We start from the raw sequence: 57,671 nt of genomic DNA, 5'->3' as shown, positions 1-57,671 counted from the left end.
AGACCCCGCCCTTGAGCTTGAAGGAGGTGAAGCCGTACCGCTCCTTGAACTTCCGTGCCTGCTCCACGACTCCGGCCGGGTCGATCGCGGCGCCCCAGTCGTCCTTCTCGCTCGCCACGCCCTCGGGGTGGTCGGCCCACTTGTAGAACAGGTAGGCGCTGTACTCCACGGCGTCCCGCACCTTGCCGCCGAGCAGGGCGTGCACGGGCAGTCCGAGCGCCTTGCCGAGGGCGTCGAGGCAGGCGACCTCGAAGGCGGAGACGACGGACAGGCGCAGCTTGTCGGCGGTCTGGACTCCGCGCAGTCCGCCCACGTCGACCTGCGAGGAGGTCCGCGAGCTGTCGACCGTGACCTCGTCGGCGACGGTGAACAGGCCGTTGAGGTCACTGACTTGACGGCCGATCAGTTTCTCTGCGTACGGCCGGGCCAGTTCCAGGTACTTGGTGTCGCCGTAGGTCTCGCCGAGTCCGGTGATCCCGTCGGCCGTCTCGATCTCGACGATCAGGCGGGGGGTGTAGGGCTGATGGACGCCCTGGGTGTTCAGCAACGGCGGGTCGGCGACCAGGATCGGGGTCAGGCGGACGTCGACGATGGTGAGGTTCACAGAACGGCTCCTACGAGGTCGAGTCCGGTGGCGAGCAGGGTGGTGAGGTCGGCCAGGTCGGCGGCCGAGGGGTCGGTGAGCGGGGCGCGTACCGGTCCCACCGGGCGCCCGCGCAGCCGGGCCGCCGCCTTGACCAGCGACACGGCGTATCCCGGTACCCGGTCGCGGAGTTCGACGAACGGGACGTAGAAGTCGCGCAGCAGTTTCTCGACGGTCTTCTCGTCCCCGTCACGCAGGGCGCCGAAGAAGGCGTTCGCGATCTCGGGGGCGAAGGCGTGCACGGCGGAGGAGTAGGCGGGGACGCCGACGGTGGCGTAGGCGCGGGCCTGGATCTCGGCGGTGGAGGCGCCGTTGAAGAAGAGGAAGCCCTCGGGGGCGGCGAGCGTGAGGCGTTGCAGGCGGTCGAGGTCGCTGTGCCCGTCCTTGAGGCCGATGACGCCGGGGATGTCAGCGATCCGCCTCAACGAGCTTGCCGTGTAGGCGACTTGGCCACGCTGGTAGGCGATGAGCGGGAGCCGGGTGCGGGCGGCGAGCTGCTCCAGCTGGGCCACCAGGCCGTCCTGCGGGGCGGCGACGAGGTAGTGCGGCAGGACGAGGAGCGCGTCGGCGCCGGCCTCCTCCGCGATATGCGCGAAGCGGGTGGCCTGTGCCCAGCCGTAGCCGACACCGGCGACGACGGGGACGCGGCCCGCCGCCTCCTGGACGGCGATGGTGACGACCTGCCGGTACTCGTCCTCGTCGAGCGAGAAGAACTCGCCGGTGCCGCAGGCGGGGAAGATCGCGCCGGGGGCGGTGGCGATCTGGGCCGTGACATGGGTGCGGAAGCCGTCGGGGTCCAGGGAGCCGTCGTCGTGGAAGGAGGTGAGCGGGAAGGAGAGCACGCCGGCCACCATCCCGTCCCGGAGCCTGCGCACCACGGTCTCCGTTTCGCCGTTCACTGAGGCCATCTCTTGGCCATCTCCCTATGTAGACGTCATCCACGTATGAAGACAAAGGTTAGATACACGAACCACGGCCGTCAATGGGGCGCCCCGGCCCCCCCCCTGCTCGCTACCATCGCCCCATGTCAGAGCCCGGTGGCGTCCGCGAGGTGAAGTCCGCCGCCCGTACGGTCGAGCTGCTCGAACTGCTCGCCGCGCGCGGCGACCGTCCCGCACGCCTCCAGGAACTCGCCGACGCGCTGGGCGTGCCGCGCAGCTCGATGTACGCCCTGCTCCAGACCCTGATCGCCCACGGCTGGGTCCGCACCGACATCACCGGCTCCCTCTACGGCATCGGCATCCACGCCCTGCTCACCGGCACGAGCTATCTGGACTCCGACCCACGCGTGAGAGTCGTACGGCCGTATCTCGACGAGGCGTCCCAGGCGCTCGGCGAGACGATCCACATGGGACGGCTGGACGGGCGGGACGTGGCGTATCTGGCGACGCGGGAGTCGCACGAGTACCTGCGGACCATCAGCCGGGTGGGGCGACGGCTGCCCGCGCATGTCGGCGCCCTCGGCAAGGCGCTCCTCGCGGAACGGGACGATGCCGAGTTGCCGCCCGGGCCGTACGAGGCGGCGACCCCCAACACCCACACCTCGCGGGAAGCGCTGGCCGCGGACCTCGCGGCCATCCGCGTCCGCGGTTATTCGGTCGACCGCGAGGAGGGGGTGCTCGGGATCGTCGGGTTCGGGTTCGTCCTGCGCTACGACAGCCCGGCGCTGGACGCGATCAGTTGCTCGGTGCCGGTGGTTCGGCTGACGCCGGAGCACGAGGGGCAGATCGTGGCGGTGATGCGGGAGGTCAGGGCGAAGATCGAGTCGACGGCGCCTGCGGCGGGTGGGGCGGTGCACTGGCGGTAGCGGTCGTCTTACCCGACCGTGAGTTCGCGAATGGGGTGATCAGTCGAAGATGGCGCAGTTGACCGCGTCCATCAGGGCCGCGCCGGTCTGGTGCGCCTGCTTGGTGGGAAGAGTGGACGTGGCGAAGAAGAAAGAGGCCGTGCGCCGGCCGGTGGAGTCGGTGACGTTGTAGGTCGCGTAGCCCGGGACGATGCCGACGTGGTCCCAGACCGTGCCGCAGTCGGTCTTCGCCGTCTCGATGCCGAGCCCGTAACCGAGCTCGTCCGGGTCCTCCGGCCCGATCTCCGGCACGGTGGTGCGCATCTCGGCCAGTTGGGCGGCGGGCAGCAGGCGGCCCGACATCAGCGCGCCGTAGAAACGGGACCAGTCACCTGCGGTGGACACGATCGCGGCATCCGCTCCGTCGGCCGTGACGTAGTCGCCGGTGACGTCCACGTGGTCGTCGTGCTGCGGTCCGGCGTAGTTCCTGAACTCGTCGGGGACGTCCGGTGGCATGTGGGCAGCGTCGGGTTCGTAGCCGTGCGCGTGCCGGTCGTGCCAGGCGGAGCCGGTGGCGTAGAAGGTGTGCCGGAGCCCCAGGGGTCCGGCGATCCGGTCCCGCACCAGCGCCGCGAGGGTCTTACCGGTGGCCTTCTCCAGGACGGCGCCGATCGCGATGTAGTTGGTGTTGCTGTACGACCACTCGGTGCCGGGCTCGAACAGTGCCGGGTGTCTTCTCACCAGGCTCAGGATTTCCGTCGACGTCCATACGTGGGTGTCCTGGCCGGTGAGGGCCGGGGCGAGGGCGGGGTCGTCGGTGTAGTCGAACAACCCACTGGTGTGGTTGAGCAGCATGCGCAGGGTGATCGCCCTGCCGTTGCGCACCTGGCCGGGCAGCCACTTGTCGACCGGGTCGGTGAGGGCGAGTCGGTGCTCGGCGACCAGTTGCAGGACGAGGGTGGCCATCACCGTCTTGGTGTTGGACGCTTCCCGCACCTCGTCGTCCGCCCTGAGCCGATGGTCCTTCTTCGTCCAGGCGGCCTGCTCGGAGATCTCGATGGGCCTGCCGTGACCGTCGTCCACGCGTACGGTCACCCCGGGCACTCCTTCTTCCACCAACTTCCGCGCCAGCTCCCGCAGTTGAGCGCGTGTCTCCGCGGTGCCGTCCTGTCGGACCGCCGCGCTCCCGTGGACCGTGGTCGCACTCGACGGGGTCGCGGCGAGGGGAACGACGAGGGCCGCGGACACCGCGACTGTCGCCATTGCGCGTAACCCCGCCAGTCGCGGGCGCCGTCCGGCACGCAGATTCACACGCACTTCATGCTCCTTCGAGAGTCCGGGAAGGCCGTCGAGCACGATCGGGGCGAAGTCGATACCGGGCGGCGAGTACGTTCACTCGCGATCACTCCAGCACGGGAAATCGGGTACGCGTTTACCCGGCGCTCCCCGCCCCAAACAGAACGTGCCCCACATCACACCCCCCGCCCTTCTTCCCGAACCGCGTGCTTGATACAAATTGCCCGCGCGTTCCTGTCCGTCGACGGTCGTCGCCCAACCCCCTTTTTGAGCCGCTTCTTTCGCATGCCCTGGGAACGCCCGTGTTCGCCCGCAGCACCACCACGCCCTGGCCCCTCGTCGCCCTTTTCACGGCCGGGTACCTCGCCCCTTACCTCCTGCCCACCACCGTCGGCCGCCTCGACGCCGGGCTTCCGCTGTCCGCCACGCAGGCCGGTGCCGTCGGCAGTGCGCTGCTGCTGAGTTCGGCCGCGGCGGGCTTCCTGCTCGTCTCGCGGGTCGACCGGGTCGGCCCGCGCACCCTCGCCCGGATCGGCCTGGCCCTCGCCGTCCTCGGCTACGGCTCTGCCGCCCTCACCCACGCCGTCCCCGCGGTCATCGCGGGCGCGGTCGTCGGCGGCTTCGGATCGGGTACGGCCACCACGGTCGCCGCGTCCGGGATAGCCGCCGAACGCGACCCCCACCGCGCCTCCACGCTCGGCCTGTTGTGCGTCTCCGCGCTCGCGGGTGCCGTCTATCTCACGGTCCCGCACCTCGGCGCGGGCCACGGCCAGCCGCTCGCCGCGATCGCGTTGACCGCACTGGCCGTATGGCCACTGACCGGCCGCCTCCCGGTCCGTACGGCGACGGGACACGCGCGCGTGGAGACCGCCGGCCTCCCCCACCGCCGCGCCGGACTGGTCCTCGCCGCCACCCTGCTGTGCTGGTCCCTCGCCCAGAACTCCCTCTGGGGCGTCAGCGGCCGCATCGGCATCACCCAGGCCCACCTCTCCGAAGTCACCGTCGGCGCGGTCTTCGCCATCGCGCTCGGCACCGGCCTCGTCGGCGTGATCGGCGCGGGCACACTCGGCTCCCGGCTGGGCCGCGCGGTACCGATCGGCGCGGGCACGGCACTCATCGCGGGCTGCATCGTGCTCAGCGCGTCCGCACACGACCTGAGGACATTCGCGACCGGCGAGATCGCCTGGAACACCCTCTACCCCATCGTCCTGTCCTACGTCCTCGGCCTCGCCGCCTCCCTTGATCCGCGCGGCCGTTGGGCGGTCCTCGTCGGCTCGGCCTCGTCGCTGGGGACGGCAGCAGGGCCGCTCGCGGGCAGTGTGCTGTCGGCGGGGGCGGGGTTCCCGGCGATGGGGGGGATCCTGGCGGCGGGGCTGGTCGTGGTGGCGGTGCCGATGACGGCGGTGGCTGTCCTCTCGGGCCGGCGCCGCCTGCCGCAATCGACCGTCGAGATCGCTGTCCAGGCCCCGCTGTCGCGCCCCGAAAGGGGCGCGGGGAACTGCGCGCCCAGCCCCCACCGGCCCGCAGCCTCATCACTCACCTACAAGAACTCGTACGCCTCCACCTCGGCCAGATAACGACCCCGCCGCTCCTCGTCATCCTCCAAGAACGACGCCACGAAGGAGTTCCGGGCCAGCTCACGCAACCGCTCCTCGGTCAGGCCAAGGGCCTCTCGCACCGCATCGAAGTTGTCGCCCGCGTAACCACCGAAGTAGGCCGGGTCGTCGGAGTTGACCGTGCAGAGCAGACCCGCGTCGAGCATCGCCGGGAGCGGGTGCTCGGCGAGGACGTCCACCGCGCGCAACCGAACGTTGGACAGCGGGCAGAGCGTCAGCGGGATGCGGTCCCGGACCAGCCGCGCCACCAGCTCCTCGTCCTCCACGCACCGCAGCCCGTGGTCGACGCGCTCGACGCCGAGGACGTCCAACGCCTCGGTGATGTACGCCGGCGGCCCCTCCTCACCGGCGTGGGCGACGCGTCGTAGACCCAGCGCGGCGGCGGCCTCGTAGACCTCGCGGAACTTCGCCGGCGGGTGGCCGACCTCGGCCGAGTCGAGGCCGATGCCGGTGATCCGGTCGAGGTACGGCTTGGCCGCGTCCAGGGTCTCCAAGGCCGAGTCGGCGGACTCGTCGCGCAGGAAGCACAGGATGAGCCGGGTCGAGATGCCGTGGTGGGTCTCGCTGCTGCCCAGCGCCCGCCACAGGCCCTCCACCACCGTGCCCATGTCCACGCCCCGCGCGATATGCGCCTGCGGGTCGAAGAAGATCTCCGCGTGCCGTACGCCCTGCGCGGCGGCGCGGGCGAGATAGGCGTTCGCGAGGTCCTCGAAGTCCCGCTCGGTGCGCAGGACGGCCATCAGCTCGTAGTAGAGGTTCAGGAACGACTGGAGGTCCTCGAAGAGGTACGCCTTCCGGAGTTCCTCGGTGTCCGCGTACGGCAGCTCGACGCCGTTGCGGGCCGCGAGCGCGAAGGCCAGCTCGGGTTCCAGGGTGCCTTCGATGTGCAGGTGCAGTTCGGCTTTGGGAATGGGCATCGAAGTATCGTACGGGTGTTTTATCGCCGTTTCGGAACCGGCACTCTCAGTAGATCGTGCGCCACGGTCAGCTCTCCCTCGAAGCCGGCGGCCCGCGCCTGCCGCTCGAACTCCTCCGGCTCGGAGTAGCGCTGGCTGAAGTGGGTGAGGACGAGGTGCCGGACGCCCGCGTCCCGGGCCACCTTGGCCGCCTGTCCTGCGGTCAAGTGGCCGTGGTCTACGGCCAGTTGCTCGTCCTCGTCGAGGAACGTCGACTCGATGACCAGCAGGTCGCAGCCGTCCGCGAGGGCGTGCACTCCGTCGCAGAGGCGGGTGTCCATGACGAACGCGAAACGCTGCCCGTGCCGTACCTCGCTGACGTCGTCGAGGGAGACCCCGTCGACCGTCCCCTCGCGCTGGATGCGGCCCACGTCCGGGCCCTTGATGCCGTGCGCGGCGAGGCGGTCGGGGAGCATGCGGCGGCCGTCGGGTTCGGTGAGGCGGTAGCCGTAGGACTCGACGGGGTGGGAGAGCTTTCGGGCCTCCAGGGTGTAGTTCGCCGTGCGGGCGATCACCCCGTCCGTGTCCACCGGGGCCTCGGTGATGCCGACCGTCTCGCGGTAGGCGGTGGAGTAGCGCAGGCGGTCGAAGAAGTGCCGGCCGGACTTCGGGTAGTGCGCGGTGATCTCGTGCGGGACCCGGTCCAGGTTGATGCGCTGGATGACTCCCGCGAGGCCGAGGGAGTGGTCGCCGTGGAAGTGGGTGACGCAGATCCGGTTGAGGTCGTGCGCGGCGACTCCGGCGCGCAGCATCTGGCGCTGGGTGCCCTCTCCGGGGTCGAAGAGGATGCCCTCGGCGTCCCAGCGCAGGAGGTAGCCGTTGTGGTTGCGGTGCCGGGTGGGGACCTGGCTGGCGGTGCCCAGGACCACCAATTCACGTACGGACATGGTGAGTTACCCGGGCGGCCACTGCATGCCACGGCCGCCCATGACGTGGGCGTGGGCGTGGAACACGGTCTGGCCGACGCCGGTGCCCGTGTTGAAGATGACGCGGTAGCTGTCGAGCTTCTCGTCTGCCGCGACCTCGCCTGCCTCGCGGAGGACGTCGGCGGCGATTGCCGGGTCGGCGGCGGCGAGGGAGGCGGCGTCGGGGTAGTGGACCCGGGGGATCACCAGGACGTGGGTCGGGGCCTGGGGGTTGATGTCCCGGAACGCGACGGTGGTGGCTGTTTCGCGGACGATCGTTGCCGGGATGTGGCCCTCGACGATCTTGCAGAACAGGCAGTCGTTCTGCGGTTCCCCTGACATGGTCCCTCCGGGAGTCGAGTGGCCCTTTACGGTGGGCATCGTATCGTCGTTGAGTGCGGCGCCGTCGTGGCTGGGCGCGCAGTTCCCCGCGCCCCTTAACTCGGCAACGTGGGCGGTGTTTTTGCCGGGCTGCCCTCCAGTGCCTCCAACGCCAGCCTGATTGCCTCGTCCAGCTGGGCGTCCCTGCCCGCCGCGTAGTCCTGCGGGCGCTGCACCACTTCCACGTCCGGGTCTACGCCGTGGTTCTCGACGCCCCACCCATAACCCTCAAGCCAGAACGCGTACTTGGGCTGGGTGATCAGCGTGCCGTCCACCAACCGGTATCTGCTGTCGATGCCGATCACCCCACCCCACGTGCGCGTGCCGACCACCGGGCCGATCCCCAGCGCCTTGATCGCCGCGTTGACGATGTCGCCGTCGGAGCCGGAGAACTCGTTGGCGACGGCTACTACGGGGCCTCGGGGGGCGTCCTCCGGGTAGCTGTACGGGCGCATGCCGCGCGGTAGGTCCCAGCCGACGATTCGTCGCGCCAGTTTCTCTACGACCAACTGTGAGGTGTGGCCGCCGCGGTTGTAGCGGACGTCCACGACCAGGCCTTCTCGGGCCACCTCTACGCGCAGGTCGCGGTGGATCTGGGCCCAGCCGGGGGCCTGCATGTCGGGGACGTGGAGGTAGCCGAGGCGGCCGCCGGACTTCTCGTGGACGTAGGCGCGGCGGTCGGCGACCCAGGCGTGGTAGTAGAGGGGTTCTTCGTCCGCCAGGGGGACGACGACCGCGTGGCGGGGGTCTCCGCCGCCTGCCGGGGAGATGGTCAGCTCGATGGGCTTGCCCGCCGTGCCTACGAGGAGGGGGGCCGGTCCCGTTACCGGGTCGACGGGCTGTCCGGCTACCGCGAGGATCGCGTCGCCCGCGCGGACGGCTACGCCGGGTGCGGCGAGCGGGGCGCGGGCGGCCGGGTCGGAGGTCTCGGAGGGCAGGATGCGGTCGATGCGCCAACTGCCGTCCTCGTGACGGGAGATGTCCGCGCCGAGCAGACCCTGGCGTTCGCCGTGGCCGTGGCCGCCGCGCGGGGTGACGTAGGCGTGCGAGGTGCCGAGTTCGCCGTGGACCTCCCAGAGGAGGTCGACGAGGTCGTCGTGGGTGGCGAGGCGGTCGAGGATCGGGCGGTAGCGGTCGAGGACGGCGGTCCAGTCGATGCCGCTCATGTCGGCGCGCCAGAAGTTGTCGCGCATGACGCGGCCGGTCTCGTCGTACATCTGCCGCCACTCGGCGGCCGGGTCGACGGTCTGGCGGATGCGGGACAGGTCGACGTTGATGTTCGTGTCGTTGTCGTCGTCCTCGGAGGAGGAGGCTCGGCGGTCGCTGGGGACGACCCTCAGTTTGTGTTCGGTCCACAGCAGGACGCGTTTGCCGTCGCCGCTGACCTCGAAGTGGTCGGCGTCCCCGGCGAGGTGTTCGATGCGCTGCTGGGCGAGGTCGTAGCGCTCCAACTCGGTTTTGGGGTCCGGGTCTTCGGGGGTCGCGCGGGTGGCGCCGAGGACTCCCTGGACCGGGTGGCGCAGCCACAGGACGCCGTCCTTGGCCGCGCGCAGGTTGGAGTAGCGGCCGGCCTCGACCGGGAACGCGACGATGCGGTCGGCGAGGCCCTCGATGTCGATGCGGGTGGTGGGGCGGCCCTCGCTGTCGGGGGTCTCGTCCTTGTCGGGGGCCTCGAAGGGGCGGCCGTGCCGCTGCGGTCCGAACGGGGACGGGGTCGTCGCGGCGAGGGTGATGAGGTGCGGGCGGTCGCCGACCACGAAGGCCAGGTCGAAGACGTGCTCGTCGTAGACCGGGTCGAAGGAGCGGGTGGAGAGGAAGACCAGGTGCTTGCCGTCGAGGGTGAAGGCGGGGGCGTAGTCCTGGAAGCGGAGCGGGGTCGCCTCGGTGACCGACAGGTCGGTGGTGTTGGCGAGCTTCAACTGGCGTAGCGGGCGCGGGCCCGGGTGCGACCAGGCCAGCCAGGCCGAGTCCGGGGAGAAGGCCAGGCCTGATGCGTCGCCGTCCTCGCTGCGGTCGACCTCGCGGACCTCGCCGGTCTCGCGCTCTACGAGGAGGACGCGGCCGTCGTGCGAGGCCACGGCGGCGCGGCTGCCGTCGGGGGCAACGGTGAGGGCGAGGACGCGGCCGAGCTGTCCGGCGGCGATCCTGCGCGGGGTCGCGCCGGGGGCGAGGCCGGTGGCGGGGGCGAACTCCAGGGCGTCGTCGCCCTCGGCGTCCGTCACCCACACCACCCACTCCTCGCCGTCCACGCGGAAGGTCCGGGGCAGCCGGGCCCGTACGCCGGGGGTGGCGGCGAGGGCGCGGGCGGGGCCCGCGCGGTGGGTGACCCAGTGGACGGCGCCGCGTACGGCGACCGCGCTGCCGCGCGCGGTGTGGTCGGGCGAGGCGGAGCCGAACCAGCGGGACGCGACCACCGGGAACGGCTGCTGGTCCGTGCGCTGGCCGCCGAGCCGGAGGTCGAGGCGGCGCGGTTCGGCACCGTCCAGGTCGTCCAGGAGCCAGAGTTCACCGGCGGAGGAGTAGATGATCCGGGTGCCGTCGCCCGCCGCCTGCCGGGCGTAGAAACCGTCGAGCGGGGTGTGCCGGCGGAGGTCGGTCCCGTCGGCCAGCGAGGAGTAGAGCGCGCCGGTGCCCTCGTGGTCGGACAGGAACGCGATCCGGTCGCCCGCCCACACCGGGTACTCGATGTTGCCGTCCAACTCCTCGTGCAGGCGCGTGAATTCGCCGTCGCCCTCGCGGTCGATCCACAACTTGCCCGCCGTGCCGCCCCGGTAGCGCTTCCACCAAGCCGCCTCGCGGCCCATGGGCGCGGAGAGCAGGACGGTGGCCGTCGGGCCGACGGCTACATCGCCAACAGGCCCGTACGGGAGGGTGGTTGCCGGTCCGCCGTCCAGCGGGATGGTGCGGGCCCAGCTGCGGCGGAGGTTCGCCTGGCCGTGCGTGCTGAGCGCGAGGACCTGACCGTCCGCCGTCCAGCCGCGCACCTGGGTGCGTGAACTGCCCCAGTGCGTCAGGCGTTTGGCGGGACCGCCGTCGACCGGGGCGATGTGCACCTCGGGGGCGCCGTCACGGGTGGAGGTCCACGCGACGGTCGTGCCGTCGGGCGAGATGCGGGGGTGGTTCACCGGCACGTTCTCCGCGCTGACCCGCCAGGCCCGGCCGCCGCCGTCGAGGGACGCCAGCCACACGTCGTCCTCGGCGGTGAAGGCGACCAACTCGCCGTGCAGGTGCGGGAAGCGGAGATAGGCCTGGGCTGCGGACGCTGAGGGCTGAGTCACCTGATCAGCGTATGCAGCTACGGCCTGCGACGACAGCGGTTTGGATCACTTGCCCTCTACGGGCCGATGGTCACTCGACCACTGCGGGCCTGCAGTCACTTGCCCTCGACCGGCCAGCAGGTCGGGTCGCCCTTGCACCAGATCGTCTTGGTGACCGTGACGGTGACGGTCGGTCCCGGGCCGTAGGTGAGGGTCGGGTTCGGGTTGTTCACGGACGACGGTGTCGCCGCGTTGCAGTCGCCGAGCCCGGTCACGTGGAAGACCTGCTTGCCGCCCACCTTGGCGACCAGATCACCGCGCACACAGGCGCCGTCGACGGCTCGGGTGACCTTGCCGGTGACGGTGATGTCCCGGTTGTCGTTCGTCTGGCCCTGGCAGTCGACGGAGACGATCGTGCTCTCGGTCGGCGAGGGTGTCTTCCCGGGGGTGTAGGCCTTGTTGCCGCTGCCGTAGTTGCCCGTGCAGGTCAGGTAGCGCACGCTCACATGGTCCCGTTTGAGCTCCGCGGTCGCCGTCTTGTCGGTCGTGTACGCCACGGTCGCCGCGCTGAGATCACCGGGCTGGCACGCGACGACTCCGCCCGCGGTCACCATCACGAGCCCCGCCACAGCGGTCACTCGCCGCCCGCGCGGCCGACGCCAAACCTGCCTCAACGCCCCCATGTACGGCAGCCTGCCACCCTCGGGGCGCACACGGAAGAGCGCATACGGCCACCCGTGCGCCGGGGGCGCGGTCACCGGCGCACGATCGTCAGCCCCGGAGCAGCAGCCACTCCTGAAGCTCCACCACATTGCCCTCGGGGTCCTTGAGATGCGCGACCCGCATCCGGTCCGTCATCGGCGCGGGCCCGTGGAGCAGGGTGGCTCCCCGCTCGGCGATCTGCTCGCAGTAGGCGTCCAGGTCGTCGACCCGCAGCACCACGAGCGAGCGGTGCCCGGTCACCAAGTCCCCCAGTTCACCGAGGACTTGGGCCATCATCGCCCGGTCCTGCAGGGCGATCCCGGCCGACCCGACCGTGGGGCTGAACTTCTCGTACGGCCCCTTCGTCGCCCCCGACTGCGGCTTCAGGCCGAGGACTTCGGCGTAGAAGCGGTAGCAGGCGGCGAAGTCGCTGACGAGCAGCCGTACTTGGGCGAGTTCCACGGCGATCTCCCCTGGTTCAGGACCAGCGTCCGGTGCGGCCCAGGAGCAGGGCCGTGGCCGCTGTCCCGGCGGTCGATGTGCGCAGCACGCTACGCCCGAGCCGGTACGCCTTCGCCCCGGCCTCCTCGAAGAGGGCCAACTCCTCGGGGGAGACGCCTCCTTCGGGGCCCACGACCAGCACGATCTCGCCCTCGGCGGGGAGTTCGGCGGTGGCGAGGGGCTCGCTGCCGTAGTCGCGGTCCTCGTGGAGCACGGCGGCGAAGTCTGCTTTGGCCAGAAGTGCGGCAACCTGCTTGCTCGTCGCCGCGTCCGCGACCTCCGGGAAGCGCAGCCGGCGGGACTGCTTGCCCGCCTCGCGGGCGGTGGCCCGCCACTTCGCGAGGGCCTTGAGACCCCGCTCGCCCTTCCACTGCGTGATGCAACGGGAGGCCGCCCAGGGGACGATCGCGTCGACACCGGTCTCGGTCATCGTCTCCACGGCCAACTCGCCGCGGTCGCCCTTGGGGAGGGCCTGGACGACGGTGATGCGGGGCATGGGCTCGGACTCGGCGGGGAATGCGCGGAGTTCGACGATCAGCCGGTCCTTGCCCTCCGCCCTGAGGACCACACCGGCGGCGCCCCGGCCCTGCCCGTCCGTCAGCACGACCTCCTCGCCGGGCTGCAGCCGCCGTACGGAAACGGCGTGCCGTCCCTCGGGGCCGTCCACCTCGGCGACGGAGCCGGGGCCCACGCCCTCCAGGGACTCGACCACGAACACCGGCGCCGTCATCGGAGGTCGCCCCCGGTCGACAACGCTGTCCGGGCGGCGGCCAGTTCGGCGACCAGGACCTCGACCAGCTGGCCGGCCGGCAGCTCGCGTGCCATGCGGTGGCCCTGCCCGGCCCACAGGGCCATGCCCTGCGCGTCCCCTGCCTTGGCGGCGGCCTTGCGCAGCGGCGAGGTGAGGTGGTGGATCTCCGGGTACGCGGCGGGGGCGTACGGGCCGTGCTCGCGCATGAAGCGGTTGACCAGGCCGCGGGCCGGGCGGCCGGAGAACGCGCGGGTCAACTCGGTACGCGTGAAAAGGGGGTTGGTGAGTGCCTGCTTGTGGAGCGCGTGGGCGCCGGACTCCGGCGCGGCCACGAACGCCGTGCCGAGCTGGGCCGCGCTCGCGCCCGCGGCGAGGGCGGCGGCGATCTGGCTGCCGCGCATCAGACCGCCGGCGGCGACGATCGGGAGGCTCACGGTCTCGCGGATCTGGGCGACGAGGGAGAGCAGGCCGATGCCGGCGCCGTCGTTCTCCGGGAGGTCGCGGTGGGTGCCCTGGTGGCCGCCGGCCTCGATGCCCTGCGCGATCACCGCGTCGGCGCCGGCCCGCTCCACGGCGAGGGCCTCCTCGACGGTGGTGACGGTGACGAGGGTGAAGGTGCCGGCCCGGCGCAGCGATTCCAGTACGTCCGGCGTCGGGACGCCGAAGTGGAAGGAGGCCACCTTCACCGGGTTGTCGAGCAGGACGGACAGCTTGGCGTCGTAGCCGTCCTCGCGGCCGCTGTCCGGATCGCCGAGTTCCGTCTCGTACCAGGAGGCCTCGCCGGCCAGCTGGTGGGCGTAGACGTCGACGGCGGCCTTGTCCGCGTACTCCGGCTGCGGCATGAACAGGTTCACACCGAAGGGGCGGGTCGTCAGGCTCCGCAGCTGCTTGATCTCCTGGTACATGCCATCAGCGGTTTTGTACCCGGCGGCGAGGAACCCCAGCCCGCCGGCCTCGGACACGGCGGCCGCGAGACGCGGGACGGAGACACCGCCCGCCATGGGGGCCTGCACGATCGGATGAGGGAAGAGATCGGTCAGTGCGGAGGACATGACGGCATGTTGTCACGTCCTCCGAACAAGTCCGAATCCGGCCTTCCGCCCGGCATAGGACAGGTGCATGCCCACGAAAGGGCACGCTCCCATGCCGGAACGGCAACCGGCTCAGCGACCGTTGAACGCGTCCTTCAACCGGGAGAACAGGCCCTGCTGCCCCGGCTGGAACGTCCCCATGGGGCGCTCCTCGCCGCGCAGTTTCGCCAGCTCCCGGAGCAGACGTTCCTGCTCCACGTCCAGCTTGGTCGGGGTGGTGACCTCGACGTGCACGATGAGGTCGCCCCGGCCGCCGCCGCGCAGATGCGTGACGCCCCGGGTGTGCAGCGGGATCGACTGGCCGGACTGGGTGCCCGGGCGGATGTCGACCTCCTCCATGCCGTCCAGCGTCTCCAACGGCACCTTCGTGCCGAGGGACGCCGCCGTCATCGGGAGGGTGACCGTGCAGTGCAGGTCGTCGCCGCGGCGCTGGAACATCGCGTGCGGCAGCTCGTGGATCTCGACGTACAGGTCGCCTGCGGGGCCGCCGCCGGGGCCGACCTCGCCCTCGCCCGCGAGCTGGATCCGGGTGCCGTTGTCGACACCGGCCGGGATCTTCACCGTGAGCGTGCGCCGCGAGCGGACGCGGCCGTCACCGGCGCACTCCGGGCACGGCGTCGGCACGACGGTGCCGAAGCCCTGGCACTGCGGGCACGGGCGGGACGTCATGACCTGGCCCAGGAAGGACCGGGTCACCTGCGAGACCTCACCGCGGCCGCGGCACATGTCGCAGGTCTGGGCCGAGGTGCCCGGCGCCGCGCCTTCACCGTTGCAGGTGTTGCAGACGACGGCCGTGTCGACCTGGATGTCCTTCGTGGTGCCGAAGGCCGCCTCGTCCAGCTCGATCTCGAGCCGGATCATGGCGTCCTGGCCCCGGCGGGTGCGCGAGCGCGGTCCGCGCTGCGACGCCGTGCCGAAGAAGGCGTCCATGATGTCCGAGAAGTTCCCGAAGCCGCCCGCGCCGAAGCCGCCGGCACCGCCGCCGCCCGCCTGCGAGAGGGGGTCGCCGCCGAGGTCGTAGACCTGCTTCTTCTGCGGGTCCGAGAGCACCTCGTAAGCGGCGTTGATCTCCTTGAACCGCTCCTGGGTCTTCGGGTCCGGATTGACGTCCGGGTGCAGCTCGCGCGCGAGCCTACGGAAGGCCTTCTTGATCTCATCCTGCGACGCGTCGCGACGCACGCCGAGAACGGCGTAGTAGTCCGTGGCCACTTAGGACTCCGCCAGGATCTGTCCGACGTACCGTGCCACTGCGCGTACCGCTCCCATCGTTCCCGGGTAATCCATGCGGGTCGGTCCGACCACGCCGAGCTTGGCGACTGCCTCGCCGCCCGAACCGTAGCCGACCGACACCACGGAAGTGGAGTTGAGTCCCTCGTAGGCGTTCTCGTGACCGATCCGTACGGTCATGCCCGAATCCCCCGCCTCACCAAGCAACTTGAGGAGGACGACCTGCTCCTCCAGGGCTTCCAGGATGGGGCGGATGGTGAGGGGAAAGTCATGTCCGAAGCGGGTGAGATTGGCGGTGCCGCCGATCATCAGCCGCTCCTCGGTCTCCTCGACGAGGGTCTCCAGGAGGGTGGAGAGCACCGTCGCGACCGTGCCGCGGTCCTCGTTCTCGAAGGCGTCCGGCAGGTCCTGCACGAGCTGCGGCACGTCCGCGAAGCGGCGGGCCGCGATCCGGCTGTTGAGCCGCGCGCGTAGATCCGCGAGCGAGGACTCCCCGAACGGCGCCGGGCAGTCCACCATGCGCTGCTCGACCCGCCCGGTGTCGGTGATCAGCACGAGCATCACGCGCGCGGGGGCCAGCGACAGCAGCTCCACGTGCCGGACGGTCGAGCGGGTCAGCGAGGGGTACTGCACGACGGCGACCTGCCGGGTGAGCTGCGCGAGCAGCCGTACCGTACGGCCGACGACGTCGTCGAGGTCGACCGCGCCGTCGAGGAAGTTCTGGATGGCCTTGCGCTCGGGGCCGGTCATCGGCTTGACGCCGGCGAGCTTGTCGACGAACAGCCGATAGCCCTTGTCCGTCGGGATGCGCCCGGCGCTGGTGTGCGGCTGGGCGATGTAGCCCTCGTCCTCCAGGGCCGCCATGTCGTTGCGCACGGTCGCCGGGGAGACGCCGAGGCTGTGCCGCTCGGTGAGCGCCTTGGACCCCACCGGCTCCTCGGTGCCGACATAGTCCTGGACGATGGCGCGCAGCACCTGAAGCCTGCGTTCACTGAGCATCGCGCACACCTCCAGTTCTGGTCGCCGTTTTGTTGCCGGGCTGCCCTTTCCTGGCACTCTGTGCGCGTGAGTGCCAGCGTTCCCCGGCCCAGTGTACGGCCGTGAGGTACACCCCGGGCAAGGCCGGTCCTTCGATGTCAATCCCTGGTGCCCTCACCGTTAGCGTCGCCGTATGACGGTGACTTGGGAAGAGGCGGGGTGGGAGCGGCTGGCCGCCGGGGTGGGCCGGTGCCGGCTGCCTGGCTGGGACTGCACGGTCGGGCTGGTCGTCGGGGGCGGCTCGGCGCTCATGATCGACGCCGGGTCGAGTGTGGCGGAGGGCGCGCGGTTGCGTACGGAGGCGCAGGCGCTCGCCGGGCGCCGTGTGACCCATCTCGCGCTCACCCACGCCCATTTCGACCATGTCTTCGGGGCGGCGGTCTTTGCCGGGGCGACGGTTCTCGTGGCCGGGGGCATGAGCGAGGTGTTCGCGCACGGCGGTGAGGAGTTGCGGGCCGACGCGGTGCGCAACGGGCTGGATCCGCGGGCGGCGGAGAACGCGGCGGACATCCTCGTACGCCCCCGCGAACACGTGTGGGGCCCCACGGTGCTCGCACTCGACGGCGGCCCGGAGGTCCACCTGCTGGCGACGCGGGGACACACCGCGCACGACCTCGCGGTCCTCGTCCCCGGCTCCCCGGCGGTCGTGTTCTGCGGCGACCTGGTCGAGGAGTCCGGCGCACCCCAGGCGGGCCCCGACGCCGTACCGGCGCTCTGGTCGGCGGCGCTCGACCAGCTTCTCTCCCTGGGCGGCGAGGACGCGGTGTACGTGCCCGGTCACGGAGCGGTGGTGGACGCGGGGTTCGTGCGGGCCCAACGGGACGCGTTGGCAACGCGTTTCGGCGTGTCGTGACGGCGGTCGGCCCGGTTCTCCTATCGTCATCCGAATGCGCCAGTACTCCGCCGACCTGACCCCGCCGTGGAAGAAGCCCAAGCCGGCCCCCGAGGTCCCCGCGGAGGCGGGCCTGGTGGTCGAGGAGCCGGGCACCGGTTTCTGCGGCGCGGTGATCCGCTGCGAGGCCGGCACGGTCACCCTGGAGGACCGCTTCGGCAAGCACCGGGTGTTCCCGATGGAGCCGAGGGGCTTCCTGCTGGAGGGCAGGGTGGTAACCCTGGTCAGGCCCGTGTCGAGTCCGCTACGGCCCACTCGTACGGCTTCCGGTTCGGTCGCCGTTCCCGGTGCACGCGCGCGCGTGGCCCGCGCCGGGCGGATCTACGTCGAGGGGCGGCACGACGCCGAGCTCGTCGAGCGGGTGTGGGGCGACGACCTGCGCATCGAGGGCGTGGTGGTCGAGTACCTGGAGGGCGTCGACGACCTGCCCGCCATCGTGGACGAGTTCGCCCCGGGCCCGGACGCGCGGCTGGGCATCCTGGTGGACCACTTGGTGCCGGGCACCAAGGAGTGGCGCATCGCCCAGTCGGTCACCAGCGAGCACGCGCTCGTCGTCGGCCACCCCTACATCGACATCTGGGAGGCCGTGAAACCATCCTCCGTCGGCATCGCCGCGTGGCCCCGGGTCCCGCACGGGCAGGACTGGAAGACGGGGGTGTGCAGGGCCCTGGGTTGGCCGGAAAACACCGGTGCGGTGTGGCAGGCGATTCTGGCCAAGGTGGGGTCGTACAAGGATCTTGAGCCGGAACTGCTGGGGCGGGTGGAGGAGTTGATCGACTTCGTCACGGCCTGAGACGCGGCAGGGTGGCGAATGCGGTCGTGTCCAGGTCGATGCCGACGACCGGCAGCGCTACGAGGTCACCGAACTTACGTGTCCGCTCCGACTGATAGTTCGCCGCCAGGCCGGTCCCGGTCGGCTCCGTCAGCACCACGCACTTGGCCTCGAACGGGTCGATGATCAGGTAGACAGGGACGCCTCCTGCGGCGTAGATCGACCGCTTGTCCACGTAGTCCCGGTGGGCGCTGGTCTTCGATACGACCTCGACGAGCATCGTCACGGCGGGAGCGGGTACGAGTCGTCCCGGGCCGTCGTCCGCGCCGATCTCCATGACCACGAGATCCGGCTGGGGCTCGCTGTTCTCGCCAGGAAACGCCACATCCTGCGTCTGGAGGCGCTCCCACCGACCGGAGGGAATCTGGTCCTGCACGGACTGCACGATGCGGTTGTGGACCTTGTCGGGCCCCGCCATCATCACGATGTCCCCCCGGATGAGTTCAGCCTTGTAGCCCTCGGGAACCTCAAGGTTCTCGAACGTCTCATGCACTCGGCGATCATCCACAGCAGTCATCTCCGTGGCCCTCCACATCCGCCGCGTTCTGTCGACGGCAGCCTAGGAAACAGACTAAGGACCGAACCGGCGTTCTGCTCGGATTCACCCGCCCGAGTGATCAGTCCACCAAGTCCCGCACCACCGCATCCGCCAACAACCGCCCCCGCAACGTAAGCACCGCGCGCCCCTCCCCGTACGGCCCCACCTCCAGCAGCCCCTCCCCCAGCGCCCGGCGCGAAGCCGCGAGCCCCTCCGACCGGAGCAGGTCCAGCGGCGCCCCCTCCCGGAGCCGTAGCTCCAGCAGGATCCGCTCCACCCGGCGGTCCTCCTCCGTGAGGATCTCCCGGCCCGCGCCCGGGGAGCGGCCGGCGGCGAGCGCCCCCGCGTACGCGCCCGGGTGTTTCACGTTCCACCAGCGGACGCCGCCGACGTGCGAGTGCGCTCCGGGGCCCGCGCCCCACCAGTCGGCGCCGCGCCAGTAGAGCTCGTTGTGCAGACAACGGCCGGAATTCGATGTCGCCCAGTTGGAGACCTCGTACCAGTCGAAGCCCGCCGCGGACATCACCTCGTCCGCGATGAGGTAGCGGTCGGCGTGCACGTCGTCGTCCGTCATCGGGACCTCGCCGCGGCGGATCCGGCGGGCCAGCTGGGTGCCCTCCTCGACGATCAGGGCGTAGGCGCTGATGTGATCCGGGCCCGCGCCGAGCGCGGAGTCGAGGGACGCGCGCCAGTCGTCGTCGCTCTCGCCCGGGGTGCCGTAGATCAGGTCGAGGTTGACGTGGTCGAAGCCGGCCGCGCGGGCCTCCGCGACGCATGCCTCGGGGCGGCCGGGGGTGTGCGTGCGGTCCAGGATCTTCAGTACGTGCTGTTTCGCGCTCTGCATGCCGAAGGAGACGCGGTTGAAGCCGCCGTCGCGGAGGGCGGCGAGGTAGGCGGGGTCCACCGACTCCGGGTTGGCCTCCGTGGTGATCTCCGCGTCCGGTGCCAGGCCGAACTCGTCGCGGATCGCGCCCAGCATCCGTACGAGATCGCCCGCCGCCAGCAGCGTGGGCGTGCCGCCGCCGACAAAGACCGTGCGGACCGGGCGCGGGTCGTCGCCGAGGACCTTGCGGGCCAGGCGGACCTCGTCGATCAGGGTGTCCGCGTAGTTGTCGCGGGAGGCCAGCACTCCGCCCGTGCCGCGCAGCTCGGTCGCCGTGTAGGTGTTGAAGTCGCAGTAGCCGCAGCGGGTCGCGCAGTACGGGACGTGCAGGTAGAACCCGAGGGGGCGGTCCACGGCACCGGCGAACGCCTGTGCGGGGAGGGCGCCGTCGTCGGGGACGGGATCGCCGTCGGGGAGTGCGGAAGGCATGCCTTCCATTGTCCAGCACCGGCGAGGATCACTCCGCCTGGAGCACCAGCAGCGCCATGTCGTCCTCCGGCGGGCGGCCGCCGAACTCGTGGACGAGGCGTTTGATGCGCTCCGCGATCAGCTCGGCGCTCAGGCCCGCGCACCCCGCCAGCGCGGTCGCGAGCCCGTCGCCGTCGTCGAACTGGACGGAGCCGGAGCGCCGCTCGGTCACTCCGTCCGTGACGCACAACAGGCTGTCGCCAGGCCGCAGTTCGAAGGTCTCGCTGGTGTACGTCACGTCCTCGACGACCCCGAGGAGGGTCTGCGGGCGGGCTGCCGTACCGACGCTGCCGTCCGGCCCGAGGAGCAGCGGCAGCGGGTGTCCGGCGGAGGCGAGGGTGCAGCGGACGCCGCCGTCGAAGGGGACCAGCTCGCCGTAGAGGAGGGAGAGGAAGCGGGGGCCGTCGCCGACCGGGCCCGGCATGCCGCCCGCGGCGACCAGGGCGTGGGCCGCCGCGTCGGCCGCTTCCGTGGCGTCGTCGAGGAGGAGCTGGTTGAGGCGGTCGAGGACGTCGGCGACGCCGTAGCCCTCGCGGGCGAGGAGCCGTAGCCAGGGGCGGGCCAGTCCGATCACCACGGCGGCCTCGGGGCCCTTGCCCTGGACGTCGCCGAGGGCGAAGCACCAGCGGCCGTCGCCGGCGGGGAAGAGGTCGTAGAAGTCGCCGCTGGGGCCGCCCTTGTCGCAGGGTTCGTAGACGAGGGCGCTGTGCACGCCGGGGATCTCGGCGACGGCGCCGGGCAGCAGGCCGCGCTGGAGGACGCGGCTGATGGTGGCCTGGCGGGCGTACTGGCGGGCCGCGCCGATCGCGAGCGCGACCCGGCGGCTGAGGTCCTCGACGAGGCCGGTGACCTCGTCGGGGAAGCGCGGCAGCCCGGACCGTCCGATGACCAGCGTGCCGAGCGGACGGCCGCCCGCGATCAGCCGGTACGACAGTGCCGCGCCGTGTGTCCCGTGCGGGCCGAGGGCGTCGGCGGGCCAGGGGTAGGACACGGGCCGCAGGGAGTCCGGTGGGCGGGGCGGGTCCTTCTCCAGGGCGCCGCGCAGCTCCTCGATGCGGTTCTCGCTGCCGTGCCAGACGCGGGCGAGGCGCGGTCCGGCACTGGTACCGGCGCTCTCGCCCCAGCCTCCGCCGCGGCCCATCGCCTCGTCCTCCAGCCATACGGCGCACCAGTCGGCCAGCCTCGGCACGATCAGCTGTCCGGCGAGCGCGGCGACGAGGTCCTCGTCGAGCTGTCCGGCGAGAAGGTCGGAGGCCTCGGCGAGGAAGGAGAGGGCGCCGCGGCCCAGCCAGTCCCGGTCGCGTTCGGCGCGCTGGGGTTCGGGGGCGAGGATCTCGGCGACGCGGAGGCCGCGCTCCACGGCGTACGTCTCCAACTCCTCGGCGGCCAGGGTCCCGTCGGCGGGCAGCCGGGCCCACACCGTCTTGGTGCCGGTGCGGTAGGTGACGCCCCAGGCCTCGGCGAGGGTGGAGACGAGGCGCAGGCCGCGCCCGAACTCCGGTGTCTCGTGGGCCGGTTCGGCGCTGTTGTCGCGCGGGGCGCGGGAGGGGTGGTGGTCGGCGACCTCCAGGACGACGGACTCCGTGTCCTCAAGGCGGCAGATCAGCTCGACGTCCGTGCCGGCGTGCACGACGGCGTTGGTGACCAGTTCGCTGACGACGACCATCGCGTCGTCGGCGAGCCGGTCGGTGAGGAACTCGGTGCCGGACAGGCCGAGTTCGGTCCACTCGCGAAACGCGGCACGCACCAGGCCGCGGGCGGAACCGGGCGCGAGGGGGCTTCCGGACAGCGTGGCGCGCATCGTCGTGCGCGGGTCCGCGCCGTGGTGCGCGGGCGCATCGGGAGCACGCGAAGTGGTCTCCCTTTGCGTCGGAATGGCCCCCATGCACAGCTCCCCGAGCAGATCGGACGAATACGCCTCAGTCGATGGCGACAGAGTGACAGACTGGCCGCGCCCATAAGCGCCGAGTTACCGAAGTGGGCCGCCATGAGTGAGAACAGTGCTACGCGTGTGCTCGAAGACGGACACAAAGAGGACTGGATTCGAGCATCGGACCTCCGTCCGCTGCTCGCCGTGATGACGGCCGCCCGCGACGGCGACTTCACGAAGGCGCCGGAGACGGGCCACGGAATGGTGGCCGAACTGACCGCCGCCTTCAACCAGATCATGGACCGCAGCACCCACTTCAACTCCGAGACACAGCGCGTCAAACGCGAGTTGATCCGCCACGGCCGTCTCGACGAACGCCTCTCGGCCAGCCCCGGCCAGGGCGGTTGGACCTCCCGCGTCAACGACGTGAACCAGCTCCTCGACGCCTTGGTCGCCCCGGCCGCCAACGCGACCCGGGTCCTCGACGCGGTGGCGGGCGGCGATCTCACCCAGCGGGTCGATCTGCACGACGGCAGCAGGCAGTTGCGCGGCGATCTACGGCGGCTCGGCCGGGCCGTGAACAAGATGGTGGACCAACTCTCCCTGTTCACCGGGGAGGTGACCCGGGTCGCCCGCGAGGTCGGAACCGAGGGCAGACTCGGCGGGCGCGCCAAGGTGCAGGGCCTGTCGGGCAGTTGGCGGGACGTGACCGAGGCGGTCAACACGATGGCGTCCCGGCTGACCGCGCAGGTGCGGGACATCGCCCTGGTGACTACGGCGGTGGCGCGCGGCGACCTGACCCGTACGGTCACCGTCGAGGCGACCGGTGAGCTGCTCGAACTGAAGCTCACCGTGAACACGATGGTCGACCAGCTCTCCGCCTTCGCCGACGAAGTGACGCGCGTCGCCCGCGAGGTCGGCACCGAAGGGCAGTTGGGCGGGCGGGCTCAGGTGCGGGGCGTGTCCGGGGTCTGGAAGGACCTCACGGACAACGTCAACTTCATGGCGTCGAACCTGACGTCACAGGTCCGGAACATCGCCCAGGTCACGACCGCCGTGGCGAACGGCGACCTGAGTCAGAAGATCACGGTCGACGCCCAGGGCGAGATCCTCGAACTGAAGTCGACCATCAACACGATGGTGGACCAGCTGTCGGCCTTCGCGGACGAAGTGACGCGCGTCGCCCGCGAGGTCGGCACCGAAGGAAATCTGGGTGGGCGCGCCCAGGTGCGGGGTGTCTCAGGGGTCTGGAAAGACCTGACCGACAACGTCAACTTCATGGCGGACAACCTGACTTCACAGGTCAGGAACATCGCGCTGGTGTCGACCGCCGTCGCGCAGGGCGACCTCGGCAAGAAGATCACGGTGGAGGCCAAGGGCGAGATCCTGGAGCTGAAGTCCACGATCAACACGATGGTGGACCAGCTCTCCGCCTTCGCCGACGAAGTGACGCGCGTCGCCCGCGAGGTCGGCACCGAAGGAAACCTCGGCGGTCAGGCGCAGGTGCGGGGCGTCAGCGGGGTCTGGAAGGACCTCACGGACAACGTCAACTTCATGGCCCTGAACCTGACTTCGCAGGTGCGGAACATCGCCCAGGTGACGACCGCCGTCGCCAACGGCAACCTGTCGAAGAAGATCACCGTCGACGCGCGCGGCGAGATCCTCGAGCTGAAGGACACCGTCAACACGATGGTGGAGCAGCTGCGGGCCTTCGCCGACGAGGTGACCCGGGTGGCCCGCGAGGTCGGCACCGACGGCCGACTCGGCGGCCGGGCCCAGGTGTTGGGCGTCTCCGGTGTCTGGCGGGACCTGACCGACAACGTCAACTACATGGCCGACAACCTGACTTCACAGGTGCGGAACATCGCGCAGGTCGCCACGGCCGTGGCGCAGGGCGACCTGTCGAAGAAGATCGACGTGGACGCGCGCGGCGAGATCCTGGAGCTGAAGACCACCATCAACACGATGGTCGACACCCTCTCCTCCTTCTCCTCCGAGGTCACGCGGGTCGCCCGCGAGGTCGGCTCCGAGGGCCAACTCGGCGGCCAGGCACGGGTGGAGGGCGTCTACGGCACCTGGAAGCGCCTGACGACGAACGTGAACGAACTCGCGCTCAACCTGACCACGCAGGTCCGCGCGATCGCCGAGGTGGCGTCGGCGGTGGCGCAGGGCGACATGTCCCGCTCGATCACGGTGGAGACCCAGGGCGAGGTCACCGAGCTGAAGGACAACATCAACCTGATGGTGGCCAACCTCCGCGAGACGACCCGCGCGAAGGACTGGCTGGAGTCCAACCTGGCCCGCCTCGCGGCCCTGATGCAGGGACACCGGGACCTGATGGAGGTCGCCGACCTGATCCTGCGCGAGCTGACCCCGCTGGTGAACGCGCAGTACGGGGCGTTCTTCCTGGCCGATCCCGACGAGGACAGTCTGCGAACGGCCATTCCCGCCAAGGGACTTGCCTTCATCGCCGGGTACGGGTCGGCGCAGGGGGCGACCGTGGACACGGGCGGTATGCCGGTGCACGGGCTGGTGCGGCAGGCGGCGCGGGAGAAGAAGCGAATTCTGGTGGAGGAGGCTCCGCCGGACTACATCAAGATCAACAGCGGGCTCGGGGAAGCCGCCCCGGCGAGTGTGGTCATCATCCCGATCATCTTCGAGGACAAGCTCCTCGGCGTGATCGAACTGGCCTCCTTCTCCCGCTTCTCCGACGTCCACCTGGCGTTCTTCGACCAGTTCGTCAACACCATCGGCGTCGCGATCAACACCATCATCGCCAACTCCCGCACGGAGTCCCTGCTCGGCGAGTCCCAGCGGCTGGCGATGCAGTTGCAGGAACGTTCTGACGAACTCCAGAAGCAACAGGCCGAGTTGCAGCGCTCCAACGCCGAACTGGAGGAGAAGGCAGCCCTGTTGGCGACCAGCTCCCAGTACAAGTCGGAGTTCCTGGCGAACATGAGCCACGAACTGCGCACCCCGCTGAACTCGCTCCTCATCCTGGCGCGCCTGCTCTCCGACAACCCGGACGGTCATCTCACCGACCAGGAAGTGCAGTTCGCGACCACGATCCACCGCTCCGGCTCGGACCTGCTCCAGCTCATCAACGACATCCTCGACCTGTCGAAGATCGAGGCCGGCCGGATGGACGTACGCCCGAAGCGGCTCCCGCTCATCAAACTCCTCGACTACGTCCACGCCACCTTCCGCCCGCTCACCCTGGACCGGGGGCTCTCCTTCGAGGTGTCGGTCGGCGAGGACGTACCGCGCGAGATGTGGTCGGACGAGCAGCGGCTCCAGCAGATCCTGCGCAACCTGCTGTCCAACGCCATCAAGTTCACCGCCACCGGCCGGGTCGAACTCCGCGTCAACCGGGTGAAGGACCCCGATTACCGGTACTCCACCGACAGCGACGAAGTGATCGCGTTCGCCGTCTCCGACACCGGTATCGGCATCGCCGCGGAGAAACTCCCGGTGATCTTCGAGGCGTTCCAGCAGGCCGACGGCACGACCAACCGCAAGTACGGCGGTACGGGGCTGGGGTTGTCGATCAGCCGTGAGATCGCCGGACTGCTCGGCGGCCGTATCGTCGCGGAGAGCGAGCCCGGCAGCGGCTCGACCTTCACGCTCTACGTCCCGGTCGCCAGCCCCGGCCACGCGGCGACCGGACGGACCTCCGATGACCGGGAACTGCCCTCGCTGCCCGAGCAGTTGTCCTCCGAGCCGTTCACCGCGCACGAGGTGGACGACTCGTGGCCGACGCCCACCAAGCTGGAGGCGTGGAAGGCCGGGCGGGCGGGTCAAGTGCTGCCGGGGCGGCGGGTGTTGATCGTCGACGACGACATCCGCAACGTCTTCGCGCTCACCCATGTGCTGGGCCGGGTCGGGATGCCGGTGCTCTACGCGGAGAACGGCCGCGAGGGCATCGAGACGCTCGAGCGCAATCCCGACGTCGAACTCGTGCTGATGGACATCATGATGCCGGAGATGGACGGGTACGAGACCATCGCCGCCATTCGTCGCGCCCCGCGCTGGACCGGGCTGCCCATCGTCGCGCTCACCGCCAAGGCGATGCCGGGCGACCGGGAGAAGTCCATCGCGCGGGGCGCCAACGACTACGTACCGAAGCCGGTGGACGTCGACCAGTTGCTGACCGTCGTCTGTGCCCTCCTGGACCCCGAGGCCGTGGACATCGAGGACGTCGGGGACATCACGGTGGCGGGACCGGGTACTTCAGGGCCGGGTACTTCAGGGGAGACGGCGGCACCGCCGACGACTGAGTGAGGCACAGTCATCATGAGCGCTGAGGCAACGACCGACGAGAGTGCCGGCATCCTCCTGGTCGACGACATGGAGGACAACCTGGTCGCGCTGGAGGCCGTCCTGGGGTCCCTCAACGAGCCACTGGTACGCGCCCGTTCGGGCGAGGAGGCGATGAAGGCGCTGCTGCGGCAGCGCTTCGCGGTGGTCCTCCTCGACATCCGGATGCCGGGCATGGACGGGTTCGAGACCGCGGCCAACATCAAACGGCTCGACCAGACCAAGGACGTGCCGATCATCTTCCTGACCGGCACGGACGCGGACGCGGGGTATGCGTTCCGGGGTTATGCGACAGGTGCCGCCGACTACTTGACCAAGCCGTTCGATCCTTGGGTGCTGCGGGCAAAGGTCACCGTTTTCCTCGAACTGCACCGGAAGAACCAGCTGTTGGAGCGGATGCTGGCGCGTGAGCAGGGGCAGTTCGAGGAACTGGCGTCGCGGCTCAAGGAGGTTGAGGCGCGGGTGGCTGCGAGCACGGTGGAGGAGGTGCGGGAGCTTCGGGATCAGGTGAGGGAGATGGGGCAGCTGGTGAGGGAGTTGCGGCGGCGCTCGACCAGGTAGGTGCGTTGTTGGGTGCGGGTCCGGTGGGGGCTGGGCGCGCCCACGCGGCGGAGCCGCATATCGATACAGCCCCGCGCCCCTGATGGCCCGCGGCCCCTTCGGGGCGCGGGCCATCATTGTGGTTACGCCTCCCTCGAACCCGCGTACATCTCGTCGATCAGGTGCTTGTACTCCCGTTCCACCACCGGGCGCTTGAGCTTGAGGCTCGGGGTGATCTCGCCGTGTTCGATGTCCAGGTCGCGCGGGAGGAGGCGGAACTTCTTGATGGTCTGCCAGCGCTGGAGGCCCTCGTTGAGTTCCTTGACGTAGCCCTCGATCAGGGCGACCGTCGCGGGGGCGGCGACGACCTCGGCGTAGGACTTGCCCGCGAGGCCGTTCTCCTTGGCCCAGTCCAGGATGGACGGTTCGTCGAGGGCGATGAGGGCGGTGCAGAAGTTCCGGTCGGCGCCGTGGACGAGGATGTTGGAGACGTACGGGCACACGGCCTTGAACTGGCCCTCGACCTCGGCGGGCGCGATGTACTTGCCGCCGGAGGTTTTGATCAGGTCCTTCTTGCGGTCCGTGATGCGCAGGTAGCCGTCGGGGGACAGCTCGCCGATGTCGCCGGTGTGGAACCAGCCGTCGGACTCCAGGACTTCGGCGGTCTTCTCGGGCAGCCCGTGGTAGCCCTCCATGATGCCGGGGCCGCGCAGCAGGATCTCGCCGTCGTCCGCGATGCGCACCTCCGTGCCGGCCAGCGGCTTGCCGACCGTGCCGGTGCGGTAGGCCTCGCCGGGGTTCACGAAGGAGGCCGCGGAGGACTCGGTCAGGCCGTAGCCCTCCAGGATGTGGATGCCGGCGCCGGCGAAGAAGTAGCCGATGTCGGGTGCGAGCGCGGCCGAACCGGAGACGCACGCGCGCAGCTTGCCTCCGAAGGCATCGCGGATCTTCGCGTAGACGAGCGCGTCGGCGACCTTGTGCTTGGCGGCGAGACCGAACGGCGCGGTGGCCGTGCCGGTGCGGCGGAAGTTGTCCTGCGTGACCTTGGCGTACTCGCGCGCGACCTCGGCCGCCCACAGGAAGATCTTGTACTTGGCGCCGCCACCGGCCCGTGCCTTGGCCGCGACCCCGTTGTAGACCTTCTCGAAGATGCGCGGGACGGCCGCCATGTACGTCGGCTGTACGACCGGCAGATTCTCGATGATCTTGTCGACCCGGCCGTCGACGGCGGTGACGTGCCCGACCTCGATCTGCCCCGAGGTCAGCACCTTGCCGAAGACGTGCGCGAGCGGCAGCCACAGGTACTGCACGTCCTCGGGGCCGAGCAGTCCGGTCGCCGCGATCGCCTTCGCCATGTACGACCAGTTGTCCTGCGGCAGGCGGACACCCTTGGGGCGGCCGGTGGTGCCGGAGGTGTAGATGATCGTCGCGAGCTGGTCCTTGGTGATGGACCCGACCCGCTCCTTGATCAGGTCCGGGTTCTTCTCCAGGTACGCGGCACCGCGCTGCTCCAGTTCGGCCAGGGTGAGCACCCAGTCGCCCTCTTCAGCTCCGGTGTCCACGCCGGCCGGGTCGATGACCACGACGTGGGTCAGCTCGGGCAGTTCGGCACGCTTCTCCCGGGCCTTGGCGAGCTGCGCCGCGTCCTCCGCGATCAGGATCTTGCTGCCGGAGTCGGAGAGGATGAAGGTCGACTCGTCGGCGTTGGTCTGCGGGTACACCGTGGTCGTGGCGGCACCGGCGCACAGGATGCCCAGGTCGGCGAGGATCCACTCGACACGGGTGGCGGAGGCGAGCGCGACGCGCTGCTCGGGCTCCACGCCCAGTTCGATCAGACCGGCCGCGATCGCGAAGACCCGCTCGGCGGCCTGCGCCCAGCTCAGCGACTTCCACTCGTCGGGGCCCTCACCGGAGGCCGCCGGCACCGGGTAGCGGTAGGCCTCGGCGTCCGGCGTGGCGGCCACGCGGTCCAGGAAGAGGCCCGCCACGGACGGCGGACGGTTCTCGATCAGGGTCTGTGTGTCGCTCACGACATCCTCCGGGGCCCGCGACAGTGCGGCTGGCTCGTTGCTGCGGCTGTTGTTTAACTCGCGAGTAACTATCGAGCAGTGATCAGAGTAAGCCGCGACCGGCCGGTGCGTAAGGGGCGGCGGACCGTCACTTCCTACAGAGCCATGACCACTTCGTACAGAGCCAAGACTTAGGGCCCGCCGCGCAAAAGCGCAACGGGCCCCTGGAATCACCGGGTGCCGTCCCGGAATTTCGGTGTATAGGGCCGCTACTTCTTGCCCTTGCCGCTGCCGGCGTTGTCGTCGCTGGACAGCACCGCGATGAAGGCCTCCTGGGGAACCTCCACGGAACCCACCATCTTCATCCGCTTCTTGCCCTCCTTCTGCTTCTCCAGCAGCTTCCGCTTCCGGGAGATGTCACCGCCGTAGCACTTGGCGAGGACGTCCTTGCGGATGGCGCGGATCGTCTCGCGGGCGATGACCCGGGAGCCGATGGCGGCCTGGATGGGCACCTCGAAGGCCTGCCGCGGGATCAGCTCCCGCAGCTTGGCGACCAGCCGCACGCCGTACGCGTACGCCGCGTCCTTGTGCGTGATCGCCGAGAAGGCGTCCACCTTGTCGCCGTGCAGCAGGATGTCGACCTTGACCAGGCTGGAGTCGACCTCGCCGGTGGGCTCGTAGTCGAGCGAGGCGTAGCCGCGGGTCTTGGACTTCAGCTGGTCGAAGAAGTCGAAGACGATCTCCGCGAGGGGGAGCGTGTAGCGGATCTCGACCCGGTCCTCGGAGAGGTAGTCCATGCCGAGCAGGGTGCCGCGCCGGGTCTGGCACAGCTCCATGATCGAGCCGATGAACTCCGACGGCGCGAGGATCGTCGCGCGCACGACGGGCTCGTAGACCTTGTCGATCTTCCCCTCGGGGAACTCGCTCGGGTTGGTGACGACGTGCTCGCTGCCGTCCTCCATCTCGACCCGGTACACCACGTTCGGTGCGGTCGCGATGAGGTCGAGCCCGAACTCGCGCTCCAGCCGCTCCCGGATCACGTCCAGGTGCAGCAGCCCGAGGAAACCGACGCGGAAGCCGAAGCCCAGTGCGGCCGAGGTCTCCGGCTCGTAGACGAGCGCGGCGTCGTTGAGCTGGAGCTTGTCTAGGGCCTCGCGCAGCTCCGGGTAGTCGGACCCGTCCAGCGGATACAGGCCCGAGAAGACCATGGGCTTGGGGTCCTTGTAACCGCCGAGCGCCTCGGTCGCGCCCTGGTGCAGGGTGGTGATCGTGTCACCGACCTTGGACTGCCGGACGTCCTTCACACCGGTGATCAGATAGCCGACCTCGCCGACACCGAGGCCGTCCGCACCGAGCATCTCCGGCGAGTTCGTCCCGATCTCCAGCAGCTCGTGCGTGGCGTTCGTGGACATCATCCGGATCTTCTCGCGCTTGGTGAGGAGTCCGTCGATGACCCTGATGTAGGTCACGACACCGCGGTAGGAGTCGTAGACCGAGTCGAAGATCATGGCGCGGGCGGGCGCGTCCGCGTTCCCGACGGGCGCCGGGACCTCCTTGACGACCTTGTTCAGCAGCGCGTCGACACCGAGCCCGGTCTTCGCGGAGACCCTGAGAACGTCCTCGGGGTCACAGCCGACCAGGTTCGCCAGCTCCTCCGCGAACTTCTCGGGCTGCGCGGCCGGCAGGTCGATCTTGTTCAGTACGGGGATGATCGTGAGGTCGTTCTCCATCGCCAGGTAGAGGTTGGCGAGGGTCTGGGCCTCGATACCCTGGGCGGCGTCCACGAGCAGCACGCAACCCTCGCAGGCGGCGAGCGACCGCGAGACCTCGTACGTGAAGTCGACGTGTCCCGGGGTGTCGATCATGTTGAGGATGTGCGTACTGCCCTCGTCGGCCCCCTCGGTGGGAGCCCATGGCAGACGAACCGCCTGGGACTTGATCGTGATGCCGCGCTCGCGCTCGATGTCCATGCGGTCGAGGTACTGAGCACGCATCTGCCGCTGGTCGACCACTCCGGTCAGCTGGAGCATCCGGTCGGCGAGCGTGGACTTGCCGTGGTCGATGTGCGCGATGATGCAGAAATTGCGGATCAACGCCGGGTCGGTACGGCTCGGCTCGGGCACATGGCTGGGGATCGCGGGCACGCAGGGTCCTGATTCTTGAGGCGTCCGCAGTGTCTGCGGTCTCGGGTCGGATCGATACGTAGGCTCCATCGTCCCACGCGTGGGAGGTGCGGTCCGGTTTGGGCCGGTGCGAGAGGTTCGCCGGAGGCCTCCCGGACGCCTCTCGAGGACCGGTTTGGGTGGGCCGGTGGGCGGCTGGTAGCCTGGGTAGCTGTGTCTCATGCCCTCTCTTGCACGAATTCGGGCGCGGGACGCACCCCAAGAAAAATCATCGGCCCGGGACCCGTGCGGCCCCGTGCCAGAACCTGCAAAGGCTCATTCGTGGCGAACATCAAGTCCCAGATCAAGCGGATCAAGACCAACGAGAAGGCTCGGCTGCGCAACAAGGCCGTCAAGTCCTCCCTGAAGACCGCGATCCGCAAGGCCCGTGAGGCAGCTGCCGCGGGTGACGTCGAGAAGGCCACCGAGTACCAGCGCGCTGCCGCGCGTCAGCTCGACAAGGCCGTCGCCAAGGGCGTCATCCACAAGAACCAGGCCGCCAACAAGAAGTCGGCGCTTGCTTCCAAGGTCACCGCGCTCAAGGGCTGATCCTCCCGCACTCGACTCGGCCCGCATCACACAGGCCGGGACCAGTAGCAATCCACCGTGAGGACACGTCGAGCCCTCTACCTCGATTCACGGACAGACATCGTGGTCGCCACGCCACGTACAGTGCCCCCGGACCCACTTCGGGGGCATTGCTGTGTCCGCCCCGCCCCTAGGTGGCACCGAGGCGCCGGGGGTCTGCTACGACTGTCCCCGCGACCGAGCCGCCCGGGCGATCGTGACGACCGCCTTCTCCAACGCGTACTCCGGATCGTCCCCCCCGCCCTTCACTCCCGCGTCCGCCTCGGCCACCGCCCGCAGCGCGACGGAGACCGCGTCCGGTGTCCACCCCCGCATCTGCTGCCGCACCCGGTCGATCTTCCACGGCGGCATCCCCAGCTCCCGCGCCAGATCCGCAGGCCGCCCCCCGCGCGCGGACGACAGCTTCCCGATCGCCCGCACCCCCTGCGCCAACGCGCTGGTGATCAGCACCGGCGCCACCCCGGTGGACAACGACCACCGCAGCGCCTCCAGCGCCTCCGCCGCCCGCCCTTCGACGGCCCGGTCCGCGACGGTGAAGCTCGACGCCTCGGCCCGCCCCGTGTAGTACCGCCCGACGATCGCCTCGTCGATGGTCCCCTCGACATCGGCGACCAACTGGGAGACGGCGGACGCCAGCTCCCGCAGATCGCTGCCGATGGAGTCGACGAGCGCCTGGCAGGCCTCCGGCGTGGCCGATCTCCCGGTCGCCCGGAACTCACCCCGCACGAAGGCCAGCCGGTCCGCCGGCTTCGTCATCTTCGGGCAGGCCACCTCCCGCGCCCCCGCCTTGCGCGCGGCATCGAGCAACCCTTTGCCCTTGACCCCGCCCGCGTGCAACAACACCAAGGTGATCTCCTCGGCGGGCGCGTCGAGATACCCCTTCACATCCTTGATGGTGTCCGCGGACAGATCCTGCGCATTGCGTACGACCACGACCTTGCGCTCCGCGAAGAGCGACGGACTGGTCAACTCGGCGAGCGTGCCGGGCTGCAACTGGTCCGAGGTCAGGTCACGTACGTCCGTGTCGGCGTCGGCGGCCCTGGCGGCGGCCACCACCTCCTGCACGGCACGGTCGAGCAGGAGGTCCTCCTGGCCCACGGCAAGCGTCACCGGGGCGAGAGGGTCGTCATTAGCAGTCTTCCTGGCCATCTCGTAAAGCATCGCACGCACCACTGACACTCCGGATACGAGCGGGGGTGCGGGTGAGGAACCGGGGAGTGCGGGTGGGGCGCCGGGGGCGTGCTGATGAGGTGCGGGCGGGGTGCGATCGCGAGTCCGGCAACGGGCCCGGCGGCCGTTCGTTACGGCTCCTCGCGCCAGCCCTCCCACTCCCCCGCGAACGCGTCCAGCTCCCCGGGATCGAGCCGCCCGTCCTCGTCGCACAGCAAGAGAAGCCACTGCGCGTCCTCGGCATCGTCCTCACCGGCCAGCGCGTCCCGCACCAACCGCGGCTCCTCGTCGAGCGCGAACCGCTCCCCGATCACCTCCGCCGCCTCCTGAGCCGCATCACGGTCGGGCAGCACCAGCACATGTCTCACATCACTCACGCGGCCATTTTCCGGTACGGCCGCGGGCTCGCGCGCACTCACCCAGGACTACGCGGGCGTGCGCACCGCCGGAACCTCCCCCAGCTCGATCCCGAACCGCTCCCGGTACACCGCCAACACCTCCTCGTCCGTGGCCAGTTCGCGTACGTCCCGCGTCCCGTCCGCCGCCGTCTCGGTCAGACCGCGCCCGCTGAGCGTGATCCTCCCGCCGTCGTCCGTGAGCCGTGAGCAGACCAGTGACCGGGTGAAGTGCGACGCGGGCGAGGTGCTGTGCCACCACGCTCCGGCCACGAAGTCACCGAGCACCCGGGGCCGTACCTCCAAGCGGTACTCGAGCGCTCCGTTCCGGATCACGTCCAGATCCGCGTCCAGATCCAGGTCCGCCGCCGCCCGCGAACCCGCTCCGGCCGCATCCGGTCCCAACGCGGCAACCCTGAACGTGCCGCCGGGATCCTTCTGTTCACCCCGTTCCTCATAGGCCAGCGGATAGTGACTGTGCGTCCCGAACCCCACGTCGGCCAGCCAAGCGCCCTCGCCCTCGTCATCGCCCCCGTCCACCGTCCGCACCCGCAGCGCGAGATGGTCGTACGGAATCCCCAGGCGTCCCTCGTCCCCGTACACCCGCGCCGCGAGCAGCGTGACCTCGAAGCCCAGCGCGGTGAGCAACGCGCCGAACAGTCCGTTCAGTTCGTAGCAGAACCCTCCCCTGCCCGCGCCCACCACCTTGTCCAGCAGCCGCTTCTCCTCCAGCACGATCTCCTCTCCCAAGTGAACCGACAGATTCTCGAAGGGCACGGTCTGCAGATGGCGCAGATGCAGCTCGCGCAGGACATCGACAGTGGGCCGCGCCGGGCGCTGGACTCCCAGCCGGCGGAGATAGGCATCAACCTGTGCGGGATTCATACCCCCAGTCTCGCGCCGCCCGCGGCACAACGCTGCTGAGGTCAGTCCCGTGTCACCTGGAGCCCGTCTCCCTCGCCTCCCACCGCCAGCGCCCCGTCCACGTCCGTCCGCAGGACCACCGCGCCCATGGCCCGCAGCGCCGCGACCGTGCTCGGGGCCGGGTGCCCGTAGACGTTGTGCTCACCGCAGGAGATCAGCGCCAGCCGTGGAGCCACTCTGCGTATCAGGTCCGGATCCTGATACGCAGAGCCGTGATGGGCGACCTTGAGTACGTCCACCCCTCCCAGCAGACCGGCCGCCGGTGACCTCAACAGCTCCTGCTGGGCCGGGGGTTCGAGGTCCCCGAGCAGCAGCAGACGCAGCCCGGCCGTCCGTACCAGCAGGGCGACGCTGGCGTCGTTCGGCCCGTCCGGGTCCGGCGCCGGGCGCGGTGGGGGCCACAGCACGTGCCAGGAGAGCGGACCGGTGCGTCGCTGTTCCCCGGCCACGGCCCGGGTGATGGGGATGTGCCGCTCCGCCGCCGCTCTCCGTACGAACTCGACCTGTTCCGCGGGCTCTTCGAAGGACGTCGTCTCGATGGCGCCCACCGAACGGCCCCGCAGCACCCCGGGCAGTCCCGCCACATGGTCGGCGTGAAAGTGGGTGAGGACGACGAGCGGAATCCTGGTGATGCCGAGCGTGCGCAGACACTGGTCGACCAGCTTCGGATCGGGTCCGGCGTCCACCACCACGCCGGCGCCCTTGCCCGCCGCGAGCACCGTCGCGTCACCCTGCCCGACATCGCACATCGCGAACCGCCAGTCCGGCGGCGGCCATCCCGTGATCACCCGGGTGAGCGGCGCCGGCGCCACCACGACCAGCAGCAGAAGCAGCCCGCAGACACCGCACAGCCAGGGATGCCTCAACAGCCGTCGCCCGACCAGCACGAGGGCCGCGACGGCCACGGCGAGCAGCAGCGCCCCGGTCCAACTGCCCGGCCAGTCCACTCCCCCACCGGGCAGCGCCGCGCCGGTCCGCGCGACGTCCGCGATCCACCCGGCGGGCCAACTCGCGCCCCAGGCAAGGACCTTGGCCACCGGCATCGCCAGCGGTGCCGTCGCCAGCGCCGCGAAGCCCAGCACCGTGGCCGGTGCGACGGCGATCTCCGCGAGCAGATTGCACGGCACCGCCACCAGACTGACCCGCGCCGACAGCACGGCCACGACCGGCGCGCACAGCGCCTGCGCGGCGGCAGCGGCGGCCAGCGCCTCGGCCAGCCGTGGCGGAACCCGGTGTCGCCGCAGCGTCTCGCACCAGCGTGGCGCGAGCGTGAGCAGGGCGCCGGTGGCCAGCACGGAGAGCAGGAAGCCGTAACTGCGGGCCAGCCAGGGGTCGTAGAGCACCAGGAGCAGTACGGCCGTCGCCAGGGCCGGGAGCAGTGATCTGCGGCGCCCGGTCGCCAGGGCGAGCAGCGCGACGGCTCCGCAGGCCGCGGCCCGCAGCACGCTCGGGTCGGGCCGACAAACGATGACGAATCCGAGCGTGAGCACTCCACCGAGCAGGGCCGTCGCCCTGAGGGAGATTCCCAAACGCGGTGCCAGACCCCGGCGTTCGATGTGTTGGGCGAGTCCGGGTGGTCCGATGAGGAGGGCGAGCAGGATGGTGAGGTTGCTTCCGGAGACGGCGAGGGTGTGCGCCAGGTCCGTCTCCTTGAACGCCTCGTCCAGCTCGGGTGTGATGCGTGCGGTGTCCCCGACGACCAGTCCCGGCAGCAGGGCCCGCGCGTCCGCCGGCAGCCCTTCGGTGGCCTCGCGCAGCCCGGCCCGCAACCGCCCCGCGAACCGCTGTGCTCCGGTCGGCTCCCCCACCATCTCCGGCACCGGCTGGTTCCGCACCCGCAGCACGGCCGCGACCCGGTCCCCGCTCGTCAGCGAGGGCGCCAACCGCGCGGTCACCTTCACTCGCGTCGAGGGCAGCAGCCCGAGCCAGGGCGAATGCTCCGGCCCACCACCGGAACCCCGTGCCCCGCCGAACCTTCCCGCTCCCTTGCCGGACGAGCCCGGATCGACGATCAGCAACACCGGCGCCCGCGTCTCCACGGCCGTCCCGTCCGTCTCCTCCACCCGTCGCACCTCGGCCTCGATCAGCACGGAGACCGGAGCCGCGTGGTCCCCGCTGATCCGGGGCCGGGTCAGCCGCGGATCGGAACCGACCTCCACCTCCGCGGTGACGGCCGCGTACTCCCGCGCCAGCCCGGGCACCGGCCCACGACGCAGATCGGCCCCGTGCAGCCCGGCGGAGGCGGCGGCCGCGGCGATGGAGAGAAGCAGCGCGGCGATCGAGGCTCGGGGCCATGCGGCCTGCCGCCATGTCGGTTCGAGGCGGGGTCCTTCCGGCGAGAGGGCAGGACTTGGGTCGGGTGAGGGGCCAGGGCGTGCGTCCGGCTCGGAGAAGCTACGGCTGCCGCCCGCCGCGCCACCCCGACGTCGCGTCACCAGTAGCAGCACGAGTGCCACCACCAGTGCTACGACGGCGACCCCGGTGACCCAGGCCGGCGACGCGTCCAGCGCCAGTGCCGCCGTCGCCCAGGCCGCGAGCGCGGGCGGTACGAGTCGTAGGTCTGCGGGCCCTTCCTGCTGAGGGTGTGCGGCACCCCGTCGACTCCCGGCGGCGGCATGCACATCTCGGCGAGGCGGCGAGAAGCCGTCGTCCTGCGCGGTACGGCGACGACGCGTCGCAGACTCGGGCGGATCGTCGTGGACGCGAATCATGGCTGCACCAGATCCCGCAGATCGGCGAAGCGGCGGTCGCCGATGCCGTTGACCTGGCGCAGCTCGTTCACCGAGCGGAAACCGCCGTGCTGGGTGCGGTAGTCGATGATGTGCTGGGCCAGCACCGGACCCACGCCGGGCAGGGAGTTGAGCTGGTCCGGGGTAGCCGTGTTGAGGGAGATCGGAACCGTCGGAGCCGCTCCCGCAGCGGCACCCACCGAGCCCACCGCCCCCGCGCTGTTCGCACCGCCCGCGCCGGGCATCGCCGCCGGTGCCGGACCGCCGACGACGATCTGCTCCCCGTCCACGAGGAACCGGGCGCGGTTGAGCCCGTCGGTGTTCGTGCCCGGGCGCACTCCCCCCGCCGCCCGCAGCGCATCGGTCACCCGCGAGCCGGCCGGAAGCCGATGCACCCCGGGCTCACGGACCTTGCCACTGACGTCCACGACGATCTCGGTCCCCGCCGCACTCGCAGCGCCCCGTACTCCGGCCGACGAAGCGCGCGACTCACCGTTTTTGCCCGCGGCCCCGCTCCCGTCCCCACCGCCGCCCGTATCCCCGTCCGCGTAGGGAGCCACCGCCCGCACCACCTCAGGGGCACGCACGGGTTGGGTCCGGCCCACCCAGAAATGCTGCACGGCAAAGACCGCGGCCACGACAAGCAGCACACCGAGCGCGACCGCACTCCGCCGCTCCAGCCCACACCGCGTCTGCACCCACACCGGCATCCGCTCCCGCAGAGCCATCCCGACCCGCTCCCGCCAGGGCGGGGCCACACGATCCCGCCCGACACCAGCCGCTCCGGTACCGCCGAGGTCTTCGAAATCTCCGGCATCACGGGCGTACGAGAAGACATCAGACTCCGGGGCAACTCCCGCCGACGGCTCCACCGGGACCGCCCGCTCCCCCAGCTCCGGAACAACCACAGGCGCCGTAAACCGAAGCCCCGACGCCCTCACGACAGGCGGAACAGGACGCCCCACCGCCTCAGTCACGGGTGGAGCATGACGCCCCCTACCTGCGGCCGCCGGCGAACGTGACTCCTCGCCATCCCCCGCACCCCGCTCCCCGCCCCGTTCAGCGAACAGCACCTCCGCGCGTCGCCGAAGTTCCTCCGCCGAAGCCTGCCGATGTGCCCGCCCCCGTGTCGGCAGGCGGCGATGCCGGGTGCGACCGTCGGAGGACGGGGCGCGGCCCGGGCCGCTGGTCGCGGTCGCTGTGCGTGAGCGTGATCGAAGTGCCATGCGCCGAGGATCGGACATGCGGCGACTTCGCGATGATCTTGGTCAATTCCCGGGGACGACCGCCCAGTTGTGGATAACTCCGTCACCCGCACGGGGGCCCAGCCTCAGCCGTGGAGCGCCTCCCCCGAAACCCCCGGCCCCGGTAAAGGCCGTCACCGCGGCGAAACCACAGCCCCCAGCAACCCAGGCCCCGTATGCGCCCCGATCACCGCCCCGACCTCACTCACATGCAGATCCGCCAGCCCAGGCACCCGCGCCCGCAACCGGTCCGCAAGAGCCGACGCCCGCTCAGGGGCGGAGAGATGGTGCACGGCGATGTCGACCTGCGCGCTGCCCGCCCGGTCGACCGCGAGTTCCTCGAGGCGGGCGATCGCCTTCGACGCCGTCCGTACCTTCTCCAGGAGTTCGATGCGCCCGCCCTCCAGCTGGAGCAGGGGCTTCACGGCGAGCGCGGAGCCCAACAGGGCCTGTGCCGCGCCGATACGGCCGCCCCGCCGCAGATAGTCGAGGGTGTCGACGTAGAAGTAGGCGGAGGTGCCCGCGGCCCGCTTCTCGGCGGCCGTGACGGCCTCGTCCACCGTGCCGCCCGCCTCCGCCGTCTCGGCCGCGGCGAGTGCGCAGAAGCCGAGGGCCATCGCGACCATCCCGGTGTCCACGACCCGCACCGGCACCGGTGCCTCACGCGCCGCGACGACCGCCGCGTCGTAGGTGCCGGAGAGTTCGGCGGAGAGGTGGAGGGAGACGATGCCGGTGGCGCCGGACTCGGCGACCCTGCGGTAGGTCTCCGCGAAGAGCTGCGGGCTGGGGCGTGAGGTGGTGACGGGGCGCCGCTTCTGCAGGGCCTGGGCCAGGGAGCGGGTCGAGATCTCGGTGCCCTCTTCGAGCGCCCGGTCACCGAGGACCACGGTCAGCGGCACCGCTGTGATGCCGTGGCGCTCCATCGTCAGCGGCGGCAGGTAGGCCGTTGAATCGGTGACGATCGCGACATGGCGGGACATGAGCTGGAGGTTACCTGCCGTGGCGGCCGGGCGGCAGCCCGACCCCTCTCACCTGGGCCGGAACCGGCCGAATCACCACGGGCCGGCGGACCGGGCCGTGCCGGCCGATCAAGTCGTGCTCTCCGGGCGGGGTTTCTTCTGCCAGGGGTAGGTCGGGCGCCGTCCCGGCGGGGTGATGGCCGACGGGGCAGGCTCCTCGGCGGCGGGACGGGAGCGCGGGGTCTCCGGCCAGGTCTGCTGGGTCGTCCTGGCGTCGGCGGGCGGGGCGTCGGGCCACGGGGGTGGCGCGTGCTCCGACTTCGTCCAGTGCCGCAGGGCGCCGGCCTCCATGTCTATCTGGGCGCTCAGCGCGTCCAGGTCGTCCTCCGCGAAGCGGCCGGCGCGGTCGCGGGCCGCCCAGCGCAGCGAGTCGGCCGATTTCGTGATGCGCTCGGTGCGCTCGCGCAGGGCGGGCAGCCGCTCGGCGAGCGTCCTTCGGTCCGGCTCGGACTCCAGTCGCCTGAGCTCGCCGTCGAGTTCGCGGCCGTGCGCGCTGAGCCGCTCGAAGAGGCCCAGGGACTCCTTGAGGGACTCGTCCTCGGTCACGCCCGCGTGCAGCGCGTCCTGGGTCGCGCGCATCGATGTCCGCAGTGCGAGCCGGAGTTGGGCCACCTGTCCCTGGGGTCCGGGCTGGGCGAAGGACTTGGCGCGCAGGGTGTGGTCCTCGACCGTGCGCCGGGCCTGCGCGACCGTGCGGTCGACGCCGCGCTTGGCCGCACCGACCGCCTTGACCGCCGCATAGCCGCCGACGACCACGAACAGCAGGAAGAGAAGGGCGAAGACTGCGATCACGGCTTCCAACGCTCCTCCACCGGCTCCGGGCGGCACACACCGCGCCGCTCTTCCACGGTAAACGCAACGGGCAGGTCCGGAGTTCCACCGGAACCCCGAACCTGCCCGTAGGGGACTACCCCGAGGCGATCACCTCGACCTCGTCGAAGGGCTACGCCGGAACGATGTTCACCAGCTTCGGCGCCCGCACGATGACCTTGCGGATGCCCGCGCCCTCCAGTGCGGCGACGACCTTCTCGTCGGCCAGCGCGACCTTCTCCAGTTCGGCGTCGGAGATGGTCGGCGAGACCTCCAGGCGCGCCTTGACCTTGCCCTTGATCTGCACGACGCAGGTCACGCTCTCGTCCACGACGTACGCCGGGTCGGCCACGGGGAAGTCCTGGTGGACGACCGTGTCGGTGCGGCCCAGCTTGCGCCACAGCTCCTCGGCGATGTGCGGGGCCAGCGGCGCGACCAGCAGCACCAGCGACTCGGCGACGGACCGCGGCACCGCGCCACCCGCCTTGGTCAGCTGGTTGTTCAGCTCGGTGATCTTGGCGATGGCCGTGTTGAAGCGCAGGCCCGCCAGGTCCTGACGCACCCCGTCGATCGCCTTGTGCAGGGCACGCAGCGTGTTCTCGTCGGGCTCGGTGTCGACGACCGTGACCTCGCCGGTCGTCTCGTCGACGACGTTGCGCCACAGCCGCTGCAGCAGCCGGTACTGGCCCACCACCGCGCGCGTGTCCCACGGCCGGGACACGTCCAGCGGGCCCATGGCCATCTCGTACAGGCGCAGGGTGTCGGCGCCGTACTCGGCACAGATCTCGTCCGGAGTGACCGCGTTCTTCAGGGACTTGCCCATCTTGCCCAGCAGCCGGGAGACCTTCTCGCCCTGGTAGTAGTAGGCGCCTTCGCGCTCCTCCACCTCGGCGGCCGGCACCGGGAAGCCCCGGCTGTCCCGGTAGACGTAGGCCTGGATCATGCCCTGGTTGAACAGCTTGTGGAACGGCTCCGGGGACGAGATGTGCCCCAGGTCGAACAGCACCTTGGACCAGAAGCGCGCGTACAGCAGGTGCAGTACGGCGTGCTCGGCGCCGCCGACGTACAGGTCGACGCCGCCGTGCGGCATGCCCGCGCGGGGGCCCATCCAGTACTGCTCGATGGCCGGGTCGACCAGCTTCTGGTCGTTGTGCGGGTCCAGGTAGCGCAACTCGTACCAGCACGAACCGGCCCAGTTCGGCATGGTGTTGGTCTCGCGGCGGTACTTCTGGGGGCCGCGGCCGTCGCCCAGGTCCAGGGTGACGGCGACCCAGTCCTCGTTGCGGGACAGGGGCGTCTCCGGGGACGTGTTCGCGTCGTCCGGGTCGAAGGTGCGCGGCGAGTAGTCGTCGACCTCCGGCAGCTCCAGGGGCAGCATCGACTCCGGCAGCGAGTGCGCGACGCCGTCCTCGTCGTAGACGATCGGGAAGGGCTCGCCCCAGTAGCGCTGGCGGCTGAACAGCCAGTCGCGCAGGCGGAAGTTGACGGTGCCCTCGCCGATGCCCTTGCGGGCCAGCCACTCCGTGATGCGGGCCTTGGCCTCGGCTACGGGCAGGCCGTCCAGGGAGATGTCGTTGTTCGAGGAGTTGATGATCTTCGCGTCGTACGACCCGAAGGCGTTCTCCCATGTCGACGTGTCGGTGCCGCGGCCGTCGGTCGGCTCGACGATGCAGATGATCGGCAGCTCGAAGGCGCGCGCGAAGTCGAAGTCGCGCTGGTCGCCCGCCGGTACGGCCATGATCGCGCCGGTGCCGTAGCCCATCAGTACGTAGTCGGCGATGAAGACAGGGATGCGGTCGCCGTTGACCGGGTTGGTCGCGAACGCGCCGGTGAAGACACCGGTCTTGTCCTTGGCCTCGGCCTGCCGCTCCACGTCGGACTTGGTGCCGGCCTGCGCGCGGTACGCGGCGACGGCCTCCACCGGGGTGGCGTGACCGCCGGTCCACACGTCGTGCGTGCCCTCGGGCCAGGCGGCCGGCGTGAACTTGTCGACCAGCGGGTGCTCGGGCGCCAGCACCATGTAGCTCGCGCCGAACAGGGTGTCCGGGCGCGTGGTGAAGACCGTGATGTGCTCGCCGTCGACGGGGAAGTCGACGCGGGCGCCCTCGGAGCGGCCGATCCAGTTGCGCTGCTGCAGCTTGATGGCCTCGGGCCAGTCCAGCTCCTCCAGGTCCGCCAGCAGCCGGTCGGCGTAGGCGGTGATGCGCATGTTCCACTGGCGCAGCTTGGCCTTGAAGACGGGGAAGTTGCCGCGCTCGGAGCGGCCGTCGGCGGTGACTTCCTCGTTGGCCAGGACGGTGCCCAGGCCGGGGCACCAGTTGACGGGCGCGTCGGAGGCGTACGCCAGGCGGAACTCGCCCAGGACGTCGGCGCGTTCGGTGGCGGTCAGCTCCTGCCACGCGCGCGTGTGCCCCGGTACGGCACGCTCACCGGACTCGAACTGGGCGATCAGCGCGGCGATCGGGCGGGCCTTGTCGGCCTCGTCGTCGTACCAGGAGTTGAAGATCTGCAGGAAGATCCACTGGGTCCACTTGTAGTACTCCGGGTCGATCGTGGCGAACGACCGGCGCTTGTCGTGACCCAGACCCAGCGCGCGCAGCTGGGACTTCATGTTGCTGATGGCCGCCACGGTGGTGATCCGGGGGTGCTCACCGGTCTGGACGGCGTGCTGCTCGGCCGGCAGACCGAAGGCGTCGAAGCCCAGGGTGTGCAGGACGTTGTGGCCGGTCATCCGCTGGAACCGGGCGAACACATCGGTGGCGATGTAGCCCAGGGGGTGGCCGACGTGCAGGCCCGTACCGGAGGGGTACGGGAACATGTCCATGATGAACTTCTTGGGCTTGGCGGCCAGCTCGGGGTCGCCCGCCAGGTCACCGCTCGGGTTCGGCGCCTCGTAGGTACCCTCGGCATCCCAGAAGTCCTGCCAGCGTGCCTCGATGTCCGCGGCCATGGCGGCCGTGTACCGGTGCGGGGCGACCACCTCGGCGGCGGCAGCGGGGTTCGTCTCGCTCATGATCCTCAAAGCTCCATCGATCGTCTCTGCCAGCGGCTGCGACATTCAGGGTGTGACATTCACCAAATGAAAAATCCCCTCGCACAGGAGGGGACGCCGCGCCGATTCCGACCTCACCGTTCACCGGTGGTCGGGACTGATCAGCGCGGCTCGCTAAGCAGAAGGCGTACGGCACGCATGGCATGAGGGTACCGCAGGGCTTGAGCACAACGCGACGCGCTTCCGTATGCCTTCTAGATGCCTCCGCGCATCGCCGGCAGGACCGCCCCAAGGCCAAAGGTTACTTCGCGTAACGCCCCCTAAGGGACATCACCACAACCGCATAGTCGTTTGATAACAACGCAATAACTCAAACCTCGTACCCACCGGTATGGAGCCACTTAGAGTTCGGCAGCGGGACCGCTTTCCCGATACTGCTCGGAGTTGCCCCCATGAACCCTCGTCGTAGTACCAGTTCGCTCCCCAAGCCGGGCCGTTCGGCCTATGGCGTGGTGAGCCTCGTCGTCCTGATCTTCATACCTGTGTTCGTGCTGCTCGGAGGCAGTCAGGTACAGGACTTCCTCAACTTCGGTGCGGGCGTTCTCTCGCTCGTCTCGCTCACCTGCTCGGTGATCTGGGGGCTGGTCGCCCAGGACCGGGTCGTCCTCAACATCCGCCAGCGGATCGTGGCCCAGGGCATCCACCGGGTGACCGCCGTCGGCTCGATCGCGTTCCTCGTGATCCACATCACGGTCAAGCTGGCACTCGACCACACCGTCCTGATCGCCGCGCTGATCCCCTTCAGCCTCGGCGTGAAGGGCAGCGCCGGACTCATCGGCCTCGGCTCCCTGGCCGGCCTGCTCATGATCTTCGTGGGCATCACCGGCGCCCTGCGCAACCAGTTCGCCTCCCCGGCCCCGGTCGCCGCGCGCTGGCGCGCGATGCACATGCTGGCCTACCCGGCCTGGTGCGCGGCCCTGGTCCACGGCCTGTTCGCGGGCCGCGCGGCGAAGCCGTTCTTCATGATCTCGTACGAGCTGTGCCTGGTCGGGGTCGCCGCCGCCCTCGCCCTGCGCTCGGCACCCCGCCCCTTCAAGCGGAAGGTCGCCGACAGGATCGCCATGCTCCTGGGCAACGAGGAGCGGCCGGGCCTCGACGAACTCGACGCGAGCCGCGGCCGCGTGGGCGAGTCCGCGCTGCCGGGCTTCGAGAAGCGCGAGAGCCGGCGACCGGCGCAGCCCTCGTTCACCGAGACCGGGTCGATCCCGCGCGTGGACCCCGCCGCCCAGTACGAGACGAGGTCCATGACCCCCATGGCCGACACGAACGGTTTCGCGGCCGCCTACCGCACCGCCACGCCGGAGTCCACCGGCCAGATGCCGTACGTCACCGACCAGACCTCGCGCATGAACGTGCCGATGGACATGCAGAACACACAGGCGGTCCCGCGCGCGGACACCGGCGGCAGCACCTCGGGCACCTGGCCGGTCCCGTCGCCGCCGCCGGTCGGCGAGGCACCCCCGTCGGCCTACGACCCGCTCCAGGACACCGGGTACAACAACATCCCCACGTACAACAACAATCCGGGCACGGGCGGGTACGGCGACGGATACGTGTACCCCACCGGTGAGTCGAACGGTGCCTCCGGTACGTACAACCCCAATGACACGTACAACAGCGGTCCCGCCACTGATCAAACGCCCAACGCTTCGTACGACTTCGACGCGCAGGGCGGCTCGGGCGAACCTTGGAACACGCCTTCCGGAGGCTATAGGTGAACGAGGCCCTGCCCGACGTCCCAGAAGTCCGCGTCGTCGGGCTTCCTCAGCTCACGTCTGGCTTCGACCTTGTCGAGAGACTCGACCTGCCCATGCACCTCAAGGTGCACGGGCCGCTCGAGCCGATGGGCGGGGAGCAGCTCGCGAAGCTCTCCGAGGCCATCAACCTGAAGGGCCGCGGCGGCGCGGGATTCCCCTTCCACAAGAAGCTGCGGTCGGTCGCCGAAGCGGCGATCAAACGTGGCGTACGACCGGTCGTCGTCGTCAACGGCAGTGAGGACGAACCGGCCTGCCGCAAGGACACGGTGCTCATCAACCGTGCCCCGCACCTCATCCTGGACGGCGCCCTGCTGGTCGCCGAGGCCCTTGGTGCCCGCACGCTCGTGGTGGGGGTCACCCGGGAGTCGACGCAGCGCTCCATGGAGGCCGCGCTCGCCGAACGCGGCCTGAGCAACACCCGCCGCTCGGCCCTGAAGGCGTTCGTCCAGCGCAACCCGGTCCGCATGGTCACCGGCGCCGCCGCGTCGCTGATCCGCTCGATCGACGGCGGCCCGGCGATCCCGCCCGGCCGCAAGGTCAGCGCCTCCCAGAACGGCGTCGGCGGCGCCCCCACCCTGCTCTCCAACGCCGAGACCTTCGCCCAACTCGCCATCGCCGCCCGCATCGGCCCCGAGCGCTACGGCAACACCGGCCTCTACGACGAGCCCGGCACCGTCATGCTCACGGTCTCCGGAGCGGTCGCGCGCCCCATGGTGATCGAGGTCCCCACAGGCGTACCGCTGCGCTACGTCCTGCAGCTGGCCGGCGCCCCGCCGGTCCCCCAGGGTGTGCTGACGGGCGGTTACCACGGCAAGTGGATCGACGCGGCGACGGTCAACGAGGCGATCGTCTCCCGCAACTCCCTGGACGCGGTGGGCGGTGCGCTCGGCGCCGGCGCCATCATGCCGATCACCCAGGAGACCTGCCCCCTGGGCGAGTCACTGCGCGTGGCCCAGTGGCTGGCCGACGAGAGCGCGGGACAGTGCGGTCCCTGCTACCTCGGTCTGCCCGCCGCCGCGCGCGGCATGGAGGACATCCTCAACGGCGGCGGCCCGGCCGCCCTGGAGGCGCTCAAGCAGGTCGCCAAGGCCGTGAAGCGGCGCGGCGCGTGCTCGCACCCGGACGGCTCCGCGATGTTCCTGGAGTCGACCATCAAGGCGTTCACGGACGACCTCGCCGCCCACGTCCTCGGAAACGGCTGCGGAAGGCCCGTGGAGGGCGTTCTGCCGCTCTTCGAGGGCGGCCAGCTCCCCGCGGGCATCACGAGCGGCGCGGAGCCCGAGGACAACGGTCCCAGCCGTCAGAAGATCTACGTCGACTGGACGCTGTGCCGGGGCCACGGTCTGTGCGCGGACATCCTCCCGGAGGTCTTCGAACTCGGCGCCGACGGCTTCCCCACCGTCGCGCAGGCCCAGGTGCCGCGTTACGCGGAGGCGAAGGCGCTCCGCGCGGTGCGCCGTTGCCCGGCGCTCGCCCTGCGCCTGGAGGAGGAGACGGCTCGCGACAAGGGACCGTCCCGCAACCTGCCGGTCCTGTCCCAGGGCCGCGGCCGACGGGCCCTCGGCCGCTGACCACACGGACTGCGGGCAGCCTCTTCTCAAGAAGAGGCTGCCCGCAGTTCCATGACCGGCGTCAACTCCCCCGGACACGACGAAGGCGGATCATCCCATCGGATGACCCGCCTTCAACTTCTGTGGAGCTAAGGAGAATTGAACTCCTGACCTCCTGCATGCCATGCAGGCGCTCTACCAACTGAGCTATAGCCCCTCGCGGTGTGCTACCGGGTCTCCCCGGCGGCGACGCCAACATTACCGGGCGACCCGGTGGACCACCAAATCGTTTCCGTCGCCCTGATCGTGACCGTGATCGCCGGGACCTCCTCGCGGGGTCCCGGCCGGAGTCAAGCGGTGACGAACGAATAGAACCGTTTCAACGTGCAGTGCTCTTCCAGGAGTCGACCGTAGATCGGCTCACCCTCGAGTTCGCGGTACGTCTCGATCGGGTCGCCCTTTATGATCAGCGCCCGCGCGCACTCCTCGCACCAGTACTGGTAGTCGGGATTCACCGGTTCCATGTCACGGACGATCGGCGTCCCACTGCCGCACCAGTCGCACTTTCGCCTGTGTGCACCCATCGATCAGCTCCAGCTGTGGCCGCAGGCCGTGCACACGTAGGAAACTCCGCCGTTGTCACCAAGGACTTGGGCCACGTGGGCGGAACCGCAGGAAGGGCAGCTCAGGCGGGTGATCGTATCCCGTATCAACGCCGCATCGAAGAGGTGGTCGACCTCCTCGATGATGCTCGCAGGCATCGCTACTCCCTCCCGTCGGGCCGCGCCCCCTTCCGGCCGTTTGATTCTGCCACGGCCGGACCAATACGGTCAGCGACGCCTTAGTACCAGTCCGGACACGGCACCCACCGCTGCCGTCCCCGCCAGGGCGAACCCGCCCGCCAAAAGCGCCTCCGAAGAGGTATACGCCCCCGGGGCCCAAGTGACTCAAGCCGGTCCAAGAAGAGTGTGCCGAAACCGCGAACCGCCCTCGCACCGGACGGCGGCGAGGGCCCGGCCCCCGCGCCGACGTACGCCACGTACAGTACGGCCCCGCCGCGGCCACCGCCTTCGAACACCAGCCCGACGAAAAAATCCCGCCCCTGAGCGGGACGGGATCTCATCGATACGATCTTGGACGAATCCGGATCTTTGACGACCCAGGAGTGTCGATCTGTGGAGCTAAGGAGAATTGAACTCCTGACCTCCTGCATGCCATGCAGGCGCTCTACCAACTGAGCTATAGCCCCTTGTGTTCTTCCCGCTCGGCGGGGCGAACAAGAAGAACTTTAGCCTGCGACCTGCCGGAAAGTGAAATCCGGGGTCGGGGCCCTGGAGGGCCGCTCAGTCGTCGTCGCCGAGCACCGGTTCCGGGAGCGTGCCGGCGTTGTGCTCCAGCAGGCGCCAGCCGCGGGCGCCCTCGCCGAGCACGGACCAGCAGCAGTTGGAGAGACCGCCGAGACTCTCCCAGTGCTGGGACTCCAGACCGAGGAGACGCCCGATGGTGGTGCGGATCGTGCCTCCGTGGCTGACCACCACGAGGGTGCCGTCCTCGGGCAGCTTCTCGGCGTGCCGCAGCACGACGGGGGCGGCCCGGTCGGCGACCTCGGTCTCCAGTTCGCCGCCGCCGCGGCGCACCGGCTCCCCGCGCTTCCACGCGGCGTACTCCTCGCCGTGGCGGCCGATGATCTCCTCGTGCGTCAGCCCCTGCCAGACGCCCGCGTAGGTCTCCCGCAGGCCCTCGTCGTGGGTGATGTCGAGGTCGGTGAGGGCGGACAGCTCGGCGGCCGTGTTCGCGGCCCGCTTCAGGTCGGAGGCGACGATCGCGTCGGGCTTGAGGGAGGCCAGCAGCCGGGCGGCCCGACGGGCCTGGCCGATGCCGGTCTCGGTGAGCTCGACGTCCGTGGTGCCCTGGAAGCGGCGCTCCACGTTCCAGGCGGTCTGGCCGTGCCGCCACAGGATGATCCGGCGACCACGGCCGGCCTTGCGGCCGTCCGCGCCGGCGGTCACCGCACCTCCCCGAACTCGGAGGCGTCCTCCTCGGCCCGCAGCTTGGCGTGCTCGGCAGCCTTGCCGCGGGTCGCCTTGGCCTCGGCGGGGAGGTCCAGCTCGGGGCAGTCCTTCCACAGCCGCTCCAGGGCGTAGAAGACGCGCTCCTCGCTGTGCTGGACGTGGACGACGATGTCGACGTAGTCGAGCAGGATCCAGCGGGCGTCACGGTCGCCCTCGCGGCGCACCGGCTTGGCGCCGAGTTCCTTGTTGAGCCGCTCCTCGATCTCGTCGACGATCGACTTGACCTGACGGTCGTTGGGAGCGGAGGCCAGCAGGAAGGCGTCCGTGATCGACAGCACATCGCTGACGTCGTAGGCGATGATGTCGTGCGCGAGCTTGTCGGCGGCCGCCTGGGCGGCGGCGGAGATGAGCTCGATGGAGCGGTCAGTGGCGGTCACTACGCGGCTTTCGGTCGGCGGTCAACAGACCTCAAGGGTCTCACGGACCGCGGACGGCACCCCACGTGAATAACGGATCACACCCCGGACACCGGTCAGGACACCGGCTCCGGCCTCCGGGGCGTGTTCTCCGTCACCACCACTGTCATCACCACTGTGTCTACGTCACGAGGACGACGACGGCTTGTAGTCCTCCCCCAGGAGCACCGAGACATCCGCGTTCGCGGAGACCGTGCCCTTGGTCACCGTGCTGGTCGGCAGGCCCAGGGTCTTGGCGACCTCGGTGGCGTTCTCCTTGTCGGCCGCGTCGGAGTACGTGACCTTGGACGTGGCCGAGGCCGCGGACGAGGTGCCAGCCTCCAGGAAGGTGAAGCCGCCGTTGAGGAGGACGACCCGCGCCTTCTCGGTGTCGTCCTTGACACCGGTGGCGTTCTGGACGGCGACCCGGACCGCCGAACCCTCGTCTGGGCTCTTCGCGCTGCCGCCGAGGACGTCCTTGACGACACTGGCGGAAGCCTGCGCGGTCATGGTGCCGTCGTTCTGGACGGGCAGCAGGGCCGTCTTGTAGTCGCCGCCCTTGGCGAGGTCGGCGAGCTTGGCGAGGAAGGTGCCGAGGTCCTTGTCGGTGAGCGACGGGTCGAGGATCTGGGCCAGCGTCTGCACGGTGGTGGTCGCCGCCGTCGGGTCGGAGGTCAGCTGCCGCAGGACGCCCTGCATGACCTGGCCGAACCGCTCCAGCTGGGCGTTCTGTGCCTCGCCCGAGGCGCGGTAGGTGGCGTAGGCGACGGCCGACTTGCCGCTGAGGGTCTGGTCCTTGCCCTTGTGGACGAGGGGCGCGGCACCCTTCTTCGTCGCGGCCGGGTCGGGTACGGCGACATTGGTGTCGATGTTGATGTTGCCGACGAGGTCGACCAGGTTCTGGAGGTAGGGGGTGTCCAGGCGCCAGGTGCCCTCGATGTTGGTGCCGAGGACCGTGTCGAGTTCGTCGCGCGTCCCGGAGGAGCCGTCGTCGTCGACCGACTTGGCCAGCGTCGTGGTGTTGCCGTCGTCATCCGTGAGGGCGAGGGAGTTGGGCACCAGGACGGTGGTGCCCTGCTTGGTGGTGGTGTTGTCGACGAGCAGCGCCGTGGACGTGCCGCCCCCCGAGGTGTTGTGCAGATGGACGACGATCACGTCGCGGTTCTGGGCGCCCGCGGCCGTCGTCGTACCGGACTTCGAGGCGGACGAGGACACTCCGGGGAGCTTCCCCGCGTACCAGAGGTAGCCGACTCCGCCGGACACGACCAGCGCCAGGACCACGACGAGAGCGACCATGCGGCCGCGGGCCCTGCGCTTGGCCTCCTCGCGGCGCTCGGTGCGGTTCTCGGTGAAGTTCAGCCAGTCGATGACGTCCTCGGAGTCGTCGGTCGGCTCCTCCACGAAGGCGAACTGCCCGGTGTTGTAGTCCCGTTCACCGGTGTCGGTGGCTTCCGTGTCCTCGGCCGGTCCTGCCTGCTGCGGGATGTAGGCGGTCTGCTCGGCGACCCGGGGCTGCTGTCCGCTGGTCGCGGTCTGCCCGTAGGGGTCGTACGCCGTCGTCGTCCCGGTGGCGTACGGGTCGTAGCCGGACTGGGGCGTCGAGGGCGCCTGCTGGCCCGTGTCGTAGGACGGGGCCTGCTGCTGCGTTCCGGTCGCGTACGGGTCGTAGGCATAGCCCTGTTGTTGCTGTCCGTACGGGTCGTACGGCTGCTGCTGCGGGGGCTGTTGGGTCTGCTGGGCCGGGATCTGACGGTAGACAGGCTGGTTGTACTCGTCGTAGCCGACGAGTTCGTACTGGTCGCCGCCGTACCCGGCGTCGTATCGGTCGTTCACCGGTGCCCCTCTCGGCTCACTCGCCGCGGTACAGCTCGCGCTTGTCGATATAGCGCACGACTCCGTCGGGCACCAGGTACCAGACGGGATCACCCTTCGCGACTCTCGCACGGCAGTCTGTTGAGGAGATGGCCAGCGCGGGAACCTCGACCAGCGAGACGCCGCCCTCCGGGAGACCCGGGTCGGTCAGTGTGTGGCCGGGGCGGGTGACCCCGATGAAGTGCGCGAGGGAGAACAGTTCCTCCGCGTCCCGCCAGGTCAAGATCGCGCCGAGGGCGTCGGCGCCGGTGATGAAGAAGAGGTCCGCGTCGGGGTTGATCGCGCGCAGGTCGCGCAGGGTGTCCGTGGTGTAGGTGGGGCCGCCGCGGTCGATGTCGATGCGACTCACCGAGAACTGGGGGTTCTCGGCGGTCGCGATCACCGTCATCAGGTAGCGGTCCTCGGCCAGGGCGACCTTGCGGTCGGTCTTCTGCCACGGCTGGCCGGTGGGCACGAACACCACCTCGTCCAGGTGGAACTGCGCGGCGACCTCACTGGCCGCCACGAGGTGTCCGTGGTGGATCGGGTCGAACGTTCCGCCCATGACGCCGAGACGGCGCTTGCCGGGGTTCGACGGGCCGTTGTTGCGCGGGCCGTTCACCATTCGGTTCTCCGTGCCGCGCGTCGTGTCGTTCGCCGGACCGGTAGGCATGTCCTGCTCTCCCATGCGTGCAGACCCTACCGGCCCGGTGTGAAGACCCCGGGACCCGTCCGGTGGACAGAAGGGACAGACCCTAGCGGTCGCGGTTGAAGCGGGTGGTGATCCACAGCAGAAGCATCAGGAGGAGGAACGCGCCGCCACCGGTGATGATCGGCTGGAGGCTCTCGTGGTTGCCCCCGCCCTCCCCCTCGGCGGCAAGAGTGACCAACTGGGCAGCAGTGCCGTGGATGCTCATCTTCAGCAGTACCTATCGGGTGTGGGCGGGATAAAGATGTCGGCCCATGGTAAGCGGGCGTCCCGGCGGCGATCACGCCGACTCCGCCATTGGGAAACCGAGATGGGCATCGGCGGGGAACTCGACGGGCGTCTCAGTCGTCCTTCTGTTTGTACCCGCGCAGCAGGAACCACGCGGTCAGGATGCAGCCGAGGAACATCACGATCAGTACGACCCTGAGCAGATCCCCCGACCCTTGCCGGGGGGCGGCGCTCGCGGCCGCTGCGAGCCAGGCGGCTGCGGAATGGGGCTCCATGCGTTGACTCCTTCGCTGTACTGCCCGTCAACGGTATCTCCGCCTAGGCTGGGCTCTGCTTCGGGGGCACTCAGGGCACTCACACGCACATGGGGGACCACATGTCCGAAGACGGCCACGAGCAGAACGGGCACGAGAACGTGCCGAGCAGGCAGCGCAGGCGCTTCCCGGGAATCTCCTCGCGTGCGTACGAACACCCGGCCGACCGCTCCGCCCTGGTGGCGCTGCGCAAGCTGACCGGGTTCGACACGGTGTTCAAGGCGCTCAGCGGGCTGCTGCCCGAGCGCAGTCTGCGGCTGCTGTTCCTCTCCGACTCGGTGCGCGTGTCGGACCAGCAGTTCTCGCATCTCAACGACATGCTGCGGGACGCCTGTTACATCCTGGACCTGGAGAAGGTCCCGCCGATGTACGTCACCCAGGACCCGCAGCCCAACGCGATGTGCATCGGCCTGGACGAGCCGATCATCGTCGTCACCACCGGCCTGGTCGAGCTGCTCGACGAGGAGGAGATGCGGGCGGTCGTCGGCCACGAGGTGGGCCACGCGCTGTCCGGCCACTCCGTGTACCGCACGATCCTGCTGTTCCTGACCAGCCTGGCCCTGAAGGTCGCCTGGATCCCGCTGGGCAACCTCGCGATCCTGGCGATCGTGACGGCGCTGCGCGAGTGGTTCCGCAAGTCGGAGCTGTCCGCCGACCGCGCGGGCCTCCTGGTCGGCCAGGACCTGCGGGCCTCGATGCGCGGCCTGATGAAGATCGCGGGCGGCAACCACCTGCACGAGATGAACGTGGACGCCTTCCTCAAGCAGGCCGAGGAGTTCGAGTCGGGCGGCGACCTGCGCGACTCGGTGCTGAAGATCCTGAACGTGCTGCCCCGTTCCCACCCGTTCACCACGGTGCGGGCGGCCGAGCTGAAGAAGTGGGCCGAGTCCCGCGACTACCAGCGGATCATGGACGGCCACTACCCCCGGCGCAGCGAGGACAAGGACACCTCGGTCACGGACTCGTTCCGCGAGTCGGCGGCGAGCTACGCCAGCAATGTGAAGAGCTCCAAGGACCCGCTGATGAAGCTGGTCAGCGACATCGCCGGCGGCGCGGGCGACCTGGGCGGCCGGGTGCGGCGCGGCTTCGGCGGCTTCGCGACCACCTCACCGCAGGACGAGCCCACCGGCTCGGCCAACGGCACCGAGCAGCCGCCCACGGACACGCCGCCGCGCGACGAGGACTGACCTCGCTCGCGTTCCCGTAGTCCAGGTGCTCGGCCCCGTGGACCAGGCGCTCGACCTCAGGTGCGAAAACTCAGGAAACTCACACCTTCGGAACTCGGGAAACTCACACCTTGGGCTGCGCACTGGTCGACAACGACCCGCACACCGCCGTGGCACTGCCCGTCGCGTACGGGTCGGTGCCGGCCGGGCCGCCCGCCTTGGCGGTCTGGCCGGCGAGCAGCGGGTGCAGATGGGTCACGGAGTCGTCGGCGCAGGACAGCGGCCCGGCCTGGACGTAGGAGACGACGATCTGGGCCTGGTGCATGCGGAGGTCGTCGCGGTCGAAGCGGAAGTGCAGTTCGCGGCGGACGGTGAACAGGGACACCTGGGCCGCCTCGGCGGAGCCCGCCGAGGCGGTCGGCCGCAGCGCGTAGACGAAGACTCCGTCGGCGGTGACCTCGATGGTGGACGAGTCGATCTCGGTGGCCTGGAGGGAGCCCTGGACGCGGATCTTGCGGTCGGCCAGCTGGACGCGTGACGGATCGAAACGAACCAGCCATCCGGTGGGCTCGTGCCGGCCGTCGGCGGTCGGGTGCTCGAAACTCTGGTCGAACTGGTCGAGTTGGTCCGGGTCGACGAGGACGCGCGCGGGGCGGATCTGTCCGCCGGTGAGCACCGCCGGGTAGAGCGAGGACTCCACGATGTAGTCCTTGGCGGTGCTCAGGGCGGCGATGACCTGGCTGTCCGAGAAGTGCGCGGTGCGCCGCGCGGCCGGCAACGGTATGCCCTCGCCGCCGATGCCGAACTCGGCGGCGGGACTGTGCGTGTAGAGGGACTCGGCGTCGGCCGCTCCCGGCACCTTGCCCTGGGGGGACAGCGGGACGACGGTCATCCGCAGCGGCTCGGCGGGCTGCTGGGCCGTGGGGGTCGTGTAGGGATGCCGTACGCCCATGTAGATCGCGGTGCCGAAGGCGACGGCGATCAGCATGACCAGGATCAGTGCCTGGCGGGAGAGACCGCGGCGCAGGGCCGGGCGGCGGCGGACGGCCGGCGCGTGGTCGGCCATGCGCTCCTGTGCGGAGAATTCCTGGAGGCGGGCAGCGCGGACGAACGACTCGTCGAAGACGACGGATCGGTACTCGTCCTCACCACCACCGGGAGCGCCCTCGGGCGTCCCCTCGGGTGGGTCTCCTGGACCGCCCATACTTTCAGAGTAGGTCTCTGGAGCCTCAGGTAAACGCCCTGGTACACGACAAGTTCTGACAGGTTCTCACTGGGCCGGTCAGGGATCGCTCAGGGCTTGCGCGGGGCCGCCGAGAGAGGTGGCTGGGAGTTGTCGGCGGAAACGGAGGGTGCCGCCGCCGTGCCCTGTTCCACGCCGGTGGAGGCCGGGGGCGGGACACGGTCCCTGCTGCCCGAGGACGCGCCGCGGTAGACCGCCGAGAAAGCCAGGGCGACCATGCCGATGCCCATCACGAGGGCGAGCAGCCAAGCGACGGGGCGGTGCCAGCGGACCTGTTTGCCGTAGGTCCCCGGGGCGCCGTAGCGGCCCTCGACGACATCGGTGTCGTCCAGGTCGTCGAGTTCCGGATCATGGCCGAATTCACGCCCGTAGGCGTCCTCGAAGAGGTCGTCGTCGCCTCGTAGGCCTCTGCGGTGCTGCGCGCGGCGCGCCTCGGCCTCGGAGGCCTCGGCTCTCGCCTGCGCGGCGGCAAGGAGACGCTCGACGGCGGTCGGCTCGTGTACTACGGCCGCCCGTACGAAGGCCTCGTCGAAGACCACGGATGCGAACTCTTCGTCCGACATTCCGCGGTCGTGGTCGTCGTCGGGCTCCCAGCCGTCAGGGAACGGCGTGCCCCCCACGTCCTCCGGCACCTCTCCAGAGTAGACCTGGGGGGTCAATTTGGGCAGACGGTAGGGAAATTCATCCGCTGGCTGAGACGCCCCTCCCCCGACGAGGTGTTATGCCTGGCGCATATGCCGAACGGCACGGTCTCAGCGGCGGATGTGCCCGTCGCCCGTGACGATGTACTTGGTGCTCGTCAGCTCCGGCAGGCCCATCGGGCCCCGTGCGTGCAGCTTCTGGGTGGAGATCCCGATCTCCGCGCCGAAGCCGAACTGGCTGCCGTCCGTGAAGCGCGTGGAGGCGTTCACGGCGACGGTGGTGGAGTCGACCAGCTGGGTGAAACGGCGGGCGGCCTGCTGGGAGGTCGTGACGATCGCCTCGGTGTGGCCGGAGCTCCACAGCCGGATGTGCTGGACGGCCTTGTCGAGCGAGTCGACGACGGCGGCGGCGATGTCGTAGGAGAGGTACTCGGTGTCCCAGTCCTCCGGTGTGGCCTCGACGACGGTGGCCTCGGAGTCCTTGGCGTAGGCGAGCACGCGCTCGTCGGCGTGCACGGTGACGCCGGCCTCGGCGAGGGCGTCCAGGGCACGCGGCAGGAACTCGGGGGCGATGTCCTGGTGGACGAGGAGGGTCTCGGCGGCGTTGCAGACGCTGGGGCGCTGGGCCTTGGAGTTGATCAGGATGTCGATCGCCATGTCGAGGTCGGCGTCGGCGTCGACGTAGACGTGGCAGTTGCCGACGCCGGTCTCGATCACGGGGACGGTCGACTCGGTGACGACGGTCTGGATCAGGGAGGCGCCGCCGCGCGGGATCAGCACGTCGACGAGACCCCGGGCACGCATCAGCTCGCGCACGCTCTCGCGGTTCTCGCCGGGCACCAACTGCACGGCGTCGGCGGGCAGTCCGGCGCCGCCGACCGCGTCGCGGATGACGCGCACGAGGGCGGTGTTCGACTCGTAGGCGGAGGCCGAACCGCGCAGCAGGACCGCGTTGCCGGACTTGAGGCACAGCGCGGCGGCGTCCACGGTCACGTTCGGGCGGGCCTCGTAGATGATGCCGACGACTCCGAGGGGGACGCGGACCTGGCGCAGGTCGATGCCGTTCGGGAGGGTCGAGCCGCGGACGACCTCGCCGACCGGGTCGGGCAGCGCGACGACGTCCCGTACGTCGGAGGCGATGGCCCGGACGCGCTCGGGCGTCAGCGTCAGCCGGTCGATGACCGTCTCGCTGGTGCCGGCCGCACGGGCCTTGGCGATGTCCTTGGCGTTGGCCTCGACGATCTCGCTCGTACGGACTTCCAGCGCGTCCGCGATGGCGAGCAGCGCGTCGTCCTTCTCGGCGCGCGGGAGCGGCGCGAGGTCGGCGGCGGCGGACTTGGCGCGGTACGCGGCCTGCGTGACCGGTGACATGGAGTCGTACGGCGAGAGCGTGGTCATGAGGGAAGGGTAGTGCGCCGGGCGGAGGCGTCCACCGGCTGTACCAAACCGCGAGACAAGCCCGGAAGGGCCCGAACCCGACTCATAACGCATCTCAAAAGGGATGGACGCCGACCGGGGTCGCGGGCAGCGGGCCGTAGCCCTCGGAGATGCGCTGGTGGTAGGTCTCGCGGTCGATGACCTCCAGGCCGACGATCTCCCACGGCGGCAGTTTGGCGGTCTGGCGGTGCTCGCCCCACAGGCGCAGGGCGACGGCGGCGGCGTCGTGGAGGTCGCGGGCCTCTTCCCAGTAGCGGATCTCCGCGTGGTCGTTGGCGTAGCGGCTGGTCAGCAGAAAGGGGTGGTCGTGGGCGAGCTGTTCCAGACCGCGCCGCACCTCCTTCAGCGGGGCCTCGCCGCCGGAGACGCTGAGGGTGACATGCCACAGTCGGGGGAGGTCTTTCGGTTCCTCGCCCTCGTACCGGGCGCCGGCCGCGACGCTCGTGAGCGTGCGCTCCTCGCCGGGCGCGCGGGAGGTGGTACCACCGCGGGACGCCGCCGCCCCAGGGCGCACTCGTCTCACGACGGCCTCCTTACGCAAAGGTCGAGCTGCAGTGCTCGCGCGGAATTTGTCCCTGAGACAAAGTTGAGCAGGCCGAAGGCGTCCGCGTGGCGCTTTTACGGAAGGTCCACCGCGGGGAGGCGGACGTTTCGGTTGTTTTACGGGTGCAGGATCACCAGGTCGTCCCTGTGTACGACTTCCCTCTCGTACGACGGTCCCAGCTCCCGTGCCAGTTCCCTGGTGGAGCGGCCGATCAGCTGGGGGATCTCCTTGGCGTCGAAGTTGACGAGGCCCCGCGCGACCGCGTGTCCGACACTGTCCCGGAGCTCGACGGGGTCGCCCGCGCTGAACTCCCCTTCCACGGCGGCGATCCCGGCCGGCAGCAGCGACATCCGGCGCTGCACGACCGCGCGCACGGCACCGTCGTCGAGCGTCAACGAGCCCTGCGGGGTGGACGCGTGCTGGAGCCAGAGCAGCCGGTCGGCGGACCGCTTCCCGGTGGCGTGGAAGTACGTCCCGGTGTCGCCGCCGCTCATCGCGTCGGTGGCGTGGACCGCACTGGTCAGCACCACGGGGATGCCGGCGGCGGCGGCGATCCGGGCCGCCTCCACCTTGGTGACCATGCCGCCGGTGCCGACGCCGGCCTTGCCCGCGCTGCCGATGTCGACGTGCGCGAGGTCCTGCGGTCCCCGGACTTCCGCTATCCGCGAGGTGCCCGGCTTGCTGGGGTCGCCGTCGTAGACGCCGTCGATGTCGGAGAGCAGGACCAGCAGGTCGGCGTGGACGAGGTGGGCGACGAGGGCGGCGAGCCGGTCGTTGTCGCCGAAGCGGATCTCGTCGGTGGCGACGGTGTCGTTCTCGTTGACGATCGGGAGGGCACCCATGGCGAGGAGCTTGTCGAGGGTGCGGGAGGCGTTGCGGTGGTGGGAGCGGCGGCTCATGTCGTCGGAGGTGAGCAGCACCTGGCCGACGCGGATGCCGTAACGGGCGAAGGACGCGGTGTAGCGGGCGACGAGGAGGCCCTGGCCGACGCTGGCGGCTGCCTGCTGGCGGGCGAGGTCCTTGGGGCGGCGGCGCAGTCCGAGTGGCGCGAGGCCTGCGGCGATGGCGCCGGAGGAGACGAGGACGACCTCTTTCTCGCCTCCGCTGCGGCTCTTGGCGAGGACGTCGACGAGGGCGTCGACCCTGTCGGCGTCCAGGCCGCCGGCCGCGGT

49 protein-coding genes, 2 tRNA genes and 1 pseudogene (2 of these 52 cut by a window edge) are annotated in these 57,671 nt (G+C 70.3%); 10 read left to right on the top strand and 42 right to left on the bottom strand.

Annotated elements, in window-relative coordinates:
* Positions 1-604, bottom strand: partial view of a glucarate dehydratase family protein gene (locus OO70_RS26560; RefSeq protein WP_043676501.1) — the 5' portion only. It extends 686 nt beyond the left edge of the window; the window shows 604 of its 1,290 coding nt (coding positions 1-604); its start codon is at positions 602-604; its stop codon lies beyond the left edge, outside the window.
* A complete protein-coding gene (locus OO70_RS26555; RefSeq protein ID WP_043676499.1) occupies positions 601-1,551 on the bottom strand; it encodes a 5-dehydro-4-deoxyglucarate dehydratase in 951 nt (316 codons plus the stop codon). Before OO70_RS26555 ends, OO70_RS26560 begins: the two co-directional genes overlap by 4 nt.
* A gap of 116 nt (positions 1,552-1,667) precedes the next feature.
* On the opposite strand from OO70_RS26555, the gene OO70_RS26550 reads away from it, so the two are divergent.
* Positions 1,668-2,450, top strand: coding sequence for an IclR family transcriptional regulator (locus tag OO70_RS26550; protein WP_043676497.1), 783 nt, complete (start codon positions 1,668-1,670; stop codon positions 2,448-2,450).
* Positions 2,451-2,489: 39 nt separating this feature from the next.
* Here OO70_RS26550 and OO70_RS26545 read toward each other — a convergent pair whose 3' ends face one another.
* Positions 2,490-3,692 (bottom strand): serine hydrolase domain-containing protein, encoded by a 1,203-nt coding sequence (locus OO70_RS26545; RefSeq protein WP_043676495.1) that lies wholly within the window; start codon positions 3,690-3,692, stop codon positions 2,490-2,492.
* 335 nt (positions 3,693-4,027) lie between these two features.
* On the opposite strand from OO70_RS26545, the gene OO70_RS26540 reads away from it, so the two are divergent.
* A complete protein-coding gene (locus tag OO70_RS26540; protein ID WP_043676494.1) occupies positions 4,028-5,302 on the top strand; it encodes an MFS transporter in 1,275 nt (424 codons plus the stop codon).
* On the opposite strand, the gene OO70_RS26535 is transcribed toward OO70_RS26540, so the two are convergent.
* The 10 genes from OO70_RS26535 to hrcA form a co-directional block, all read right to left on the bottom strand.
* Complete coding sequence (locus OO70_RS26535) at positions 5,266-6,258, bottom strand: adenosine deaminase (protein ID WP_043676492.1); 993 nt, start codon at positions 6,256-6,258, stop codon at positions 5,266-5,268. The two genes, OO70_RS26540 and OO70_RS26535, sit on opposite strands and share 37 nt — an antisense overlap.
* A gap of 20 nt (positions 6,259-6,278) precedes the next feature.
* Positions 6,279-7,184, bottom strand: a complete 906-nt coding sequence (locus OO70_RS26530; RefSeq protein ID WP_043676491.1) for a ribonuclease Z — start codon at positions 7,182-7,184, stop codon at positions 6,279-6,281.
* Between the two features lie 6 nt (positions 7,185-7,190).
* Complete coding sequence (locus tag OO70_RS26525; protein WP_043676489.1) at positions 7,191-7,544, bottom strand: HIT domain-containing protein; 354 nt, start codon at positions 7,542-7,544, stop codon at positions 7,191-7,193.
* A gap of 95 nt (positions 7,545-7,639) precedes the next feature.
* Positions 7,640-10,861, bottom strand: a complete 3,222-nt coding sequence (locus OO70_RS26520) for a S41 family peptidase (protein WP_043676487.1) — start codon at positions 10,859-10,861, stop codon at positions 7,640-7,642.
* Positions 10,862-10,956: 95 nt separating this feature from the next.
* Positions 10,957-11,523, bottom strand: a complete 567-nt coding sequence (locus tag OO70_RS26515) for a hypothetical protein (RefSeq protein WP_407702829.1) — start codon at positions 11,521-11,523, stop codon at positions 10,957-10,959.
* 88 nt (positions 11,524-11,611) lie between these two features.
* Entirely contained in the window at positions 11,612-12,004 is a 393-nt protein-coding gene (locus OO70_RS26510; protein ID WP_043676485.1) for a VOC family protein, read from the bottom strand.
* Between the two features lie 16 nt (positions 12,005-12,020).
* Entirely contained in the window at positions 12,021-12,773 is a 753-nt protein-coding gene (locus OO70_RS26505) for a 16S rRNA (uracil(1498)-N(3))-methyltransferase (RefSeq protein WP_043676484.1), read from the bottom strand.
* Positions 12,770-13,846, bottom strand: a complete 1,077-nt coding sequence (locus OO70_RS26500; RefSeq protein ID WP_043676482.1) for a nitronate monooxygenase — start codon at positions 13,844-13,846, stop codon at positions 12,770-12,772. The genes OO70_RS26505 and OO70_RS26500 overlap by 4 nt, the downstream gene beginning before the upstream one ends.
* Before the next feature lie 111 nt (positions 13,847-13,957).
* Complete coding sequence (gene dnaJ / locus OO70_RS26495; protein ID WP_043676480.1) at positions 13,958-15,094, bottom strand: molecular chaperone DnaJ; 1,137 nt, start codon at positions 15,092-15,094, stop codon at positions 13,958-13,960.
* Positions 15,095-16,111, bottom strand: coding sequence for a heat-inducible transcriptional repressor HrcA (gene hrcA / locus OO70_RS26490; RefSeq protein WP_043676478.1), 1,017 nt, complete (start codon positions 16,109-16,111; stop codon positions 15,095-15,097).
* 172 nt (positions 16,112-16,283) lie between these two features.
* Here hrcA and OO70_RS26485 point away from each other — a divergent pair, with 172 nt between their 5' ends.
* Positions 16,284-17,003, top strand: coding sequence for an MBL fold metallo-hydrolase (locus OO70_RS26485; RefSeq protein ID WP_043676476.1), 720 nt, complete (start codon positions 16,284-16,286; stop codon positions 17,001-17,003).
* Between the two features lie 34 nt (positions 17,004-17,037).
* Positions 17,038-17,835 carry a DUF3097 domain-containing protein gene (locus OO70_RS26480; protein WP_043676474.1) on the top strand — a complete coding sequence of 266 codons (798 nt, stop codon included), beginning with the start codon at positions 17,038-17,040 and terminating at the stop codon, positions 17,833-17,835.
* Here the strand turns inward: OO70_RS26480 and OO70_RS26475 are convergent.
* From OO70_RS26475 to OO70_RS26465, 3 genes are all read right to left on the bottom strand, one after another.
* The gene (locus tag OO70_RS26475; RefSeq protein ID WP_043676472.1) at positions 17,825-18,391 is read right to left on the bottom strand and encodes a Uma2 family endonuclease; all 567 of its coding nucleotides are present in this window, start codon (positions 18,389-18,391) and stop codon (positions 17,825-17,827) included. The two genes, OO70_RS26480 and OO70_RS26475, sit on opposite strands and share 11 nt — an antisense overlap.
* 100 nt (positions 18,392-18,491) lie before the next feature.
* Positions 18,492-19,724, bottom strand: a complete 1,233-nt coding sequence (gene hemW / locus OO70_RS26470) for a radical SAM family heme chaperone HemW (protein WP_043676471.1) — start codon at positions 19,722-19,724, stop codon at positions 18,492-18,494.
* A 28-nt stretch (positions 19,725-19,752) separates the two neighbouring features.
* Entirely contained in the window at positions 19,753-21,648 is a 1,896-nt protein-coding gene (locus OO70_RS26465) for a SpoIIE family protein phosphatase (RefSeq protein ID WP_043676469.1), read from the bottom strand.
* 102 nt (positions 21,649-21,750) lie between these two features.
* On the opposite strand from OO70_RS26465, the gene OO70_RS26460 reads away from it, so the two are divergent.
* Together OO70_RS26460 and OO70_RS26455 are read left to right on the top strand one after the other, a co-directional pair.
* Positions 21,751-25,914, top strand: coding sequence for a HAMP domain-containing protein (locus OO70_RS26460; protein WP_051741615.1), 4,164 nt, complete (start codon positions 21,751-21,753; stop codon positions 25,912-25,914).
* Positions 25,915-25,926: 12 nt separating this feature from the next.
* Positions 25,927-26,511, top strand: a complete 585-nt coding sequence (locus tag OO70_RS26455; protein ID WP_043676467.1) for a response regulator — start codon at positions 25,927-25,929, stop codon at positions 26,509-26,511.
* 122 nt (positions 26,512-26,633) lie between these two features.
* On the opposite strand, the gene OO70_RS26450 is transcribed toward OO70_RS26455, so the two are convergent.
* Positions 26,634-28,520, bottom strand: coding sequence for an AMP-dependent synthetase/ligase (locus OO70_RS26450; RefSeq protein ID WP_043676466.1), 1,887 nt, complete (start codon positions 28,518-28,520; stop codon positions 26,634-26,636).
* A 248-nt stretch (positions 28,521-28,768) separates the two neighbouring features.
* A complete protein-coding gene (gene lepA, locus OO70_RS26445) occupies positions 28,769-30,643 on the bottom strand; it encodes a translation elongation factor 4 (protein ID WP_043676464.1) in 1,875 nt (624 codons plus the stop codon).
* Positions 30,644-30,943: 300 nt separating this feature from the next.
* Here lepA and rpsT point away from each other — a divergent pair, with 300 nt between their 5' ends.
* Complete coding sequence (gene rpsT, locus OO70_RS26440; RefSeq protein ID WP_043676462.1) at positions 30,944-31,210, top strand: 30S ribosomal protein S20; 267 nt, start codon at positions 30,944-30,946, stop codon at positions 31,208-31,210.
* Between the two features lie 198 nt (positions 31,211-31,408).
* On the opposite strand, the gene holA is transcribed toward rpsT, so the two are convergent.
* The 8 genes from holA to leuS all read right to left on the bottom strand — a co-directional run bounded on the left by holA (position 31,409) and on the right by leuS (position 42,553).
* Complete coding sequence (gene holA / locus OO70_RS26435; RefSeq protein ID WP_199827407.1) at positions 31,409-32,398, bottom strand: DNA polymerase III subunit delta; 990 nt, start codon at positions 32,396-32,398, stop codon at positions 31,409-31,411.
* A gap of 152 nt (positions 32,399-32,550) precedes the next feature.
* Positions 32,551-32,796, bottom strand: coding sequence for a hypothetical protein (locus tag OO70_RS26430; RefSeq protein WP_078651559.1), 246 nt, complete (start codon positions 32,794-32,796; stop codon positions 32,551-32,553).
* A 48-nt stretch (positions 32,797-32,844) separates the two neighbouring features.
* A complete protein-coding gene (locus OO70_RS26425) occupies positions 32,845-33,699 on the bottom strand; it encodes an arylamine N-acetyltransferase family protein (protein WP_043676456.1) in 855 nt (284 codons plus the stop codon).
* A 41-nt stretch (positions 33,700-33,740) separates the two neighbouring features.
* Positions 33,741-36,359 (bottom strand): ComEC/Rec2 family competence protein, encoded by a 2,619-nt coding sequence (locus OO70_RS26420; RefSeq protein WP_043676454.1) that lies wholly within the window; start codon positions 36,357-36,359, stop codon positions 33,741-33,743.
* 86 nt (positions 36,360-36,445) lie between these two features.
* Entirely contained in the window at positions 36,446-37,693 is a 1,248-nt protein-coding gene (locus OO70_RS55450; protein ID WP_043676742.1) for a ComEA family DNA-binding protein, read from the bottom strand.
* Between the two features lie 152 nt (positions 37,694-37,845).
* A complete protein-coding gene (locus OO70_RS26410; protein WP_043676452.1) occupies positions 37,846-38,691 on the bottom strand; it encodes a DegV family protein in 846 nt (281 codons plus the stop codon).
* 108 nt (positions 38,692-38,799) lie between these two features.
* Complete coding sequence (locus OO70_RS26405; RefSeq protein WP_043676449.1) at positions 38,800-39,531, bottom strand: hypothetical protein; 732 nt, start codon at positions 39,529-39,531, stop codon at positions 38,800-38,802.
* A 142-nt stretch (positions 39,532-39,673) separates the two neighbouring features.
* The gene (gene leuS / locus OO70_RS26400; RefSeq protein WP_043676447.1) at positions 39,674-42,553 is read right to left on the bottom strand and encodes a leucine--tRNA ligase; all 2,880 of its coding nucleotides are present in this window, start codon (positions 42,551-42,553) and stop codon (positions 39,674-39,676) included.
* A 431-nt stretch (positions 42,554-42,984) separates the two neighbouring features.
* On the opposite strand from leuS, the gene OO70_RS26395 reads away from it, so the two are divergent.
* Both OO70_RS26395 and OO70_RS26390 read left to right on the top strand, forming a co-directional pair.
* On the top strand, positions 42,985-44,310 hold the full coding sequence (locus OO70_RS26395; RefSeq protein ID WP_199827406.1) for a cytochrome b/b6 domain-containing protein: 1,326 nt from the start codon (positions 42,985-42,987) through the stop codon (positions 44,308-44,310).
* Entirely contained in the window at positions 44,307-45,920 is a 1,614-nt protein-coding gene (locus tag OO70_RS26390; protein ID WP_043676445.1) for an NADH-quinone oxidoreductase subunit NuoF family protein, read from the top strand. Before OO70_RS26395 ends, OO70_RS26390 begins: the two co-directional genes overlap by 4 nt.
* Positions 45,921-46,043: 123 nt before the next feature.
* Here OO70_RS26390 and OO70_RS26385 read toward each other — a convergent pair.
* The 11 genes and pseudogenes from OO70_RS26385 to OO70_RS55440 form a co-directional block, all read right to left on the bottom strand.
* Positions 46,044-46,116, bottom strand: a tRNA-Ala gene (locus OO70_RS26385).
* 133 nt (positions 46,117-46,249) lie between these two features.
* Positions 46,250-46,483 carry a hypothetical protein gene (locus OO70_RS26380; protein WP_003976229.1) on the bottom strand — a complete coding sequence of 78 codons (234 nt, stop codon included), beginning with the start codon at positions 46,481-46,483 and terminating at the stop codon, positions 46,250-46,252.
* 3 nt (positions 46,484-46,486) lie between these two features.
* Positions 46,487-46,660, bottom strand: a complete 174-nt coding sequence (locus OO70_RS53915) for a hypothetical protein (RefSeq protein ID WP_019063265.1) — start codon at positions 46,658-46,660, stop codon at positions 46,487-46,489.
* Positions 46,661-46,729: 69 nt separating this feature from the next.
* Positions 46,730-46,986 (bottom strand): annotated as a pseudogene (locus OO70_RS56150) (MFS transporter); the annotation flags it as partial.
* 89 nt (positions 46,987-47,075) lie between these two features.
* A tRNA-Ala gene (locus OO70_RS26375) sits at positions 47,076-47,148 on the bottom strand.
* Positions 47,149-47,242: 94 nt separating this feature from the next.
* Positions 47,243-47,908 (bottom strand): histidine phosphatase family protein, encoded by a 666-nt coding sequence (locus OO70_RS26370; protein ID WP_043676440.1) that lies wholly within the window; start codon positions 47,906-47,908, stop codon positions 47,243-47,245.
* Positions 47,905-48,348, bottom strand: coding sequence for a ribosome silencing factor (gene rsfS / locus OO70_RS26365; protein WP_043676438.1), 444 nt, complete (start codon positions 48,346-48,348; stop codon positions 47,905-47,907). Before rsfS ends, OO70_RS26370 begins: the two co-directional genes overlap by 4 nt.
* A 165-nt stretch (positions 48,349-48,513) precedes the next feature.
* Entirely contained in the window at positions 48,514-50,199 is a 1,686-nt protein-coding gene (locus OO70_RS26360) for an LCP family protein (RefSeq protein ID WP_043676437.1), read from the bottom strand.
* 16 nt (positions 50,200-50,215) lie between these two features.
* Positions 50,216-50,905, bottom strand: coding sequence for a nicotinate-nucleotide adenylyltransferase (gene nadD, locus OO70_RS26355; protein WP_043676435.1), 690 nt, complete (start codon positions 50,903-50,905; stop codon positions 50,216-50,218).
* Positions 50,906-50,972: 67 nt separating this feature from the next.
* Positions 50,973-51,134 (bottom strand): hypothetical protein, encoded by a 162-nt coding sequence (locus OO70_RS55445; RefSeq protein WP_043676433.1) that lies wholly within the window; start codon positions 51,132-51,134, stop codon positions 50,973-50,975.
* 133 nt (positions 51,135-51,267) lie between these two features.
* Positions 51,268-51,429, bottom strand: coding sequence for a hypothetical protein (locus OO70_RS55440; RefSeq protein ID WP_043676431.1), 162 nt, complete (start codon positions 51,427-51,429; stop codon positions 51,268-51,270).
* 101 nt (positions 51,430-51,530) lie between these two features.
* On the opposite strand from OO70_RS55440, the gene OO70_RS26340 reads away from it, so the two are divergent.
* Positions 51,531-52,655, top strand: a complete 1,125-nt coding sequence (locus OO70_RS26340) for a M48 family metallopeptidase (protein ID WP_043676429.1) — start codon at positions 51,531-51,533, stop codon at positions 52,653-52,655.
* A gap of 103 nt (positions 52,656-52,758) precedes the next feature.
* On the opposite strand, the gene OO70_RS26335 is transcribed toward OO70_RS26340, so the two are convergent.
* The 5 genes from OO70_RS26335 to proB all read right to left on the bottom strand — a co-directional run.
* Positions 52,759-53,838, bottom strand: coding sequence for an SCO2583 family membrane protein (locus tag OO70_RS26335; RefSeq protein WP_043676427.1), 1,080 nt, complete (start codon positions 53,836-53,838; stop codon positions 52,759-52,761).
* A gap of 89 nt (positions 53,839-53,927) precedes the next feature.
* Positions 53,928-54,509 carry an SCO2584 family spore wall biosynthesis protein gene (locus OO70_RS26330; protein ID WP_043676425.1) on the bottom strand — a complete coding sequence of 194 codons (582 nt, stop codon included), beginning with the start codon at positions 54,507-54,509 and terminating at the stop codon, positions 53,928-53,930.
* A gap of 120 nt (positions 54,510-54,629) precedes the next feature.
* Complete coding sequence (locus OO70_RS26325) at positions 54,630-55,916, bottom strand: glutamate-5-semialdehyde dehydrogenase (RefSeq protein ID WP_043676424.1); 1,287 nt, start codon at positions 55,914-55,916, stop codon at positions 54,630-54,632.
* A 94-nt stretch (positions 55,917-56,010) separates the two neighbouring features.
* Positions 56,011-56,469 carry a hypothetical protein gene (locus tag OO70_RS26320; protein WP_033285916.1) on the bottom strand — a complete coding sequence of 153 codons (459 nt, stop codon included), beginning with the start codon at positions 56,467-56,469 and terminating at the stop codon, positions 56,011-56,013.
* Positions 56,470-56,615: 146 nt separating this feature from the next.
* A protein-coding gene (gene proB, locus OO70_RS26315; RefSeq protein WP_043676420.1) for a glutamate 5-kinase crosses the window boundary here: on the bottom strand, positions 56,616-57,671 show its 3' portion. The gene runs 51 nt beyond the window's last position; the window shows 1,056 of its 1,107 coding nt (coding positions 52-1,107); its start codon lies off the right edge, out of view — the gene reads right to left on this strand; it ends in the stop codon at positions 56,616-56,618.

This window comes from Streptomyces xylophagus, assembly GCF_000716435.1.
GTDB lineage: Bacteria > Actinomycetota > Actinomycetes > Streptomycetales > Streptomycetaceae > Streptomyces > Streptomyces xylophagus.
Note: the sequence above shows the minus strand (reverse complement) of the source record. Positions and strands in the feature narration are given on the sequence as shown.

What these genes read in the sequence shown, in the direction of transcription:
- OO70_RS26555 (WP_043676499.1), bottom strand. Translation starts at nt 1,551, where the DNA reads ATGGCCTCAGTGAACGGCGAAACGGAGACCGTGGTGCGCAGGCTCCGG.
- OO70_RS26550 (WP_043676497.1), top strand. Translation starts at nt 1,668, where the DNA reads ATGTCAGAGCCCGGTGGCGTCCGCGAGGTGAAGTCCGCCGCCCGTACG.
- OO70_RS26545 (WP_043676495.1), bottom strand. Translation starts at nt 3,692, where the DNA reads ATGGCGACAGTCGCGGTGTCCGCGGCCCTCGTCGTTCCCCTCGCCGCG.
- OO70_RS26535 (WP_043676492.1), bottom strand. Translation starts at nt 6,258, where the DNA reads ATGCCCATTCCCAAAGCCGAACTGCACCTGCACATCGAAGGCACCCTG.
- OO70_RS26530 (WP_043676491.1), bottom strand. Translation starts at nt 7,184, where the DNA reads ATGTCCGTACGTGAATTGGTGGTCCTGGGCACCGCCAGCCAGGTCCCC.
- OO70_RS26525 (WP_043676489.1), bottom strand. Translation starts at nt 7,544, where the DNA reads ATGTCAGGGGAACCGCAGAACGACTGCCTGTTCTGCAAGATCGTCGAG.
- OO70_RS26515 (WP_407702829.1), bottom strand. Translation starts at nt 11,523, where the DNA reads ATGGGGGCGTTGAGGCAGGTTTGGCGTCGGCCGCGCGGGCGGCGAGTG.
- OO70_RS26505 (WP_043676484.1), bottom strand. Translation starts at nt 12,773, where the DNA reads ATGACGGCGCCGGTGTTCGTGGTCGAGTCCCTGGAGGGCGTGGGCCCC.
- OO70_RS26500 (WP_043676482.1), bottom strand. Translation starts at nt 13,846, where the DNA reads ATGTCCTCCGCACTGACCGATCTCTTCCCTCATCCGATCGTGCAGGCC.
- hrcA (WP_043676478.1), bottom strand. Translation starts at nt 16,111, where the DNA reads ATGCTCAGTGAACGCAGGCTTCAGGTGCTGCGCGCCATCGTCCAGGAC.
- OO70_RS26485 (WP_043676476.1), top strand. Translation starts at nt 16,284, where the DNA reads ATGACGGTGACTTGGGAAGAGGCGGGGTGGGAGCGGCTGGCCGCCGGG.
- OO70_RS26480 (WP_043676474.1), top strand. Translation starts at nt 17,038, where the DNA reads ATGCGCCAGTACTCCGCCGACCTGACCCCGCCGTGGAAGAAGCCCAAG.
- OO70_RS26475 (WP_043676472.1), bottom strand. Translation starts at nt 18,391, where the DNA reads ATGACTGCTGTGGATGATCGCCGAGTGCATGAGACGTTCGAGAACCTT.
- hemW (WP_043676471.1), bottom strand. Translation starts at nt 19,724, where the DNA reads ATGCCTTCCGCACTCCCCGACGGCGATCCCGTCCCCGACGACGGCGCC.
- OO70_RS26465 (WP_043676469.1), bottom strand. Translation starts at nt 21,648, where the DNA reads ATGGGGGCCATTCCGACGCAAAGGGAGACCACTTCGCGTGCTCCCGAT.
- OO70_RS26460 (WP_051741615.1), top strand. Translation starts at nt 21,751, where the DNA reads ATGAGTGAGAACAGTGCTACGCGTGTGCTCGAAGACGGACACAAAGAG.
- OO70_RS26455 (WP_043676467.1), top strand. Translation starts at nt 25,927, where the DNA reads ATGAGCGCTGAGGCAACGACCGACGAGAGTGCCGGCATCCTCCTGGTC.
- holA (WP_199827407.1), bottom strand. Translation starts at nt 32,398, where the DNA reads ATGGCCAGGAAGACTGCTAATGACGACCCTCTCGCCCCGGTGACGCTT.
- OO70_RS26425 (WP_043676456.1), bottom strand. Translation starts at nt 33,699, where the DNA reads ATGAATCCCGCACAGGTTGATGCCTATCTCCGCCGGCTGGGAGTCCAG.
- OO70_RS55450 (WP_043676742.1), bottom strand. Translation starts at nt 37,693, where the DNA reads ATGGCACTTCGATCACGCTCACGCACAGCGACCGCGACCAGCGGCCCG.
- OO70_RS26410 (WP_043676452.1), bottom strand. Translation starts at nt 38,691, where the DNA reads ATGTCCCGCCATGTCGCGATCGTCACCGATTCAACGGCCTACCTGCCG.
- leuS (WP_043676447.1), bottom strand. Translation starts at nt 42,553, where the DNA reads ATGAGCGAGACGAACCCCGCTGCCGCCGCCGAGGTGGTCGCCCCGCAC.
- OO70_RS26395 (WP_199827406.1), top strand. Translation starts at nt 42,985, where the DNA reads ATGAACCCTCGTCGTAGTACCAGTTCGCTCCCCAAGCCGGGCCGTTCG.
- OO70_RS26380 (WP_003976229.1), bottom strand. Translation starts at nt 46,483, where the DNA reads ATGGGTGCACACAGGCGAAAGTGCGACTGGTGCGGCAGTGGGACGCCG.
- OO70_RS53915 (WP_019063265.1), bottom strand. Translation starts at nt 46,660, where the DNA reads ATGCCTGCGAGCATCATCGAGGAGGTCGACCACCTCTTCGATGCGGCG.
- nadD (WP_043676435.1), bottom strand. Translation starts at nt 50,905, where the DNA reads ATGGGAGAGCAGGACATGCCTACCGGTCCGGCGAACGACACGACGCGC.
- OO70_RS55445 (WP_043676433.1), bottom strand. Translation starts at nt 51,134, where the DNA reads ATGAGCATCCACGGCACTGCTGCCCAGTTGGTCACTCTTGCCGCCGAG.
- OO70_RS55440 (WP_043676431.1), bottom strand. Translation starts at nt 51,429, where the DNA reads ATGGAGCCCCATTCCGCAGCCGCCTGGCTCGCAGCGGCCGCGAGCGCC.
- OO70_RS26340 (WP_043676429.1), top strand. Translation starts at nt 51,531, where the DNA reads ATGTCCGAAGACGGCCACGAGCAGAACGGGCACGAGAACGTGCCGAGC.
- OO70_RS26335 (WP_043676427.1), bottom strand. Translation starts at nt 53,838, where the DNA reads ATGGGCGGTCCAGGAGACCCACCCGAGGGGACGCCCGAGGGCGCTCCC.
- OO70_RS26325 (WP_043676424.1), bottom strand. Translation starts at nt 55,916, where the DNA reads ATGACCACGCTCTCGCCGTACGACTCCATGTCACCGGTCACGCAGGCC.